The following is a 56555-nucleotide window of genomic DNA, read 5'->3' on the forward strand; positions in this document are numbered from 1 at the left end:
CGTCGTGACCAGCACCTGCTTGCGGCCGAGGACGTCGCCGAGCCTGCCGAACACGAAACCGCCCAGCGGCCGGGACAGGTAGCCGACGGCGTAGGTGGAGAACGCGAGCAGCGTGCCCGACAGCGGGTCGTGGCTGGGGAAGAACAGGTCGCCGAACACCAGGGCGGAGGCCACCGAGTAGGCGGCGAAGTCGTACCACTCCAGCGAGGTCCCGGACAGCGCGGCGACGAACGCCTTGACCAGGTCCTTGCGCGGCGGGCGGGTGGGTGCGTCGGGGAGCGCTTGACTCATCGGCGGTCCTTGTCGAGGGGGTTCGTCACATCGGTCGTGCCGTCCGGCGAATTGGTGATACGAACTGTATACAAGAAGTATGCTGATCGGGAGGGTCTGATGTTTCCGCTTCGTTTCGATGTGGCAGGCACGTCCGTCGAGGTGCCCGTCCGCACCCTGCTCAACGCCGGCTACGCCGGGCGCAGCCAGGACGACGTGGCCGCGCACGTCGCCGAACTCGCCGAACTCGGCGTCCCCGCGCCCACCCGCACGCCCTGCCTCTACCCGGTCGCGCCCTACCTGGCCATGCAGATCGGCGAGGTGCCCGCGCAGCACGGCCGCACCTCCGGCGAGGCCGAGTGGGCGCTGATCATCGCCGGGCCGCGCGAGGAGGACGTGCTGCTCACCGTCGCCTGCGACCACACCGACCGGGAGCTGGAGGTGCACGGCGTGGCCTGGAGCAAGCAGGCGGGTCCGGACGTGCTCGGCTCCCGGGCCTGGCGGCTCGTCGACGTCGCCGACCGGATCGACTCGCTCACCCTCACCGCGCACGTCGGCGGCCGGCGCCTCCAGAGCGGCACGCTCGGCGAGCTGCTCACGCCCGCGTACTGGCTGGCCGAACTGCGCGAGCTCGGCCTCGCCGAGCCGGGCACGGTGCTGCTGTCCGGCACCATCCCGATGGACGCCGAGGTCGACCAGTTCGCGGACCCGTGGCGGGTCGAGCTGGCGGATCCGGCGACCGGCGACGTGCTGACCTGCGAGTACACCGTTCGGCAGCTGCCCGCGCCGATCGCCTAGCGCGCCACTCCCGAGCGCGGTCGCACGATCGTGCCCGATCTTCCGGCCGGTCGGCCCGCGTCGGACCGACCGCTCGCGGCAGGTGCCCGCCGGGTGCGGAGGTGACTTGCCCTGCGGGGGGGTCCGCCGTCATGCTCGGCGGCGCCGCCGCGGGTCCGGGGCCGGTGAGCCCGGGGGTTCCGCGGGTGGCCGCTCCCACCGGGCACGTGGTCGGAATGTGATCCGGCCGATGTGGCATCGTGACTCCCTGCAAGTTCACGACGCCCCGTCGTGAACGGTGCCAAGTGCAGCACACGAAGAGGGAGACAGACGTGAGCGACAGCGGCGAGGGCACCACTTTCATGCAGTGGCGCGAGCGGGCGCAGTCCGAGGTCCAGGAGGAGCGGCCGCAGCTGCGCGCCGTGCTGATCACGGCCGGTGTCGTGGTCCTGGTCGGCATCCTCGTGGGCGTCGTCGTGCTCCTGCTGTCCTGATCGTTCGTCCGGGCGTTTCGGGGGCGCTCGGATGATCGGAGTCGGCGTGGGCGCGGTTCCCGGAACCCGCCCGCCTGCCCCGGTGCGCGGGAGGCCGTCGGTCTCGTCCGCCTCCCGATCCCGGTGCTCCCGATCCCGACGACTTGAGAATTCTCGGCGGGTGCGGCTGATTCCCGCTGGATACAGCACGATCAAGTGATGACGAACCCGTGTTCGAGTCGGAACACTGGGTGTCATGGAATCCACGATCTCGCCGTCGGTGGTCAGCCGCGGCCACCGCTTCCACCGGTCCGCAGCGCGACGGCGCTCGTCCTCGACGTCCGGACTCCGCGCGTCCGGTTCCGCCGCCTTCCGGGCCGCCGCCTTCCGGGCCGCCGCGTTCCGGTGCACCGCGCTCCTGTCCGTCGGGTTCCGGGCTGTGGTGCTCCGAACTGCGGTGCTCCGGGCTGCGGCGTTCCGGGCTGCGGCGTTCCGATCCGCGGCGCACCGGCACGGCGCCGTGCGGCTCGTGCCGCGCGCACCGGAACGCGCCGGACCGGACCGGACGAGCGGAGGTGGCGGTCGCCCGCCGCCCGGATCACGGCCGTGCCGACGGCTTCACGCCCACCGCGGACCAGCCGCTGCCGACGGCGGCGCGGACCCCCGCGGCCACCGGGGCGTCGGGGCGCCAGTCGACCACCGGCACCACGCCCGGCGGGACCAGCGCCCATCCGGACAGCAGCGTTCCGGCCTGTTCGGCCGGGCGCAGGCTCAGCGGCGTCGGCGTCCGGTCGTAGATGCGCAGCCCCTCCACCACCTGCGTCGAGGTCAACCCGGCTCCGGAGGCGTGGCTGACCGCCAGCACGCTGCCCGGAGCGCAGACGTCCCGGTACGCCGCGAGCACCTCGGCCGGACCGGCCTCGTCCGGGACGAAGTGCAGCACCGACAGGGCCAGCACCGCGACCGGCTCACCCAGGTCCAGCAGCCGCCGCACGCCGGGGGCGGCGAGCACGTCCGCCGGGTGCGCCAGGTCGGCCTGCGTGACGGTCACCCGCGGTTCCCCGTGCAGCAGCCTGCGTGCGTGCGCGACGGCCACCGGCTCGTGGTCGACGTAGGCGATCGCCGCGTCCGGGTCGCCCTGGTGCGCGATCTCGTGCACGTTGCCGACCGTCGGAATCCCCGACCCCAGGTCGAGGAACTGGCGGATGCCGCGCTCCACGCAGAACCGCACGACGCGGCGCAGGAAGGCCCGGTTCTCGCGGACCCCGACCCGGGTCTCCGGGAGCAGCTCCAGCTGCTTGCGGGCGGCTCCCCGGTCGGCGGGGAAGTTCTGCGTCCCGCCGAGGAAGAAGTCGTACATGCGTGCGGCGTTCGGCCGCTGCAGGTCGAGGGTGCCGTGGATGTCGGCCAGCTCCCCGACGCGTTCGTCCTCGATGATCGCGAACCCCTTCCCGGCCGGGCCGGTGGTCGCGCGCGCACCGATCGGCCCCTCGAACGGGGAGAGCCCGGACACCCGACGGGCATCCGGGCTCTCCAGCACCGCGCGAACCTCGGCTCAGGCGCCGGCTTCGCGGAGCGCGATGTCCACCGCACCGTCGTTGCGGGCGGTCTCGCGCTCGATCACGTCACCCGGCGGGTAGAACCCGTCGAGGCCACCGTCGGAGGGGTACATCTCCAGGGTGAACGCGAGGATCTTGTGCTTGCCCCACATCCAGTCGAGGCTGTCGCCGTCGGTGGCGTAGAGGTCGCTGGACTGCTGCGGGGTGTACCCGTTCGTCTCGGCCATCTCGGTGCCGACCTTCTCGAACCGGTCGTGCTCGGCCTGCGTCATCCCCTCGGTCACGTCGTCCTGGGTGTGCCCGAACGGCCAGAGCACGAGCTCCGAGAAGGTGTGGAAGTCGATCGCCGACTTGATCTGCTGCTCGCCGCCGACCACGCGGGAGTCGATGAAATCGGCCAGCGCCTTCGTCTCCGGGGCGGAGAACGCCTCGGTGCCGCGGTAGGTCTCGTCCTGCGGGTCGTCGCTGGCGCCGCCGCAGCAGCCCCACTTGTAACCCCAGTTGCGGTTCAGGTCGGTGCCGGCGTCCTGCCGGTTCTTCCGCCAGCCCTGGTACTCGCCCGACTCCACGTCGTAGGTGGAACCGTCGACGTTCACCGAGGGGACGATCCACACCTCGCGGGTGTCGACGTTCTCCTTGACCGCGGGGTCGTCGGCGTAGCCGTCGGTGAGCCGGTTCGCGATCTGCAGGCACATCTCGGTGGTGAGGTGCTCGCGCGCGTGCTGGTTGCAGTCGAACAGGACCTCCGGCTCGTCCTCGTCCTCCGCGACGTTGCCGCTGACCTTGAGCAGCGGGATGTCCCGGCCCTCGAAGCTCGTGCCGAGGCTGGACTTCGCGGCGATGTCCGGGTGGTCGGCGACGATCTGGTCGAGCTCGGCGACCATCTCGTCGTAGTTGTGGTACGCCTCGTCCCCGGGCGGGAAGTCCCGCGGAGTCGCCTTCTGCTGCAGGTCGAAGCCCTGCGCGCGCAGCTGCTCCGCCTGCGCCGCGGTGGCCTCCACCGTCGCCACGCCGTCCTTCGCACCGAGCACCTGGGCTCCGGAGGCGTTGATGTCGGTCCGGATCCGGCTGTCGGTGTTCGGTACCGAATACACCCCGCCCGCCGCGGCCGCAGCGGGCGCGGGCTCGGTCCGGGGTGCGGCGACGCTCGCCTGGACGGGAAGGAGCAGTGCCAGGGATGCGGTGGCCGCCACCGCCGTTGCTCTGCGCCGTGCGCTGGACATCGGGCCTCCCGATCGATCACGGATGGTGATCAAGAGAGCGTCCCCGAGTCACGCTCGGTTGGCAACCCACTTACGTCGGAAGCGGCGGATCACCGTTTACCGTTCGCGCGCGGACGCGCGTCGGACGCCGCCGAACAGGGCGATTACCCTGGTGACCGAGCTAGTAGCCCACATCCGTCCGCACTGAAAGGACGCCCATGCTCACCCGTACCGACCTGCGCGGTCGTGTTCCGTCCACCGCCGAGCTGCGCGCCACGCTGCCGCGCGCCGACACGGACGTGGAGCACGTGCTGCACCAGGTGCGGCCGGTGATCGAGGCGGTCCGCGACCGCGGTGCCGACGCGGTGCTGGAGTACGCCGAGAAGTTCGACCGGGTGCGGCCCGAGCAGGTGCGGGTGCCCGCCGCCGAGCTGGTCGGCGCGCTGGAGCGGCTCGACCCGGCGGTGCGCGAAGCCCTGCAGGAATCCATCGACCGCGCACGCCGCGTGCACGGCGACCAGCGGCGCACCGACGTCACCACCGAGGTGGTGCCGGGTGGCACCGTCACCGAGCGCTGGGTGCCGGTCGCCCGGGTCGGGCTGTACGCGCCGGGCGGCCTCGCCGTGTACCCGTCGAGCGTCGTGATGAACGTGGTGCCCGCGCAGGCGGCCGGGGTCGAATCGCTGGTGGTGTGCTCGCCGCCGCAGGCCGAGTTCGGCGGGCTGCCGCACCCCACGATCCTCGCGGCGGCCGCGCTGCTCGAGGTCGACGAGGTGTGGGCGGTCGGCGGTGCCCAGGCGGTCGCGCTGCTCGCCTACGGCGGGCAGGACACCGACGGCGCCGAACTGCTGCCCGCGGACCTGGTGACCGGACCTGGCAACGTGTTCGTCACCGCGGCGAAGCGGCACCTGCGCAGCGTCATCGGCATCGACGCGGAGGCCGGGCCGACCGAGATCGCGGTGCTGGCCGACGACACCGCCGACCCGGTGCACGTGGCCGCCGACCTGATCAGCCAGGCCGAGCACGACCCGCTGGCGGCGAGCGTGCTGGTCACGACCTCGCCGGAACTGGCCGACGCGGTGGACGCGGAACTGGACCGCCAGGTGCCGCTGACCAAGCACACCGAGCGGATCCGCACCGCGCTCACCGGCGAGCAGTCCGGCTGCGTGCTGGTCGGCACCGTCGGTGACGGCCTCACCGTCGTCGACGCCTACGCCGCCGAGCACCTGGAGATCCAGACCGCCGACGCGGACGCCGTCGCCGCGCGGGTGCGCAACGCGGGCGCGATCTTCGTCGGGCCGCACGCGCCGGTGTCGCTCGGCGACTACTGCGCGGGCTCGAACCACGTGCTGCCCACCGGCGGCTGCGCGCGGCACTCCTCCGGGCTGAGCGTGCAGAGCTTCCTGCGCGGCATCCACGTCATCTCCTACGACGAGCAGGCGTTGCGGGAGGTGGCGGGGAAGGTCGTCGCGCTCGCCGACGCCGAGGACCTGCCCGCGCACGGGCAGGCCGTCACGGCCCGCTTCCCGTCCGGACTCGACCGCTGACCCACACCTCGAAGAGAGAACCATGAGCGACGTGCTCGGCGCCGACGTGGCGCTGACCGACCTTCCGCTGCGCGAGGACCTGCGCGGCCGCAGCCCCTACGGCGCCCCGCAGCTGGACGTGCCGGTGCGGCTGAACACCAACGAGAACCCCTACCCGCCGCCGCCCGAACTCGTGGCCGACGTGGCCGAGGCGGTCCGCGAAGCGGCCGAGTCGCTGCACCGCTACCCGGACCGGGACGCGGTGGCGCTGCGGGAGGACCTGGCCGCGTACCTCAGCGGCGCCACCGGCGTCGCCGTCTCGCACCGCAACGTCTGGGCCGCGAACGGGTCCAACGAGGTGCTGCAGCAGGTGCTGCAGGCGTTCGGCGGGCCGGGGCGCAGCGCCCTGGGCTTCGAACCGTCGTACTCGATGCACCCGATCCTGTCCGCGGGCACCCGCACCGACTGGCTGCCCGCGCCCCGCCGCGCCGACTTCAGCCTGGACGGGGCGCAGGCGGCGGCGATCGTGGCCGAGCGCCGCCCGGACGTGGTGTTCGTGACCAGCCCGAACAACCCGACCGGCCAGGTGGTCCCGCAGCAGGACCTGCGCGCGGTGCTCGACGCCGCTCCGGGGATCGTGGTGGTCGACGAGGCCTACATCGAGTTCTGCACCGAACCGAGCGCGATCGAGCTGATCGACGACTACCCGGCGAAGATCATCGTCAGCCGCACCATGAGCAAGGCGTTCGCGTTCGCCGGCGGCAGGCTCGGCTACCTCGCCGCCGCCCCCGCGATGATCGACGCGCTGCTGCTGGTGCGGCTGCCGTACCACCTGTCGGCGCCGACCCAGGCCGCCGCCCGCGCCGCGCTGCGGCACGCGAAGGCGACCCTCGGCTCGGTGCGGGCGCTGGCCGACGAGCGCGACCGCGTCGTGGCGCGGCTGGGCGAACTCGGCTTCAGCCCCGTGCACAGCGACGCGAACTTCGTGCTGTTCGGCCGGTTCACCGACGCGCACGCGGCGTGGCAGCGCTACCTGGACGCCGGAGTGCTGATCCGCGACGTCGGCATCGCCGGACACCTGCGGGTCACCATCGGCACCCCCGAGGAGAACGACGCGTTCCTGGCCTCGAGCAAGGGCCTGATGGACGCGGTGAACGAGGAGAACACGCGATGACGGCGACCGAGGCGGCGTTCGCGCCGGGCACCCGCACCGGCAAGGTGGAGCGCACCACCAAGGAATCCTCCGTGCTGGTCGAGCTGGACCTCGACGGCACCGGGCAGGTCGACATCGACACCACGGTGCCGTTCTACGACCACATGCTCACCGCGCTGGGCACGCACGCCGCGTTCGACCTGACGGTGAAGGCGTCCGGCGACATCGACATCGACGCCCACCACACCGTCGAGGACACGGCGATCGTGCTCGGGCAGGCCTTGCGCCAGGCGCTCGGCGACAAGAAGGGCATCCGCCGCTTCGGCGACGCCTGGATCCCGATGGACGAGACCCTGGCGCACGCCGCCGTGGACGTCTCCGGCCGCTCGTACTGCGTGCTGACCGGGGAGCCCGAGCAGTACAACAGCTTCACCATCGGCGGGAACTACCCGTTCGTGCTGAACCGGCACGTGTTCGAGTCGCTGGCGTTCCACTCGCAGATCAACCTGCACGTGCGGGTGATCCACGGCCGGGACCCGCACCACATCGCCGAAGCCCAGTACAAGGCGATCGCCCGCGCGCTGCGCGCCGCCGTGGAACCCGACCCGCGGTTCGCCGGCGTGGTCCCGTCCACGAAGGGTGCGCTGTAAATGCAGGCGCTCGGCCCGATCGTGCTGCTGGCCGTCGCCGGCTTCCTCGTCGGCGGCGTCGCCGCGACCTGGAAGACCGCCCGACTGGCGGCGGTGGTCCTCGGCGTGCTGGCGGTGCTGGCGGGGGCGGGTGGGATCGCCTGGTTGCTGTGACGGGGATGTGAACAGCAACCAGGCGAAGATCGTTGTCCCCCTCGGGTTGCTTCGGGGGTTAGGTGGCGGAACCTCAGCGGCTTCCTCGCTGCGGGATCGATTTCTCGAGTGGCTCCGCCACACGTGAAATCGCTGTCCTCGCGAGGAAGCCGCTGAGAACCCGCGGCGGTGCCGGTGTCTTGGGTGGTCGTCGGCTCAGCGGCTTCGCCGTTGACGGGACGGGACCGGATCGATGGCGCCGCGGGGTTCTGGTTCTCGCTCAGGCGTGCAGCGGGTGGTTTTGGAAGAACTTCCAGATCAGGGGGGTTGCTTCGATGACCGTCGGGTCGTCGGAGTCCGGGTTGGACGAGCGGCTCGGCCAGTCGTGCCCGAGCTCGTCGATGCGGTAGTGCACCAGCGCGCCGCGGTCCGCGCAGCCCCTCCAGCGCTGCTTCGTGACCAGGTCCTGCGGCTCGTCGGTGACCGGGTCGGGGGAGCACCCGTCGCGCTCCGCCCACCCGTCGAGCCAATCCGGGATGGCGGGCAGGCCCTTCTCCGGATTCCCGTCGTAGGGGATCGTGTCGTCCGCGGTGCCGTGGAACGAGATCATCGGCACCGGCGCGGACGGCGAGCACTCCCCGCTCTGCGGGTAGTAGGCCCCGGCGACCGGCGCGAACGCGGCGATGCGGTCGCCCAGGCGGCAGGCCAGCACGTTGGTGAAGCCACCGCCGTTCGACTTCCCGGCCGCGTACACCCGGTCGGTGTCCACGCAGAAGTCGTCCTCGACGCGGTCCAGCAGATCCCGGGTGAACTGCACGTCATCGGCGTCCGCCGAATACGGCGCGCCCTCCCACGCGGTCCCGCCGTCGGTGCCGACCAGGCCCTGCGGGTAGACGGCGATCGCGTCCACCTCGGAGAACTTCGACAGCCGCTCCTGGTACTCGGCGGTGCGGTTGTGGCCGTGGAAGGACAGCACCACCGGAGTGGCCCGGTCCCCGTCGTAGCTCTCCGGCACGTGCACGAGGAATTCCCGCGTCCGGCCACCGGAGGTGAGTTCCCGGTGCTCGGTGGTGCCCGGCTCGATCTCGGGACCGCCGCCGCAGCCGCCGCGCGGGGCGGGCCGCTCCGGGGCGGCCAGGGCCGGTGCGCCGGTGGCGGCGACCACGCCGAGGGCGATCAGCAGGCTCAGCACTGCTCTGTGCATCATCGACTCCTGTCTCGGCGCGGTCGCCGCTCGCGGCCGCGCGAACCTCACTTGGCAGCGACGGGTTCCTTGCCGGAATCGCCGTCGGCCGACGAGGATTCTTCCTCGTCGAGGAAGCTCTGCTCGTTGAACGGGTCCTCCTTGGCGAACACCCGCCGCATCTGCTCGCGGTCGATCTCCTGGGTCCAGGAGCCGATGATGACCGTGGCGATCGCGTTGCCCGCGAAGTTGGTGAGCGCGCGGGCCTCGGACATGAACCGGTCGATGCCGACGATGAGGCCGACGCCGTCCACGAGCTCCGGCCGGTGCGACTGGAGGCCACCGGCGAGGGTGGCGAGCCCGGCGCCGCTGACGCCCGCGGCGCCCTTCGACGCGATGATCATGAACACGAGCAGCGAGATCTGCTCGCCGAGCGCCAACGGCTCACCCATCGCGGAGGCGATGAACAGCGAGGCCATCGTCAGGTAGATCGCGGTGCCGTCGAGGTTGAACGAGTACCCGGTGGGCACGGTGATGCCGACGACGGGCTTGCTGACGCCGAGGTGCTCCATCTTCGCGATCAGCCGCGGCAGCGCCGCCTCCGACGAGGACGTCGACAGGATCAGCAGGAACTCGCGACCGAGGTAGCCGAGCAGCTTGAACACGCTGACCCGGGCGAACGCCCACAGCAGCGGCCCGAGCACCAGGAAGATGAACAGCAGGCAGGTGGTGTAGAAGCCGGCCATGATGATGCCGAGGCCCTTGAGCGCGTCGACCCCGGTGGCGCCGACGACGGCGGCGATGGCGCCGAACGCGCCGATCGGGGCCACCCACATCACCATCGCGAGGATCTTGAACACGAGCCGCTGGATGTGCTCGATGCCGCGCAGGATCGGCGTGCCCTTGTCACCGAGGGCCTGCAGCGCGAACCCGGCGAGCAGCGCCACCAGCAGCGTCTGCAGCACTTCGCCTTCGGTGAGGGCGGAGACCAGGGTGTTCGGGATGATGCCGATGAGGAACCCGGACAGGCCTTCGGCTTCGCCCGGCGCCTGCTCGCTGCCGCTGGCGCGCAGCTCTTCGGTGAGCTGGAGGCCCTCACCCGGGTGCAGCACGTTGCCGACGAGCAGCCCGACGACGAGCGCGACGAACGACATCACGAGGAAGTAGCCCAGTGCCAGGCCGCCGACCTTGCCGACCTTCGCGGCCTGCCGCACGCCGCCGACGCCCAGCACGATGGTGCAGAAGATGACCGGCGAGATCATCATCTTGATCAGGTTGACGAACCCGGTGCCCAGCGGTTTCAGTGCGGTGGCGAAGTCGGGGAACGCGAATCCGACGGCGATGCCGAGCAGGACCGCGACGATGACGAAGATGTACAGGAAGTGGGTGCGGTCCCGCTTCTTCGGCGGTGCACCGGCGGCCTCGGGTGCAGCGTCTTTGCTTGCCACGGGTCAACTCCTACGGGAAGTACCGATCACTCGGGTCGGCGCTCACTCATTCGGTCGTGTCTCAGGTCACGAGTATGTCGGGGGAGACTATCGGACTCACCGGTGGTGACCGTCACGGTTGTGTTCATTGAGTTCATGCGGGAGCAACAACAACGTCATGTCGTATTTCCGGCGGATCGGGCGGACCAGCCTCGCGGCCCGGTTGTTCGTGCTGCAAGTGGTCGTGGTGGCGGTGGTCGTGCTCAGCGGGGTGGCGCTCGGCTACCTGGCGGCGGAGCAGCGCACCGAGGAGGCCGCGGCGGACGAGGTCGCGGCGGTGGCGCACACGCTGGCCGTCGATCCCGGCGTGCTGGCGGCGGCGATCGGCGCCGACCCGCCGCGGATCCTGCAGCCGCGGGCGGAGCGGGTCCGGGCGGCGACGGGCGTCGGGTTCATCACGATCATGGACCCGTCGGGGATGCGCTACACGCACCCGAACCCGGACCTGATCGGCAAGCGGTTCGTCGGCAACATCGGCGCCGCCCAGCACGGCAGGTCGCTCACCGAGACCTACGAGGGCACCCTCGGCCCGTCGGTGCGGGTGGTGGTCCCGGTGCTCGACGAGTCGGGCCGGGTGCGGGCGCTGGTGTCAGTGGGCATCACGGTGCGGGTGCTCACCGCCGAGCTGAGCGGGCAGCTGCTGGTGCTGGCCGGGGTGGGTGCGGTGGCGCTGCTGTTCGGCGGCGCCGGCGGATACCTGGTGTCGCGGCGGTTGCGCAGGCACACGCACGGCCTGACCCCGGCGGAGCTGAGCCGGATGTACGAGTACCACGACGCGATCCTGCACGCGGTCCGCGAAGGCCTGCTGCTGGTGGCGCCCTCCGGAGCGGTGACGCTGTGCAACGATGGGGCGGCGGTGCTGCTGGGGGTGGACCAAGAGGTGGCGGAGCGGGCGCGCTTCGCGGACCTGGGGTTCCCGGAGCCGCTGGTGGAGGCGCTCGCGGAGCGGGAACCGGTGCGCGACGAGGTGCACGTGACCGAGGACCGGGTGCTGCTGGTGAACGTCTCCGCGGTGTGCAGCGGTGACCGCGACCTGGGCAGCGTGGTGACGTTGCGCGATCACACCGAGTTGCAGGCGCTGACGGGGGAACTGGATTCGATGCGCGGGTTCTCCGAGTCGCTGCGCTCGCAGGCGCACGAGTCGGCGAACCGGCTGCACGCGGTGGTGTCGCTGATCGAACTGGGCCGGGTCGAGGAGGCGGTGGCGTTCGCGACCGCGGAGCTGGAGCTGGCGCAGCAGCTGACGGATCGCGTGGTGGAAGCGGTCGGCGAGCCGGTGCTGGCGGCGGTGCTGCTCGGCAAGAGCGCGGAGGCGCGGGAGCGGGGCGTGGAGGTGGTGCTGTCCGAGGACAGCGCGGTCGACGACCGGGCACTGGGCCGGGTGGGCTCCCGCGACCTGGTGACGATCCTGGGGAATCTGATCGACAACGCGGTGGAGGCGACCTTCGAGGTGCCCGCGCCGCGGGTCGAGGTGAGCATCCGCTCCGGTGCGGAGGAGCTGTCCATCGTGGTGTCGGACAACGGGCCCGGGGTCGATCCGGCGGTGGCCGGGCAGGTGTTCGAGCGGGGCTGGTCGACGAAGCGCCCGGGCCGCGGCCTGGGCTTGGCACTGGTGGGCCGCAGCGCGCGGCGCTACGGCGGGTCGGTGCGGGTCGGCGCGGGCCCGGGCGGCCGGTTCGAGGTGCGGATCCCGCTGGCCGAGGTGCGCTCGTGATCTCGGTGCTGGTGGTGGAGGACGACCCGGTGGCGGGCGAGGCGCACGAGCTCTACGTGTCCAGGGTGGACGGTTTCGAGGTGGCCGGGCGCGCCCGCACCGGGCAGGAGGCGCTGCGGTTCCTGGAGCACACCCAGGTGGACCTGGTGCTGCTGGACCTGCGGCTGCCGGACATGGACGGGCTGGCGGTGGCGCGGGCGCTGCGCAACACGGGCAGCAACGCGGACGTGATCGCGGTGACCTCGGCGCGGGACCTGCGGGTGGTGCGCGCGTCGGTGGCCAGCGGCGTGGTGCAGTACCTGCTGAAACCGTTCACGTTCGCGGCGATGCGGGAGAAGCTGGAGCACTACGCCCGGTTCCGGCAGAGCCTCGGGCACGACCGGGAGGCCAGCGGGCAGAGCGAGATCGACCGGGCGTTCTCCACCCTGCGCGGGGTGGACCGCGCGTCGCTGCCGAAGGGCATGGGGGAGGAGACGCTGGCCGCGGTGGTCTCGGCGCTGCGCGCGCACCGGGAGGGCGCGGCCGCGGGCGCGGTGGGCGAGCTGGCGGGGGTGTCGCGGGTGACGGCGCGCCGCTACCTGGAGTACTTGGTGGACAACGGGATGGCGGGCCGCGAGCCGCGCTACGGCGGGGTGGGGCGCCCGGAGATGTTCTACCGCTGGGTCGAGAACTCCGGCTAGGGGGAACTCCGGTCAGGAGGACCGGTCCGCGGACGGCTTGAGCAGCGGCGAGCCGGGGCCTTGGGCGGCCATCTGGTCCTCGGCGTTGTTCAGCGCGCAGGTGCGCAGCGACAGGCAGCCGCAGCCGATGCACCCGCTGAGCCGGTCGCGCAGCCGTTGCAGCCCGTCGATGCGCGCGTCGAGCTCGTCCCGCCAGGAGCGGGACAGCCGCGTCCAGTCGGCCTTGGTGGGCGCGTGGTCGGTGGGCAGCGTCGCGAGCGCGTCGGAGATCTGCTCCAAGCTGAGCCCCACGCGTTGGGCGGCGCGGATGAACGCGAGCCTGCGCAGCACGGGCCGTCCGTAGCGGCGCTGGTTGCCGCCGGTGCGGGTGGAGGCGATCAGGCCGCGTTGCTCGTAGAAGCGCAGCGCGGTCTGGGCGACTCCGCTGCGGTGCGCGACTTCGCCGATGGTGAGCAGGGAGGGCAGTGCCGACATGCCCCCAACGTAGCCGCGAACTTCGCGTTAGGTCGAACTTCCGCCCGCGGTCGTGGCCTCCGGGATGAGCGCGCCGTAGCTGAGCAGGCGTCCGGCGGCGCGCAGCGCGATCTCCAGCTCGAACCGGGCCTGCGGGTCGGTGAGCGCGTCGCCGAAGAGGTCTTCGAGCTGGTGCAGGCGGTAGCGCACCGTCTGCGGGTGCACCTGTAGCCGGTGCGCGACCTCGGGGGCGCCGCCGCGGGTCTGCAGCCAGGCCAGCAGGGTATCGGCGAGCCGGATCTGCTGCTTCGGCTTGAGCCGGTCGAGCGGGGCGAGGCGGGTGTGCACGATCTGCCGGGTCAGGGTCTCGTCGCTGAGCAGCAGCAGGTGCGTGAGGTGGTCCTCGCAGTGCAGCACGGGCCGGTCCGGCACGAGTCCGGCGTGCGAGAGGTCGAGGAGCTCGCGCGCCCACCGCAGCGCGTGCGGTGCCCGGTGCAGCTCGACCCGGGGTCCGAGCGCGACCCGCCAGCCCGCGAGCTGCTGCTCCCACGGCGGTTCGCCGGTGGCGTCCGCGGGGTGCGGCACCAGCAGGTGCGGGTGGTCGCCGTCGAGGTCGCCGAGCGCGTCCCAGCCGCCGAGCGGTGCGCTGCGGGGTTCCGCTCCGCCGGTGCGTTCGAGCGCGGCGACGACGAGGGTGTCCGGCAGCGTCCAGTGGGCGGCCTCGGCGGCTTCGGCGAGGATGCGGCGCGGTGGCTGCGGATCGGTGAGCAGCAGTTCCAGCAGTCGACGCCTGCGCCGGGCCCGGGTGCCCGCGGCGCGGGCCTGCGCTTCGGCGAACCCTTCGACGGAGAGCGCGGCGAGCTCGTCGATGTGCGCGTAGATCGCTTCGCCGAGCAGCAGCATGGTGCGGGGCGCGATGCGGGCGCGTTCGCCGATGCGGGCGGTGCGCCGCCAGGCGAGGCGGGCGCCGAGCCGGTAGGCCGCCTGCAGGCTGTCGAGGCTGCGGCCTTCGTGCATTTCGGCCTTGCCGAGCGCCCGGTGCACTTCGGCGCAGCGTTCCTGCGGTGCGGTGGGGTCGGCGATCTGGTCGACGAACTGGCTGAGCGCTTCGTCGACACCGCGTTGGATGGCGCGCACGTACTGCTCGTCCATCGGCCGCGCGTATTCGGGGATTCGGAGCTGGATCTCGGTGCGGATCTGGGTGGCGAGGCTGCTCAGCTCGGGTCGCAGGACGGGGGCGAGTTCGCTGGGCAGCGCCGCCCACAGGTCCGGTGTGCCGGTGCGGGCCACCCTCGTCGGCATGGGCTCCTTCTCCTGTCGGGTGGGCGCCGGATCGGTTCCGGAAGTGCCACCGGGAAAGTTACTACTAGAGAGTAGGGACTTTAATGAGCGGTTCCGCTCGACCCCAACCGGCAATTCGGGTGAATACGAAGGTGGGCGATGCGCGCGGGGTCAACATGAAGAAGATTCGCCTCTTATTCGAGGAGTCCACTGTGGATCGGTGACGAATCCCTTGACTTCGAGTCAACTCGAAGTTCGAGGCTGTCCGCATGACCACTTCCACCGCCACCGGAACCGGGCTCGGCTACCCGGACCTGCCCGCGCTGCTCGGCCGGATGTCCGGCGACGAGAAGCACTCGCCCGCCGCCACCTCCACCCTCGACGTGCTCTGGGTGCTCTACGAACGCATCCTCGCCGTCGACCCCGCGCACCCCGACGACCCGGACCGGGACCGCTTCCTGCTGTCCAAGGGGCATGGGCCGATGGCCTACTACGCGGTGCTCGCCGCGAAGGGCTTCCTCGACCCCGCCGAGCTCGACGGCTGGAGCGGCTTCGACTCCCGCCTCGGCCAGCACCCGGACCGGCTGCTCGCACCCGGCGTCGAGATCGGCAGCGGCTCCCTCGGCCACGGGCTGCCGCTGGCGCTCGGCACCGCTCTCGGTCTCCGCGCGCAGGGCCGCACCCGGCCGCGCGTCGTCGTGCTCGTCGGCGACGCCGAACTCGGCGAGGGCAGCAACCACGAGGCGATCACCGTCGCCGGCCGCCTCGGGACGGGAGGGCTGACCGCGGTCGTGATCGACAACGCCTCCGACTCGCACGGCTGGCCCGGCGGCATCGCGGAGCGGTTCGCCCGCGAGGGCTGGGCCGCGCACACCGTCGACGGCCGCGACCACGACGCCCTGCAGCACGCCTTCACCGACACCCGACCCGACCGACCGCTCGCCGTCATCGCCCGCGTCGAACCGAAGGAGCTCGCATGACCGCCCCGACCGAACCCCGCACCCGCCCGATGCGCGAGGAGTTCACCGACATCGTCGGCGCCGCTCTCGACGCGGACCCGCGGCTCGCGGTGGTGCTCGCCGAGATCTCCGCCGACCGGTTCACCGGCGCCGCCGCGCGCCATCCCGACCGGGTGATCAACGTGGGCATCCGGGAGCAGGCGCTGATCGGCGTCGCGGGCGGGCTCGCGCTCACCGGCATGCGGCCCGTCGTGCACTCGATCGCACCGTTCCTGGTGGAACGGCCGTTCGAGCAGCTCAAGCTGGACCTCAACCACCAGGGAGTGGGCGCCGTCCTCGTCAGCACCGGCGCGTCCTACGACTACCCGGCCGCGGGCCGCACCCACATGGCCCCCGGTGACGTGGCGCTGCTGGACACGCTGCCGGACTGGACGGTGCACGTGCCCGGACACCCCCGGGAGTTCGCCGAACTGCTCAGCGCGGCGCTGCTCACCGACGACCTCGTGTACCTGCGGATGAGCGAGCGCACCAATGACGCCCCGCTCCCGGTCGGACGCCGGTTCCGGGTGGTGCGCGAGGGCCGCTCCGGAGTGGTGCTCGCGGTGGGGCCGATGCTGCGGCCGGTGCTGGCGGCGACGGCCGGGTTGGACGTGACGGTGCTCTACGCCGCCACCGTCCGGCCGTTCGACGCGGCGGGGCTGCGCGCGGCGGCGCTGGCGGCGACCCCGGACGTGGTGCTGGTGGAGCCCTACCTGCGGGACACCTCCACGGCGGCCGCGAACGCCGCGCTGGCCGACGTGCCGCACCGGGTGCTCGGGCTGGGCGTGCGGCGGGACGCGGAACTGCGCGCCTACGGCACCGCCGACGAGCACGAGGCCGCGCACGGGTTGGACCCCACGGGCCTGGCCCGGTCGATCCGCGGATTCCTCGCCACGGGCGGCCGGTAGCCTGGCGGCGTGGCACGCGTCGTCGTTTTGGACTATGGCTCCGGCAACCTGCGCTCCGCCGAACGCGCCCTGGAACACGCGGGCGCCGACGTGCGGGTGACCTCGGACGCGCAGGCCGCCGTCGAGGCCGACGGGCTCGTCGTCCCCGGCGTCGGCGCGTTCGCGGCCTGCATGGAAGGCCTGCTCGCCGCCGGTGGGGACGAGATCATCGATCGGCGGCTGGCGGGCGGCCGGCCCGTGCTCGGCATCTGCGTGGGCATGCAGGTGCTGTTCGACCGCGGTGTGGAGCACGGCGTGCAGGCCGACGGCTGCGGCCAGTGGCCCGGCGACGTGGAGCGGCTCAAGGCGGACGTGCTGCCGCACATGGGCTGGAACGAGGTCTCGCCGCCCGCCGACTCGGTGCTGTTCGCCGGGATGGAACCGGGCACCCGGTTCTACTTCGTGCACTCCTTCGCCGCCCGCCGCTGGGAGCTGCCCGAGTCCGAGACCGTCGCCCCGGCCAAGGTGACCTGGTCCGAGCACGGTGAGCCGTTCGTCGCCGCGGTCGAGAACGGCCCGCTCTCGGCGACGCAGTTCCACCCGGAGAAGTCCGGCGAAGCGGGCTCCCGGCTGCTGCGCAACTGGCTCGGGACGCTGTGACGTGCGCCGCCACGGATTGATGAACCCGCGCGGCGCCCGGGTGGTGGCCCTGGTCCTCGCCGTGGGGGTCGTCGCGGGCTTCAGCTCCACCTACCTCGTCGAAGCCGGCGTGCCCGCCTGGCTGGTGCTGGTGCTCGCGGTGCTGGTCCTGCTGGTCCCCGTGATCGCCGCGACCCGCTCCGGCGACCGGCACCGCTGACCCGCACCGCCGGCCCGCGGCCGTGCCGGACGGCCTGCATCGGGCCGCCAGATACAGTTGCCGCGTGACTTTCACGCTTCTTCCCGCAGTTGACGTGGCCGATGGCCAGGCCGTCCGCCTGGTCCAGGGCGCCGCCGGAACCGAGACCTCCTACGGCGATCCGCTGGAGGCGGCCCTCGCCTGGCAACGCGCCGGAGCCGAGTGGATCCACCTGGTGGACCTCGACGCGGCGTTCGGTCGCGGCTCCAACCGGGAGCTGCTGGCCGACGTGGTGCGGCGGCTCGACGTGCGGGTGGAGCTCTCCGGTGGCATCCGCGACGACGATTCGCTCAAGGCCGCGCTGGCCACCGGCTGCCACCGGGTGAACCTGGGCACCGCGGCGCTGGAGAACCCCGAGTGGGCGGACCGCGTGGTCGCCGAGCACGGGGAGCAGGTCGCCGTCGGCCTGGACGTGCGCATCACCGAGGAGGGGCACCGGCTCGCCGCCCGCGGCTGGACCCGCGACGGCGGTGACCTGTGGGAGGTGCTGGCCCGGCTGGACGCCGCGGGCTGCCGCCGCTACGTCGTCACCGACGTGAGCAAGGACGGCACCCTGCAGGGCCCGAACACCGAGCTGCTGCGCGAGGTCTGCGCCCGCACCGAGGCACCCGTCGTCGCCTCCGGCGGAGTGTCCAGTGTGGACGACCTGCGGGCGCTGGCCGAACTCGCGCCGCTGGGCGTCGAGGGCTCCATCGTCGGCAAGGCCTTGTACGCCGGGAACTTCACCCTCGAAGAGGCCCTCGCCGCGGTGTCCTGATCGGACCGGGCCCGGCGATGCGCACCCCGCACCGCCGGGCCGACCCGGTGCCGCGACGGCCGCCGCGCACGGCCTACGCTGGAGGCATGGGCGTCGCGGTACGAGTGATCCCCTGCCTGGACGTGGACGCCGGGCGGGTCGTCAAGGGTGTCAACTTCACGGACCTGCGGGACGCGGGCGATCCGGTCGAACTGGCGAAGACCTACGACGCGGAGCACGCCGACGAGCTCACCTTCCTCGACGTCACCGCGTCATCCGGGGACCGGGAGACCACGTTCGAGGTGGTGCGCCGCACCGCCGAGCAGGTGTTCATCCCGCTGACCGTCGGCGGCGGCGTCCGCAGCGCCGACGACGTGAACCGGCTGCTACGCGCGGGCGCCGACAAGGTGAGCGTGAACACCGCCGCCATCGCCCGCCCCGAACTGCTCCGCGAGGCCTCGCACCGGTTCGGCGCGCAGTGCATCGTGCTCTCCGCCGACGCCCGCCGCGTCCCGGAAGGGGAGCAGCCGACCGCCTCCGGTTTCGAGGTCACCACGCACGGCGGCCGCCGCGGCACCGGGATCTGCGCCGTCGAATGGGCCGAGCGCGCCCAGGAGCTCGGCGTCGGCGAGATCCTGTTGAACTCGATGGACGCCGACGGCACCAAGGCCGGCTTCGACCTGGAACTGATCCGCGCGGTCCGCTCCCGCGTCGACGTGCCGCTGATCGCCAGCGGCGGCGCCGGCGCGGTCGAGCACTTCGCGCCCGCGGTGCGCGCCGGGGCGGACGCGGTCCTCGCGGCCAGCGTCTTCCACTTCGGCCAGCTGCGGATCGGCGAGGTCAAGGACGCGATGCGCGCGGAAGGGATCACCGTCCGATGAGCGAGCTCGACCCGGCGATCGCCGCCCGCCTCAAGCGCAACGCCGACGGCCTGGTGGCCGCGGTCGCGCAGCAGCGCGGCACCGGCGAAGTGCTGATGATGGCGTGGATGGACGACGAGGCGCTGCACCGCACGCTCACCACCCGCCGCGGCACCTACTTCTCCCGCAGCCGCGGGGAGTACTGGGCGAAGGGCGAGACCTCCGGGCACGTGCAGCACGTGCACGAGGTGCGGCTGGACTGCGACGGGGACACGGTGCTGCTGGTGGTCGACCAGGTGGGCGCGGCCTGCCACACCGGTGATCGCACCTGCTTCGACGCCGACGTGCTGCTCGGGGAGCCCGCCGGACCGGGGGCCTGAACCGGACGCCCGCGCCCGGGTGCCTGGGACGGCTGAACCCGGACGCCCGAATCGGGGGCCGGAATCGGACGTCTGAACCCGGCGGCCCGAGCCTGGACACCTGGGCGGATGCCTGACCGGACGTCTGAACCCGGACGCCTGCCTCGGGTGCCTGACCGGACGACTGAATCGGATGCCCGACCCGGACGCCAGAGGCGACCGGTCGAACCGGCCCGCTGGACTAGCCCTCCGACCCGAGTTCGCCGGTGAGGTAGCGCTGCAGGTTCGGCGCGATCGCGGCCACCACGGTGTCGTGGTCGGCGGAGGCCAGCGGTTCCAGCTCCACCACGTACCGGGTGATGCCGAGCCCGATGATCTGCGAGGCGCTGAGCGCGGCGCGCAGCTCCGGCCGGTCCATCCGCAGCTCCCGCACCAGCCGGTCGATGATCACGGTGGCGACGAACTCGCGCAGCAGCCGCAGCGCCGAGCGGTGCGAGGCGACGCTGCGCACGAGCGCGGCGAACGCACGGCCACCCGCCTCGTCCCACACGCCGAGGAACCGCCGCAGGATGCGCTCGGCGAGCAGCTCCCGGTCCCCGGCCAGCAGCGCCGGGATGACGGTGGCCGGGTCGATGGGGATGTGCACGGCCGCGGTGAACAGGGCCTCCTTGCCGCCGAACCAGTGGTTGACCATCGCCGGGTCGACGCCCGCCCGGGTGGCGATCACGCGCACCGTGGCGTCGTTGTAGCCGGATTCGGCGAACACCTCGCGGGCGGCGGAGACCAGCGCGGCCCGGGTGTCCTGCCCGCCCGCGCGCCGGCCGCGCCGCTTCCGGCCGTCCGGCTCGTCCCGGTCGGAGCCGCGACCGTCCGCGCGCTCGCCGGGGCTGCGCTCGCCGAGCTCGTCCTGACGGCCGGTGCCGTCCTGATCGCCGGTGCCGCCTTGATCGCCGGTGCCGCTGTTCACCCCTGCCATCTTCGTCGGTGCCCCGAGCGGCCCGCAAAACCCCCGCCGCCCGACCGCTGCGACGCGGCCGGTGCGGGGTCGGCACAATGTGGACATGGTTGGCGACGGCGACATCGGCAGCATCACCCCGGACCGCGCGGAGTTCCGCGACCTGGCCGCCGGACGGCGGGTCATCCCCGTCGTGCGGCGGTTGCTGGCCGACGACGAGACCCCGCTCTCGGTGTACCGGAAGCTCGCGGGCGACCGGACGGGCACGTTCCTGTTCGAGTCGGCGGAGAACGGGCGTTCCTGGTCGCGCTGGTCGTTCATCGGCGTGCGCAGCGCCGCCGCGCTGACCGTGCGCGACGGCGAGGCCTGCTGGACGGGCACGCCCCCGGTGGGCCTGCCGACCGGCGGTGATCCGCTGGAGGCGCTGCGCGAGACGGTGCGGCTGCTGCGCACCGATCCGCTGCCGGGCCTGCCGCCGCTGACCGGGGGCATGGTCGGCTACCTGGGCTACGACGCGGTGCGCCGCCTGGAGCGGCTGCCGGAGCTCACCGAGGACGACCTGCACATCCCCGAGCTGGTGATGCTGCTGGCCACCGACCTGGCCGCGCTGGACCACCACGAGGGCACGATCACGCTGATCGCGAACGCGGTGAACTGGGACGACAGCCCGGAGCGGGTGGACGCCGCCTACGACGACGCGGTCCGCAGGCTGGACGAGATGACCGAGCGGCTGTGCACGCCGTCCGCGCCGACCGTGGCGTCCTTCTCCCGCCCAGCGCCGGACTTCACCCGCCGTCGCACCCCCGAGGAGCACTACCGGGCGGTGGAGACGGCGAAGGAGGCGATCCGCGCGGGCGAGGCCTTCCAGGTCGTCGTCTCGCAGCGCTTCGAGATGGAGACCAGCGCGGACGCCCTCGACGTCTACCGGGTGCTGCGCACCACGAACCCGAGCCCGTACATGTACCTGCTGCGGCTGGCCGACCCGGCGGGCGGCAGCCCGTTCGACATCGTCGGCTCCAGCCCCGAATCGCTGGTGACGGTCCGCGACGGCCAGGCGACGACGCACCCGATCGCGGGCACCCGCTGGCGCGGCGCGGACGAGGACGAGGACGCGCGGCTGGAGAAGGAGCTCAGCAACGACGAGAAGGAGCGCGCCGAGCACCTGATGCTGGTCGACCTGGGCCGCAACGACCTGGGCCGGGTGTGCCGCGCCGGTTCGGTGCACGTGGTCGAGTTCTTCCGCATCGAGCGCTACAGCCACGTGATGCACCTGGTCTCCACGGTCACCGGCACCTTGGACGAGGGCCGCACCGCGTTCGACGCGGTCACCGCCTGCTTCCCGGCGGGCACCCTGTCCGGTGCGCCGAAGCCGCGGGCGCTGGAGCTGATCGAGGAGCTGGAGCCGACGCGCCGCGCCCAGTACGGCGGGGTGGTCGGCTACCTGGACTTCGCCGGGGACGCCGACACGGCGATCGCGATCCGCACCGCGCTGGTGCGCGACGGGGTGGCGTACGTCCAGGCGGGTGGCGGCATCGTCGCCGATTCGGACCCGGTGGCGGAGGACCAGGAGTCGCTGAACAAGGCGAAGGCGGTGCTCAACGCGGTCGCGACCGCGCAGACGCTGCGCGCTCCGGACTCGCGCCCGGCGGACGTGGCGGAGCGGGTGTGACGGCGCGGCGCGAGACCTCGCCGCGGCTGCTGTGGTCGGTGGTGCTGCTGCTGGTGGCCGCGGCGGGGCTGTTGTGGGGCGCGAGCGCGCTGACCTGGGCGTCGCGGCAGTACCGCACCCCGTTCTCCGGCGAGGTGGACGCGGTGGCCTCGGGCGCGGTGGCGCGTCCGGAGCTGGTGCCGCTGGCCCTGGCCGCGCTGGCCGCGGTCGCCGCGGTGCTCGCCACCGGCGGTCTGCTGCGCCGCGTGGTGGGCGTGCTGACCCTGCTGGGCGGCGTGCTGCTGCTGTGGCGGGCGGGCACGTGGTGGTTCACCGCCTCGGCCGGGTTCGTGCCGCCGGGAGTGCCCTCGGGCGGTGAGCCGGTGGGCGAGCCGGTGCTCACCCCGTTCGGCCCGCTGCTGGTGGTGCTGGCCGGGCTGGCGCTGCTCGCCGCGGGCGCGCTGGCCGCGGTGCGCGCCGGGCGGATGCCCGCGATGGGCGCGCGGTACTCGGCGCCGGGGGCGGAGAAGCGGAAGTCCACCGATCCGGACAAAAGGCTGTGGGACGCTCTGGACGAGGGAGCGGACCCGACCGACGAGCGCTAGCCGCGTGCGCAGCGCGGTCCCGGCACCGGTTCGGGTACGTCCGGGTGGCGGCGGGGAGTCCGTCGATCGGAGTCGGCAAGGGACGAAGGTCCTTGCTGTGCAGGGACGTTGTACCGACCCCTTGGGCGGCGGCCGCACCGCGCGGGGTTAGCATCGGCCATGCGAACGGCACGGCGGGAAGGGGAGTGTCGTGATCGAGCGCGCTGAGTTCGGCTGCGTCAATGACGATTTTCGAGACCTGCGGGCGAGTGTTCGGGGCACGCGTGGCGAGGTGTTCGAGTGAGCGTTCTGGAATCCATCATCGAAGGCGTTCGCGAGGACATGGCCTCCCGCGAATCCGCCGTTCCGTTCGACGAGATCAAGCAGCGTTCGGCCGCGGCGCCACCGCCGCACGACGCGCTGGCCGCGCTGCGCGCGCCCGGCGTCGGCGTGATCGCGGAGGTGAAGCGGCGCAGCCCGTCGAAGGGTGAGCTCGCGGAGATCGGCGAACCCGCCGACCTGGCCGCGGACTACTCGGAGGCGGGCGCGCGGGTGATCAGCGTGCTGACCGAGCAGCGCCGCTTCGGCGGTTCGCTGGCGGACTTCGACGCGGTGCGCGCGAAGGTCCCGGCCACTCCGCTGCTGCGCAAGGACTTCGTGGTCAGCCCGTACCAGGTGCACGAGGCGCGCGCGCACGGCGCGGACATGGTGCTGCTGATCGTGGCCGCCCTGGAGCAGAACGCGCTGGAGGCCCTGCTGGACCGGGTCGAGTCGCTGGGCATGACCGCGCTGGTCGAGGTGCACACCGCCGAGGAGGCGGACCGCGCGCTGGAGGCCGGGGCGAAGGTCATCGGCATCAACGCCCGCAACCTGCACACCCTGGACGTGGACCGCGAGGTCTTCGGGCGGATCGCGCCCGGCCTGCCGCCGGAGGTGCTGAAGGTGGCGGAGTCCGGCGTGCGCGGCCCGAGCGACCTGATGGCCTACGCGGGGTCGGGCGCGGACGCGGTGCTGGTCGGCGAAGGCCTGGTGACCAGCGAGAACCCGCGGGTCGCGGTGACCCAGCTGGTGACGGCCGGCTCGCACCCGGCGTGCCCGCGGCCCAGCCGCTGATCTACCCGGGCGGTCGCCGGATGTCGGCGCCGTTCGCATCCGGTCCCCGGGCTCGGCGCCGGCCGGCCCGGGGCTGACCGGGCTCGGCGCCGACCGGCTCGGTGCCGACCGGGCTGGACGTCGACCGGGTTCGACGTCGACCGGGTTCGGGGCTGATCGGCCCCGGGTCCGGTCGCATCCGGCTTCGGACCGCTCGGCGGCGGCGTCGGCGGTCGCCGGTGTCGCGGCGCCGGTTCCGGGAACCCGAGGTGAGGTGCCGCGCGTGCGGCGTGCGGTGCGCGGCCGGACTCCGGCGGCTGAGGACTACTAGAGAGGTGACCTAGATGGCGACGGTGCACGACGCGCAGCACGATCGCGCGCACCGGCCGGGCCGTCCGGTGCCCGAGGGGCACGACCCGGACGAGCGGGGCCACTTCGGCCCCTACGGCGGCCGGTTCATGCCGGAGGCGTTGATCGCCGCGCAGGACGAGCTGGCCGCGGAGTACGAGAAGGCGCAGCTGGACCCGGAGTACGTGAACGAGCTGGCGCGGCTGCTGCGCGACTACGCGGGGCGCCCGTCGTTGCTGACCGAGGCGAAGCGGTTCGGCGAGCACGCGGGCGGGGCGCGCATCCTGCTCAAGCGCGAGGACCTGAACCACACCGGCTCCCACAAGATCAACAACGTGCTGGGGCAGGCGCTGCTGGTCAAGCGGATGGGCAAGCGTCGCGTCATCGCCGAGACCGGCGCCGGTCAGCACGGCGTGGCCACGGCGACGGCCTGCGCGCTGCTCGACCTCGACTGCGTGATCTACATGGGACAGGTCGACACCGAGCGGCAGGCGCTGAACGTGGCGCGGATGCGGCTGCTGGGCGCCGAGGTGCGGCCGGTGGCGAACGGCTCGGCGACGCTGAAGGACGCGATCAACGAGGCGCTGCGGGACTGGGTCGCCAACGTCGAGGACACCCACTACCTGCTGGGCACGGCGGCCGGGGCGCACCCGTTCCCGGTGATGGTCCGCAACTTCCACAAGATCATCGGCGAGGAGTCCCGCGAGCAGTCGCTGGCGCAGTTCGGCGGGCTGCCGGACGCGGTGGTGGCGTGCGTCGGCGGCGGCTCCAACGCCATCGGCATCTTCCACGGCTTCATCGACGACCCGGGCGTGCGGCTGATCGGCTGCGAGCCGGCCGGGCACGGCCTGGACAGCGGTGAGCACGGCGCCACCCTGAGCAAGGGCACGCCGGGCACGCTGCACGGCGCCCGCTCCTACCTGCTGCAGGACGAGGACGGACAGATCACCGAGGCCTACTCGATCTCGGCGGGCCTGGACTACCCGGGCGTGGGGCCGGAGCACTCGTACCTCAAGGACGCCGGTCGCGCCGAGTACATCGCCGTCACCGACGACGAGGCGATGCAGGCGTTCCGGTTGCTGTCCCGCACCGAGGGCATCATCCCGGCCATCGAGTCCGCGCACGCCCTCGCGGGCGCGCTGCGGCTGGGCCGCGAGCTGGGGCCGGACGCCACGTTGCTGGTGAGCCTCTCCGGCCGCGGCGACAAGGACATGGACACCGCCGCGAAGTACTTCGGCCTCGTCGACGAGTCGGGCGAGCCGGTGGCGGACGACGCAGACGGGGAGGCGGCGCGGTGAGCCTGCACGAGGTGTTCGCGACCTGCCGCGCCGAGGACCGCGCGGCGCTGATCGGGTACCTGCCCGCGGGCTACCCCACGGTCGAGGGCTCGAAGGAACTGCTGGCGGGCATGCTCGCCGGTACCGACGACGGGCCCGGCTGCGACGTGGTGGAGGTCGGCGTCCCGTTCTCCGACCCGGTGATCGACGGACCGACCATCCAGGCCGCCGGGGACGTGGCGCTGCGCGCCGGGTTCCGGGTCCGGGACCTGTTCGACGTGGTGTCCTCGATCGCCGACGCGGGCAAGCACGCCGTGGTGATGACCTACTGGAACCCCGTGCACCAGTACGGGCCGGACGCGTTCGCCCGCGACCTGGCCGCCGCGGGCGGGCTCGGCGTGATCACGCCGGACCTGGTGCCGGACGAGGCCGACGACTGGATGGCCGCCAGCGAGGCGCACGGCGTGGACCGGATCTTCCTGGTCGCCCCGTCGTCGACCGAGCAGCGGCTGGCGATGACGGCGAAGGCCAGCTCCGGGTTCGTCTACGCCACCTCGGTGATGGGCGTGACCGGTGCCCGCGACACCGTCGGTGACCAGGCGGAAGGCCTGGTGCGGCGGACCCGCGCGCACACCGACCTGCCGATCGGGGTGGGCCTCGGCGTCCGCTCCGGCGAGCAGGCCGCGCAGGTCGCGAAGTTCGCCGACGGCGTCATCGTCGGCTCGGCGTTCATCAACCGCGCTGAGCAGGACGGGCCCGCGGGCGTCCGCGAGATCGCCGCCGAACTGGGCCGGGGAGTCCGCTCCCGCTGAAGCACCCCGGGTGAACGGCCCACCGGCTCGGACGGGCGGGCCGTTCACCTGGCGATGGGGGTGGCGCGGCGGACCGATACGGTGTTCGGGTGAGCGCGCACAACCTCGCTGCCCCGGCGACCTCGTTCCTGGCGAACATCCCGAGCCCCCCGCAAGGGGTCTGGTACCTCGGCCCGGTGCCGCTGCGCGCCTACGCGCTGTGCATCATCGCCGGGATCGTGGTCGCGATCCTGTGGGGCGACCGGCGCTGGCAGGCCCGCGGCGGACGTCCGGGCACGGTCACCGACATCGCGGTGTTCGCGGTGCCGTTCGGCCTGGTCGGCGGTCGGCTCTACCACGTGGCGACGGACTGGTACAAGTACTTCGGCCCGGGCCGCGACCCGATCGACGCGCTGAAGGTCTGGGAGGGCGGCCTCGGCATCTGGGGCGCGGTGGCCCTCGGCGCGGTCGGCGCGTGGATCGGCTGCCGCAGGCGCGGCGTGCCGCTGCCCGCCTTCGCCGACGCGATCGCCCCGGCGCTGATCACGGCGCAGGCCATCGGTCGGTTGGGGAACTGGTTCAACCAGGAGCTCTACGGCAGCCCGACCACGGTGCCGTGGGGCCTGGAGATCTACCGGCGCGTCGACGAGTTCGGCGTCGTGAACCCGATCGCCGGGCACGCGGTCGACCAGGGCGCGCCGCTGGCGGTGGTGCACCCGACGTTCCTGTACGAGCTGCTGTGGAACCTGCTGATCGCGGTGCTGCTGGTGTGGGCGGACCGCAGGTTCCGGATGGGGCGCGGCCGGGTGTTCGCGCTGTACGTCGCCGGGTACACGGCGGGCCGGGTGTGGATCGAGATGATGCGCACCGACGCGGCCACCCACGTGTTCGGCGTGCGCATCAACGTGGTCACCTCGCTCGTGGTGTTCGCGCTGGCCGTGATCTACCTGCTGGTGGTGCGCGGCAAGCGGGAGGATCCGGCGCTGCTGCGCGGCAAGCCGCTGCCGGGCGACGACGACTACGCGGAGCCCGCGGCCGGTTCCGGCGGGGCGGCGCGGGCCGACGCGGGTGAGGAGGCGGACGCGGCGGAGTCCGGCGCTCGGGAATCCGGCGCTGCTTCCGGTGGTGGCACATCCGGTGACGCGAAGTCCGACGACGCGACGGCAGTGGACGCGAAGGCCGACGACTCGAAGACCACGGACGCGAAGACCACCGGGTCGAAGCAGGCGGACGAGCAGGCCGACCGCCCGAAGGAGCCCTCCGCCGCGACGAGCGAGAAGACCTCCGAGGACTCCGAACGCGACGACTGACCCGAACCGTTCCGACTACGGCCGCGCCACCGACCCCGGAGGCGCGGCCGTTCTCGTACGAGCCCGCAGGCCGGGGAAGGTCGAGGTCAACCCCGCACCGGTGCGATCACCGGCGTCCCGTCGGGACCGGTGAGCACCACCACCCGGGCGTCGTAGTGCTCGGTGAGCACTTCGGGCGTGAGCACCTCGGCGGGCGGGCCGTGCGCGGCGGTGGCCCCGTCGGCGAGCAGCAGTAAGCGTTCGGCGTACTGCGCGGAGATCGTCAGGTCGTGCAGCGTGGTGACGACGGTGGTGCCGAGTTCGCGCCGCAGCTCGTCCACCAGGTCGAGCAGTGCTTGCGCGTGTCCGAGGTCGAGTCCGGTGGTCGGTTCGTCCAGCAGCAGCACTCCGGCCCGCTGGGCCAGCGCCCGCCCGAGCACGGCCCGCTGCCGTTCGCCGCCGGAGAGCTCGGTCAGCGGTCGCCGGGCGAGCCCGGCCAGGTCGAGCCGCTCCACGACGTGCTCGACGACGTCGAGGTCGCGGCGTCCTTCCCGTCCGAGCAGCCCGAGGTGCGGGGTGCGGCCGAGCAGCACGTAGTCGGTGACGGTGAGCCCCGGCGGCAGCTGCGGGGTCTGCGGCGCGTAGGCGAGCAGCCGGGCCCGTGCGCGCCGCCCGGCCCGGTGCAGCGGCTCGCCGTCGACGAGCACCTCGCCGCGGTGCGGCAGCAGCCCCGCGACGGCTTTGAGCAGCGTGGACTTTCCGGAGCCGTTGGGGCCGATGACGGCGAGCCAGCCACCGGTGGGCACCTCGGCGGACACCCCGGCCAGCACGGTGCGCCGCCGGTATCCGGCGGTCAGCTCGCGCACCCGCAGCCCGGTCATGCGCGCCTGCTCCGGTGCAGCAGCAGGGCGAAGAACGGGGCCCCGGTGAACGCGGTGATCACGCCGATGGGCAGTTCGGCGGGGGCGAGGACGCTGCGCGCGAGGACGTCGGCCAGCACCAGGAACGCCCCGCCGAACAGCAGCGACAGCGGCACCACGATCCGGTTGCCGCCGCCGAACGCGAGCCGCACCAGGTGCGGGACGACGAGCCCGACGAAGCCGATGAGCCCGGCGACGGACACGGCCGCGGAGGTGGCGAGCGAGGCGGCCAGCAGCACGATGGCGCGGACCCGGCCGGGGTGCACGCCGAGCGCCGCCGCCTCTTCGTCACCGGTGCCGAGCACGTCGAGCAGCCGGGCGCAGGCCCACAGCACCGCGCCGGAGACGACGACGAGCGGCAGCACCAGCAGCACGTCGGTCCAGCCCGCGGTGCTCAGCCGCCCGAGTATCCACAGGTAGACCTGCTGCAGGCTCTGCAGCTGGAGCTGTTGCAGGAACGTCTGCCCGGCGGAGAGGAACGCGCCGACGGCGACTCCGGCGAGCACCAGGGTCGCGGCGCCGCCGCCCGCCGCGCGCCCCAGCAGCCAGGTGGTGGCGACGCCGGCGAGCGCCCCGGCGAACGCGGCGGCCTGCGCGGCTCCGGGCGCGGTGGTGGCATCCGGCAGCACCGTGATCACGAGGGTGACGCCGAGGCCCGCGCCGCTGGCCGCACCGAGCAGGTACGGGTCGGCGAGCGGGTTGCGGAACACGCCTTGGAAGGCGGCGCCGGACACGGCGAGCGCGGCCCCGACGAGCGCCCCGAGCACCGCGCGCGGTACCCGCAGCCGCCACAGGATCGCCGCCTCCCGTTCGGACAGCGGGGAGTGCCCGCCGGTGAGCTGGGCGCCGATCTCGGCCAGCACCCGGGTCCAGCCGAGGTCGGCGGCCCCGAGCAACACCGAGACCAGCAGGGCCAGCAGCAGCGCCGCGACGCCCGCCAGCAGCGGTCCGGGCCGCAGCCGGGTCGTGCCGCGCACCCGGCTCAGGGCCGCTGGGCGCGGGACACGGAGTCGGCGACCGCGCGCACCAGGTCGACCACGCGCGGTCCCCAGCGCCCGGCGACGTCCTCGTCGAGCGGGACGACCCGGCGCTCGCGGACGGCGGTGAGGGTGTCCCAGCCGGGCCGGGCGGCGGCGGACTCGGCGGTGGCGCCGCAGCAGTCCGTGTCGGCGAGGAAGATCAGGTCGGGGTCGGCCTGCACGATCCGCTCCTGCGCGAGCTGCGGGAACTCGCCCTCGGCGTCGTCGGCGATGTTGGTGAGCCCGAACAGCCCGTACACGCTGCCGATGAAGCTGCGGGAGGTGGCGGTGTAGTAGTCGGGGCTGAGCTCGTGGAAGTAGCTCAGCGGTTCCGGCGCCTTCGGCGTGTCGGCGACGATCTTCGCGATGTCCGCGCGCATCCGGCCGGTGACGTCCCGCGCCTGCCTGCTGTGCCCGGTGGCCTGGCCGAGGGTCTCGATCTGCGCGTAGGCGTCGTCCAGCGATTTCGCGGCGGGCGTGACGAGCACCGGGATCTCCAGTTCGCGCAGCCCCTCGACGAGCTTCCCGGCGCCGTCGGGCGCGATGACCAGATCCGGGTCGTGGCCGGCGACGGCGGCGGCGTCGCTGGTGAGGCCGTTGAGCTCGGTGCGAGGTGCGTCGGCGGGGTAGTCGGAGAACCGGTCGGCGGCCGCGACCTGCTCGCCCGCGCCGATCGCGTAGAGCGATTCGGTGGCGGTGGGGCTCAGCGACACGATGTGCTTGGGCTGCTGGGGCAGCGTGATCGGCTGCTGGCCGTCGATGGTGATCTCCGCGGGGAACGCGGCCGCGGGGTCTTCGACGGGGGCTTCGGGTGCCGGGGACGGGGTGCGCGTGGCGCACGCGGTGCCTGCGAACAGCAGGGCCAGCACCGTCAGCAGCAGGGCGGGGAGGCGGCGGAACCCGAGCATGGCGTCCTCGTGGTCGGGCCGGTGCGCCACGGGTGCGCACCGGGTGCGGTGGCGGACGGCGACGCCCGCGCGAACGCACCGGAATTCGCCGCCGCGAGCGCCCCGAGCTGGAAAGGTACCAGGAGCTGATCGTCCCGCCCCGGTTGCCGGGGTGCGCAGGGGTTCCGCGGCGCGCGGTCTTGACGCGGTTCGGTCGGACGTCGGAATATTCACGCGGGCTGAGAGCTGACTTGCGGTGCTGCTTCCGGGTATCGTCGTTGTTAAGGTTCGTCGAACTCCGGGTCGTGGCCGCAGGCGCTCGTGAATTCCCCGGTCCCGCGTTGCCGGCGGGGTCGAGCTTCGCGAGCCAGGTCGACATCCGCGCCCGGTCCGGTCGCCGAACGTCTCGCATCGCCGAGTCCGGTGCCGTTGCCCGGCTCGGCCGACCACCCGTCCAGCGCCGGACGCCCACGCGGGCCAGCGTCGTCCCGTGCCCAGAAGAGATCAACGCGACTACCGCGGTGGTCTTTCCGCACGAGTACCGACGAGGGAGGTTTGCGCAGTGGTCTTCTCTGCCTTTCCCGCCGCTCAGGGTCTGTACGACCCCGCTTCCGAGCACGATTCCTGCGGGGTCGCCATGGTGGCCGACGTCCAGGGGCGCCGCTCGCACGGCATCGTGGCCGATGCGATGACCGCGCTGGCGAATCTCGACCACCGCGGGGCCGCGGGCGCGGAACCGACCAGTGGGGACGGCGCCGGGGTGCTGCTGCAGCTGCCCGATGAGCTGCTGCGCTCCTGTACGGGGTTCGATCTGCCCGAGCCGGACGCGGCCGGTCGCGCGCGCTACGCGGCGGGCCTCGCGTTCCTGCCCGCCGATCCGGCGCTGCGCGCGGAGGCGGTGGCGCTGGTGGAGCGCATCGCCGCCGAAGAGGACCTGCGCGTGCTGGGCTGGCGGGAGGTGCCGATCGCCCCGGCGGCCGCCGAGGTGGGCACCACCGCGCTGGAGTGCATGCCGCACTTCGCGACGCTGCTGGTCGAGGGCTCGTCCGGGCAGGCCGGGCTGGAGCTGGACCGGTTGGCGTTCTGCCTGCGCAAGCGCGCGGAGCGGGAGTCCGCGCGGGCCGGCACCGAGCTGTACTTCGCGTCGCTGTCGGCGCGCACCTTCGTCTACAAGGGCATGCTGACCACCGAGCAGCTGCCGCTGTTCTTCCCGGACCTCACCGACGAGCGCCTGGTCTCGGCGATCGCGGTGGTGCACAGCCGGTTCTCCACGAACACCTTCCCGTCGTGGCCGCTGGCGCACCCGTTCCGCTACATGGCGCACAACGGCGAGATCAACACGATCCGCGGGAACCGGAACCGGATGCGGTCCCGGGAGGCGCTGCTGGAGTCCGACCTGATCCCGGGCGACCTGTCCCGGCTGTACCCGATCTGCGCCGAGGACGGTTCGGACTCGGCGTCGTTCGACGAGGTGCTGGAGCTGCTGCACCTGGGCGGGCGGTCGCTGCCGCACTCGGTGCTGATGATGATCCCGGAGGCGTGGGAGAACCACGCCGAGATGGATCCGAAGCGCAAGGCGTTCTACCGCTTCCACGCGGGCCTGATGGAGCCGTGGGACGGCCCGGCCTGCGTCACCTTCACCGACGGTTCCCTGGTGGGCGCGGTGCTGGACCGCAACGGGCTGCGCCCGGCGCGCTGGTGGCGCACCGCCGACGACCGGGTGGTGCTGGCCAGCGAGTCCGGGGTGCTGAACCTGGAACCGGCGGAGGTCGTCGCGAAGGGCCGGTTGCAGCCGGGCCGCATGTTCCTGATCGACACCGAGCAGGGCCGCGTCGTCGACGACGACGAGATCAAGACCGAGCTCGCCGAGCAGCACGCCTACGAGGAGTGGCTGCACGCGGGCCAGCTGAACCTGGGCCAGCTCGCGGACCGCGAGCACGTGGTGCAGAGCCACGAGTCGGTGGTGCGCCGCCAGCTCACGTTCGGCTACACCGAGGAAGAGCTGTCGCTGCTGCTGTCGCCGATGGCCTCCGGCGGGGGAGAGCCGCTGGGCTCGATGGGCTCGGACACGCCGCAGGCCGCGTTCTCGCAGCGCTCCCGGCTGCTCTACGACTACTTCGTGCAGCACTTCGCGCAGGTCACGAACCCGCCGCTGGACGCGATCCGGGAGGAGATCGTCACCTCGGTGGCGCGGGTGATGGGCCCGGAGCAGAACCTGCTGGAGCCGGTCGCGGCCTCGTGCAGGCACGTGGTGCTGCCGACGCCGGTGATCGACAACGACGAGCTGGCGAAGCTCATCCACATCAACTCCGACGGCGACCTGCCCGGTTTCGCCTGCACCGTGCTGCCCGGCCTGTACGAGGCCGACGGCGGTGCCGAGGCGCTGGCGGACGCCGTCGAACGGGTGCGCGAGGAAGCCTCCGAGGCGATTCGTGCGGGCGCCCGAGTACTAGTGCTCTCGGACCGGGACTCGGACCACCGGCTGGCGCCGATCCCGTCGCTGCTGCTGGTCTCCGCGGTGCACCACCACCTGGTGCGCACCAAGGAGCGGCTGAAGGTGGCGCTGGTGGTGGAGAGCGGGGACGCCCGCGAGGTGCACCACATCGCCGCGCTGCTCGGCTTCGGCGCCGCCGCGGTCAACCCCTACCTGGCGTTCGAGACGATCGAGGACATGATCTCGACCGGCCAGATCACCGGGATCCGGCCGCGGGTGGCGATCCGCAACTACGTGCAGGCGCTGGTCAAGGGCGTGCTGAAGGTGATGTCGAAGATGGGCATCTCCACCGTCGGCGCCTACACGGCCGCGCAGATCTTCGAAGCCGTCGGCCTGTCGAAGGAACTGGTCACCGAGTACTTCACCGGCACCGGCACCCAGCTCGGCGGCGTCGAGCTGGACGCGCTGGCCGAAGAGGTCGCGCTGCGGCACCGCCGCGCCTACCCGGACAACCCGACGGATCGGGCGCACCGCAGGCTGGAGGTCGGCGGCGAGTACGCGTACCGCCGCGAAGGCGAACTGCACCTGTTCTCCCCGGAGATGGTGTTCCTGCTGCAGCACGCCACCAAGACCCGCAAGGTCGAGGCGTACCGCGAGTACACCGCCGAGTGCGACCGGCTGGCCCGCAAGGGCGGCACCGTCCGCGGCATGTTCGCGCTCGACAGCGGCCGGGAACCCATCTCGATCGACGAGGTCGAACCGATCTCGGAGATCATGAAGCGGTTCGCGACCGGCGGCATGAGCTACGGCGCGATCTCCGCGGAGGCGCACGAGACGCTGGCGATCGCGATGAACCGCATCGGCGGCCGCTCCAACTCCGGCGAGGGCGGCGAGGACGCCGACCGGCTCTACGACGACGAGCGCCGCTCCGGCATCAAGCAGGTCGCCTCCGGTCGCTTCGGCGTCACCAGCGAATACCTGGTCAACGCGACCGACGTGCAGATCAAGATGGCGCAGGGCGCGAAGCCCGGCGAGGGCGGCCAGCTGCCCGCGCACAAGGTGTACCCGTGGATCGCGAAGACGCGGCACTCCACGCCGGGCGTCGGGCTGATCTCGCCGCCGCCGCACCACGACATCTACTCGATCGAGGACCTGGCGCAGCTGATCCACGACCTGAAGAACGCCAACGACCGGGCGCGGGTGCACGTGAAGCTGGTCAGCTCGGTCGGCGTGGGCACGGTCGCGGCCGGCGTGAGCAAGGCGCACGCGGACGTGGTGCTGGTGTCCGGGCACGACGGCGGCACCGGCGCGGCCGCGCTGACCTCGCTCAAGCACGCGGGCACCCCGTGGGAGATCGGGCTCGCCGAGACGCAGCAGACGCTGCTGCTCAACGGCCTGCGGGACCGGATCACCGTGCAGGTCGACGGCGGCATGAAGACCGGCCGCGACGTGGTGATCGCCGCGCTGCTCGGCGCCGAGGAGTACGGCTTCGCGACCGCGCCGCTGGTGGTCGAGGGCTGCGTGATGATGCGCGTCTGCCACCTGGACACCTGCCCGGTGGGCGTGGCCACCCAGAACCCGGAGCTGCGCAAGCGCTACAACGGCCAGGTCGAGCACGTGGTGAACTTCTTCGAGTTCGTCGCCGAGGAGGTCCGCGAGCACCTGGCGCAGCTGGGCTTCCGCACCCTGGACGAGGCGATCGGCCAGGTCAGCGCGCTGCGCACCGACGAGGCCGTGGAGCACTGGAAGGCCACCGGCCTGGACCTGACGCCGCTGTTCGCCGAGCCGGAGACCCCGTACTCGGCGGTGCGCCGCCGCGTCCGCGAGCAGGACCACGGCCTGGACCAGGCCCTGGACCGCACGCTGATCCAGCTGGCCGAGGCGGCGCTGGAGGACGCGCACCCGGTGCGGCTGCGGCTGCCGGTGCGCAACGTCAACCGCACCGTGGGCACCCTGCTCGGCGCCGAGGTCACCCGCCGCTACGGCGGCGCGGGCCTGCCGGACGACACGATCCGGGTGGAGCTGGAGGGCTCGGCCGGGCAGTCGCTGGGCGCGTTCCTGCCACCGGGCGTGACGCTGGAGATGGTCGGCGACGCCAACGACTACGTCGGCAAGGGCCTCTCCGGCGGCCGCATCGTGGTGCGCCCGCACCGGGATTCGGCGTTCGCCGCCGAGGACCAGGTGATCGCGGGCAACGTGATCGGCTACGGCGCCACCTCGGGCGAGCTGTTCCTGCGCGGCCAGGTCGGGGAGCGGTTCTGCGTGCGGAACTCGGGGGCCACCGCGGTCGCCGAGGGCGCGGGGGACCACGCCTTCGAGTACATGACCGGCGGCCGCGCCGTGGTGCTCGGCGGCACCGGGCGCAACGTGGCCGCGGGCATGTCCGGCGGCATCGCCTACGTGCTGGACCTCGATCCGGTGCGGGTGAACACGGCGATGGTGGACGTGCAGCAGCCCACGGCGAAGGACCTGAAGTGGCTGCACGAGGTGGTCCGCCGCCACCACGACTGCACGGGTTCCACGGTGGCGGCCTCGCTGCTGGGGGACTGGACGCGGCGTTCCGCGGCGTTCTCGAAGATCATGCCCCGCGACTACGCGCGGGTGCTGGAGGCGATGCGGCTGGCCCGTTCCGAGGGCCGCGACGTGGAAGAGGCGATCATGGAGGCGTCCCGTGGCTGACCCGAAGGGTTTCTTGAAGTTCTCCCGGGCCGAGGCGCCGAAGCGCCCCTACGACGAGCGGCTCGGCGACTGGCGCGAGGTCTACGCCGCGCTGTCCACTTCGGACCAGAAGGCGGAGGTGTCCACGCAGGCCGCGCGCTGCATGGACTGCGGAATCCCCTTCTGCCACTCGGGTTCCGCCGGTTGCCCGCTGGGCAACCTCATCCCCGAGTGGAACGACCAGGTCCGCCGCGGCCAGTGGGACCGGGCGAGCGACCGGCTGCACGCCACGAACAACTTCCCGGAGTTCACCGGGAAGTTGTGCCCCGCCCCGTGCGAGGCGGCGTGCGTGCTGGCGATCTCCCCGGACGCCGGTGGCGCGGTGACGATCAAGCGCGTCGAGGAGACCATCGCGGAGGTCGCCTGGGAGCAGGACCAGGTGCACCCGAGCCCGCCCGAATCGCACACCGGCCACCGGGTCGCCGTCGTCGGCTCCGGTCCGGCGGGCCTGGCCGCCGCCCAGCAGCTGACCCGCGCCGGGCACGAGGTGACGGTGTACGAGCGGGACGACCGCATCGGCGGCCTGCTCCGCTACGGCATCCCCGAGTTCAAGATGGAGAAGTCCGTCCTGGACCGGCGGCTGGCCCAGATGCGCGCCGAGGGCACGAAGTTCGTCACCGGCTGCGAGGTCGGCGTGGACCTGACCGTGGAGCAGCTGCGTGCCGGGCACGACGCCGTGGTGCTCGCGGTGGGCGCGCTGCGCGGCCGCGACGACCGCACCGTGCCGGGCCGCGAGCTGACCGGCGTGCACCTGGCGATGGAGCACCTGGTGCCCGCCAACCGCGAGGTGGAGGGCGACGGGCCGACGTCGATCTCCGCGCACGGCAAGCACGTCGTCGTCATCGGCGGCGGGGACACCGGCGCCGACTGCTACGGCACCGCGACCCGGCAGGGCGCGCTGAGCGTGACCCAGCTCGACCAGTACCCGCAGCCGCCGACGCGCCGCGACGACGACCTGTCGCCGTGGCCGACCTGGCCGTACGTGCTGCGCACCTACCCGGCGCACGAGGAGGCCGGCGAGCGGAAGTTCGCGGTGGCCGTGGAGGCGTTCGTCGGCGACGACGAGGGCCACGTGCGCGCGGTGCGGCTGCGCGAGGTGCGCGTGGAGCGGGACGCCGACGGCAGGCGGCAGGTGGTGCCGGTGTCCGCGGAAGCCGAGGAGGTGCCGTGCGACCTGGCGCTGTTCGCGATCGGCTTCGAAGGCGTGGAGCACATGCCGCTGCTGGACGGGCTCGGCATCGAGCTGTCCCGGCGCGGCACCATCGGCTGCGGTTCCAGCTGGGAGACCGAGGCCCCCGGCGTGTTCGTCTGCGGTGACGCGCACCGCGGCGCCTCGCTGGTGGTGTGGGCGATCGCGGAGGGCCGCTCGGTGGCGAACGCGGTGGACGCGCACCTGACCGGTGCCTCCGACCTGCCGTCGCCGGTGCACCCGACGGCGCTGCCCCTCGCGGTCTGATGCGTTCACGGGGTTTCGCACGATTCGCCCCGCGCCGCACGGCTTCCGCGTGGTCCGGTTCACGGGACCGTCCCGCCGAACCGGCCACGCGCGAGCCGGTTGATCTTTAAGCTCCCCCTCCGGGTCGCGACCACGGCCCGCATATGTCCACAGTGGATGGGGAGGGACCGTGGATTTCCACCGGAGCCTGAACAGGGCGATCGGCGGCGGATTCCTGATCGCGATCGGGGCGGTCATGACCGCGATGCTGATCGGCGGGTTGACCGCGGACACGGCCGTGCGGATCAACTACGTCTTCTTCGCGGCGCCGGTCGGTGTCGTGGCCGGAGTGGTCATGCTGATCAACGGGCTGCGGCCGATGACGATGCGCATCGACGAGCGCGGCATCCTGATCCAGCACCCGGCGCGGAAGGTGCGGGTGGCGCTGGGCTGGCAGCACGTCGCCGGGGTCTCGCTGAGCACCCTGCGCAAGCCCAAGGACGAGCGCAGCACCGCCACCTACCTGACGGTGTGGCCGCGGGACGGGCACAACCCGGGAGTTCCGGCGGCGTGGGTGGTCCAGCAGAACGGCTGGACCGGCTACCGGCTGGTCGACGTCGGCGACGTCCGCGAGACCGAGGACCAGTTCGGCCAGGCGCTGGGCCGGTACGCGGGGCCCGCGTACCGGTGACGGTTCTCGGACGACCGCGCCGGTGCCGGTGCCGGTGCCGGTGGCGGGCGCCGTGCCCGGCGCGCTCGGCTCGGTCCCGGCTCGGCTCAGTCCGGGACGAGCCTGCCGGTGTACCCCGCGTCGACGAGCCGCAGGTAGGCCTCGTGCACCTCGGCGGGCACGGGTTGCGGGGCGGCGAACCCGAGCTCGGCGTAGCGGGTGATGCGCTGCGTGTCGCCCACCAGCATGGTGATCACCCGGTCCGGGTCGCCGATGCTCTCGACGTACTCCGCCAGCGACTGCCGGGTCGCCGCGCAGCGGAATTCCGCCTCGGGCCACCGCTTCTTCGCCGTCGCGAGCGCGCGGCGCTGCTGGTACGGGCGGGAGATCAGCGTGATCGTGGCGTGCAGCAGCCCCTGCTCGGCCAGCAGCGCGCGGGTGAAGTCGATGTTCTCGCCGGTGTTCGTGGCCGCGGTCTCGACCGCGATGGCCGCGTCGGGCACGCCGAGCTCCAGCGCGTGCTCCCGGAAGTGCACCGCCTCGCCGCGCGGGAACCGCTCGACGGTGGTGGGCGCGTTGGAGCCGGTGAACACGATCCGCGGGAACCAGCCCTCGTGGTACAGCTCGGCGGTGCGGGTGGCGACCCCGAGGTCGTGGCTGCCGAGCCCCACGCCCACGTCGCAGCGGCGCGGCTCGTGCCGCAGGTCGTGGTAGTCCCACAACGTCCGCACGTCCGCGGGCAATTCGGTCGGTACCGCCATCGGAACGCACCCCTCCGCTTCGGCTGTCAGCAGCCGGTCCTCACGCGGCGTCGCCGCCCGGTCATCACCCCGAACATCGGTCCTCGCGTCGAATCTCCGACGGGGTTCCCGAGAATGTCACAAGATCGGGTGGAGCGATCTCGGCCGAACGCCCGTTTCCGAGCATTCGGTCGGTGTCCGCTGGCACTGTGGGATCGTCGACGTCGTCGAGGAGAGGGGGCGAAGTGGTGAAGGCGAACGACGTGGCCGCGTACATCCTGCACCGGCGGGGGCCGATGACGGCCATGAAGTTGCAGAAGCTCGTGTACTACAGCCAGGCCTGGCACCTGGTGTGGGAGGAGCGCCCGCTCTTTGACGAGCCTATCCAGGCGTGGGCGAACGGCCCGGTGGTACCGGAGCTGTACGCCCGCCACCGCGGGAAGTTCCGGCTGAACGCCGAGGACGCCCTCGGCGGTGACCGGACGGTGCTGGACGAGGCGGAACGCGGCAGCGTGGAAGCGGTGCTCGACGCGTACGCGGACCGGTCCGCGCACTGGCTCAGCGAGCTCACCCATCGCGAAGCACCGTGGCGGGAGGCGCGTTCTCGTGCGCGGCTGGGCGACGGTGAACGCGGCAGCGCCGTGATCGAGCACGCCGCCATGCACGAGTACTACGACGGGCTCACCGGCGCCGACGCGGACGCGGAGGACGTGTGAGCCGGAAGTCGCCGAAGAAGCAGCAGGCGGTGCCCGCCGGAAGCTCGGTGCCGAAGATGCACCGCGCGGCCGCACCGTCCGCGGAGAAGCGGCCTCGCCTCGCGCTGACCCCGGGAGACCCCGGCACGAAGCTGATGGTCTCCCTGTCCAAAGTGGATCTGAACGGCAGCTGGTGCCTGACCCGCATCACCCCGGAAGATCACAAGACGTTGCTGCGCAGCATCAGCGCGTTCGAGTCCATGACGGTGAACGAGGTGATCCACAGCCACCAGCGTTCGCAGGACTACTCGCTGGGTGACCTGGCGAAGCCTGCCTGGGAGCGCCTGGTCGAGCTCGGGCTCGACGACCGCGACGTGATCCACCGGTTGCGGATCACCGGGGAGCGGCGGCTGTTCGGATTCGTGGAGAACAACCGCTTCTACGCTCTCTGGTGGGACCCGCGGCACGAGGTGGTCCCCAGTCGCAAGAAGCACACCTGAACCGGGACGGCCTCGCGCCGCGGGTGTCGATCACTCCTCGCCGAGCGCCGCCAGGACGTCCGGGAGGGCCGCGCCGGTGTGGACCACGCCGAGGCGCTGGGTGGCGCGGGTCAGGGCCACGTACAGATCGTTGAGCCCGCGCGCCGATTCGCCGAGGATGCGGTCCGGGTCGGCGACCAGCACCGAGTCGAACTCCAGCCCCTTCGCCTGCTCGACGGTGAGCACCACGGCCCGCGCTTCGAGGCCGTCCTCCTGGGCGCCCACCTCGGCCTCCGGCACCTGCTCGGCGATGCGGCCGCCGACCTCGGCGAGGTGCTCCGGCGGCAGCAGCACCGCGAGGGTGCCCTCGACGGCGGCGAGCTCGTCGCGCACCAGGCCCGGCAGCGCCGCGGCCAGCTCCGCCTCCGGAACCCGTCGCGTCCACGGCTCGTGCCCGCTGGTGCGCACCGAGGTCGGCGCCTCCAGATCGGTGTCGAGCGCGTCGAGCACGTCGGAGGCGACCGCCATGATCTCGGCGGGCGTCCGGTAGTTGACGGTCAGCTCGGCGAGCTTCCATCGGTCCATCACGTACGGCGACAGCACCTCGTCCCACGACGCCGCGCCGCCGAGCGCCCCGGTCTGGGCGATGTCGCCGACGAGCGTCATCGACCGGCTGGGGCAGCGGCGCATCAGCACCCGCCACGCCATCGTGGACAGCTCCTGGGCTTCGTCGACGATGACGTGCCCGAACGTCCAGGTGCGGTCTTCGGCGGCGCGTTCCGCGGCGGTGAGGTCGCTGCGGGTGCGGTGCCGCTGCGCGAGCAGTTCGGCGTCGAGCACGTCGGAGACGCGGAGCCGTTCCTCGTCGGCGATCTCCTCGTCCTGCTCCATGAGGTGCAGCACGCCCTGGGCGTAGGCGAGTTCCTCGCGCTCCTGCCGCGCCTGCTCCTCGCGGGCCTTGGTGTCGTCCTCGCCGAGCAGCTCGGCCAGCTCGTCCAGCAGCGCGGCGTCCGCGGGCGTCCACGGCGATCCCGGCGGGCGCAGCAGCAGCTGCCGCTCCTGATCGGAGAGGTGCTTGCGGGCGGCGGTGGTGAGCCGCTTCGGCACGCTGAGCAGGTCGTCGAGCACCTGCTGCGGCGTCAGCTGCGGCCACAGCGAGTCGAGGACCTCGCCGACCGCGTCGTCGGCGCGCAGCTCGGCGCCGATGTCGTCCAGGTCGCGGCGGTCCAGCAGGTCGCGGCCGAGGCGGTCGGCGACCTGCCGGGTCAGCCCGGAGACCATCTCCTTGCGGAAGATCCGGCGCGCGTGGTTGTGCGGCTTCCGGGACCGGCGGGCGCGGCTGCGGGCGTGCGAGACGAGGTTCTTGCCGATGGTCAGCGGCTCCCGGTCGAACAGCACCTCGATCGGGGTCTTCGGCACCTGCTGGCGGTCCCGCACGGCCGAGTTGAGCACCTGCACCATCGCGCCGCGGCCCTTGACCTCGGCGGCCGCCGCCGGTTCGTCGGCGGTGGCGTCGATGCCGGGGAACAGCTGGCCGGCGGTGGACAGCAGCACGCCGGTCTCGCCGAGCGACGGCAGCACCTGCCCGATGTAGCGCAGGAACGTGGAGTTCGGACCGACCACGAGCACACCGCGCTTGGTCAGCTGCTCGCGGTAGGTGTAGAGCAGGAACGCGGCGCGGTGCAGCGCCACCGCCGTCTTGCCGGTGCCCGGCCCGCCCTGCACCACCAGCACCCCGTTCATGGGGGCGCGGATGATGCGGTCCTGCTCGGCCTGGATGGTGGCGACGATGTCGCCCATCTGCCCGGTGCGGCGCGCGTCGAGCGCGGCCAGCAGCGTGGCCTCCCCGGCGAGACCGAGGTCGCTGCCCTGCTCGCCCGCGTCCAGGTCGAGGATCTCGTCTTCGAGCTCGACGACGGTGCGCCACTTGCTGCGCAGGTGGCGGCGCCGCCACACGCCTTCGCGGGCGGCGGCGGTGGCCAGGTAGAAGGGGCGCGCGGCCGGGGCGCGCCAGTCGATGAGCAGCGGCTCGTACTCGCGCTCCTCGTCGAACAGGCCGATCCGCCCGATGTGGAAGACCTCGTCGCTGTCCAGGTCGAGGCGACCGAAGCACAGGCCGTGCTCGACCGCGCTGAGCTGGGTCAGCTTGTCGGTGTACATCGTGGTGGAGATGTCGCGTTCGGTGCGGGCCTGCGGCGTGCCGCCGGTCTCCCGCAACGTGTCCGTGAGCCGCTTCGTCGCGTCCCGGCGGAGTTCGTCGAGTTTGTCGTAGAGCGTCGAGACGTACTGCTGCTCGGCGGCTAGGTCGTCGGTGCGGTCGGGTCCCCGATCAGCTCGGGCATTGGACAACTTGGTTCCACCTCGTGCTCAACCGTGATGTGCCGGACGGATGTGCCGACGGGTGCGATGCGTCCCTGGCGAAAGTCCGACCAACCATCATACCGGCCGCGAGGCCGGGGCCTCCCGGCTACAGCAGCAGCTCCAGGAGGCAGAGCACCGCGAACGACACCACGGACAGGATCGTCTCCATCGCCGACCAGGTCTTGAGCGTCTGCCCGACGGTCATCCCGAAGTACTCCTTCACGAGCCAGAACCCGGCGTCGTTGAGGTGCGAGAAGAACAGCGAGCCGGAGCCGACGGCCAGCGCGACCAGCGCCCCGTGCACCGGGTCCAGCCCGGCGACCAGCGGCGCGACCATGCCCGCCGCGGAGATCGTGGCGACGGTCGCGGACCCGGTGGCGACCCGGATGCCGACGGCGATCAGCCAGGCCAGCACCAGCGGCGACAGGTGCGCGCCCGCGGCCAGGTCGGTGATCATCGTGTTGACGCCGGATTCGACGAGGGTCTCCTTGAACCCGCCACCCGCGCCGACGATGAGGATGATCCCGGCGACCGGCGGCAGCGCGGCGCCGACGATGCCGGACAGCCGTTCGCGGCCGAGCCCGGAGCGCGGCCCCAGGGTGCCCATGGCCAGCAGCACGGTCAGCGCCAGCGCCACCACCGGCGTGCCGAGGGTGTCCAGCGCCGAGTAGGCGGCGGTGCCCTCGGTCAGCGCCAGGTCGGCGACGGACTTGCCGAGCATCAGCAGCACCGGCAGCAGCAGCATCAGCACCGACAGCGCGAATCCGGGCCGCCTGCCCTCGCTGTCCGGACCGGGGGCCTTGCCGAGCAGCGTGGACGCGGCGGGCAGCTCGACCCGCTTCGCGATGAACGAGCCGAACACGGGACCGGCAACGATGGCGGTGGGGATGGCCACCACGATGCCGAGCGCGAGGGTGGTGCCCACGTCGACGCCGAGCGCGTCCACCGCGGCCAGCGGCCCGGGGTGCGGCGGCACCAGCCCGTGCAGGATGGAGAGCCCGGCGAGCGCGGGGATGCCGATGCGCAGCATCGGCTGCTCGGAACGGGCGGCGACCATGACCACGACCGGCACCAGCAGCACGACGCCGACCTCGAAGAACATCGGCAGGCCGAGCAGCGCGGCGATGAACACCATCGCCCACGGCAGGGTGCGGCGGGTGGTGCGCGCCAGCACGGTCTCCACGATCTGCTCGGCGCCGCCGGTGTCGGTGAGCAGCCTGCCGAGCATGGCGCCGAGCGCGACCAGCAGCCCCACGTCCCCGACGGTGCTGCCGAGCCCCTTCGTGAAGGTCTCGACGAGGTCGCCGAACGGCATTCCGGCGGTGACGCCGAGGGTCGCGGCGCCGAGCGCGAGCGACAGGAACGGGTGCAGCTTCACCCAGCTGATCAGCACGACGATGACGGCGATGCCGGCGACCGCGGCGGCCAGCAGCCGGGTGTCGTGGCCGGTCCAGGCTGCGGGTGGGGCCTGCGCGAGCAGGGCTGCGGTCGGGTGCGGCAGTGGCATGAGGGGCTCCTCGCTGAGCTCGGTGCGCGGCCCACCCTAGGAGCAGATCCCCAATAAGTATGACTTTTGAGGCTGGTGAACCGATTAAGTCGGCTCTGTTAGTCGGGTCACCGGCATAGTGCGGTCAGGTGCCCGCGACGTCCGGGGCGCTGGAAGAGTGGGCCGTCGACGGAAGGAGCCCGGTGAGCGGCGGACTGCACGGGCAGGTGGTCGACCTGCTCGGCCACGAGATCAGCGCGGGAGTGCACCCGCCGGGCAGCGTGCTGCGCATCGACGGGCTGGAGGAGCGGTTCGGCATCTCCCGCAGCGTCGCCCGCGAAGTGGTCCGCACCCTGGCCTCGATCCGGCTGGTGGTCAGCCGCAAGCGCGTCGGCGTCGTGGTGCGCCCGCGCGCCGAGTGGAACACCTTCGACCCGGCGCTGATCCGCTGGCTGCTCGCGGTGGACCGGTCCGCGCAGGTCCGCACGCTGGCCGAGCTGCGCACCGCGGTCGAACCGGTCGCCGCTGCGGCCGCCGCCCGCAACGCCGACCACGAGCAGGCGGCCCGGCTGGTCGGGCTGGCCGAGCGGATGGTCGCCACCGCGCGCGCCGGCGATCTGGAGACGTTCCTGGAGGCTGACGTCGCCTTCCACGGCCTGGTGCTGGCCGCCTCCGGCAACGAGATGTTCGCGCAGCTGGAGGACGTGTTCGGCGAGGTCCTGCGCTGGCGGACCGGGCGCGGCCTGATGCCGGAGCACCCGGAACCGGTCGCGTTGCGGCTGCACTGCGAGATCGCCGAGTGCGTCCGCGGCGGAGATCCGGCGCGCGCCGAGTCGGCGATGCGCGAACTGGTGGAGGAGGCGTTCGCCGGGACCCTGGAGAGCCTCACCGCCGAACGGCGCGCCACCGGATCCGCTCAGTAGCCCTCGTAGGAGCCGCCGGAGCTCACGCCCTGCACGCCCGGCACGTTCGAGATCGAGCCGTACCGGTCGATGGAGTAGCGGGTGGCGGCCACGATGTTGTCCACCGGGTTCCAGATGTCCTGGTGCCCGGGCACCGCGTACGAGTGGAACGTCGGGTCGATGGTCTGCATCAGGCCCTTGGACGGGGTGCCCGCGGCCGCGTTCGAGTCCCAGCCGTTGGAGGCGGACGGGTCGCCGCCGGACTCGTGCTCGATGATCGTGCGCAGCGCTTCCGGGTCGATCTGCTCGCGGGAGACGCCGTTCGCCTCGAGGACCGCGGTCGCCTGGCCGATCCAGCCGTCGACGGGGTCGCCGGCGGGCGCGCCGTCCAGCCCGGGACCGGTGTTCGGGGGACTCACCGGTCCGGGCTGGACGTGCCCGGCAGCCGCTTCGGGAGCGGCGCGGACCTGGGGGGCGTGCTCGATCGCGGTGTCCTCGGCGGCGGGGGAGCCGCCGAGGATGCTGCTGAGCACGCCGGTCGCGACGATCGCGGCACCGATCTGGGCGGTCCGCATCCGGGGGGACAGGCGGTGCGGGCCGATGGCGGTGCCGATGCTCCACAGCTCGCGCAGCTGCGGGACCGCCTTCTCCTGCAGACGCTGCAGCGCCGCCGGAGTCTTGCGCTCGGGGGTGGGCAGGGCTCGGGGGAAGGTGTGGTCGGGGGAACTCACGAGAACCAACCGTCCATCACCGGCCGTGTACCTACATCGCGGTTTCCACGTATGCAGGTACCTACTTTGGTAGATCAGAACGACCGATTCGCGGGAAAGTAGTCACTCCACGTAACCAACACCCGGCATTCGCTCAGCTCGACCAAGCATCACCGTGATCCACCCCGGACCCTGCCGACCACCCACCACCCCCGTCAAGAACCCGACCACCGAGGTCGGAAACCCCACAGCTCGGCCATCAACGCGCGAGGGATCACGCCGCCCAGCCCCAGCGGCGAAGCCGAATCGGTCTCCGTCGCTCGTCAGCGACGAAGCCGCTGAGCCGCCGACCACCCGACGGACCCACACCACCGCACCCATCCCCGGCGAAGCCGAATCAGTGCCCTCGTCCTGTCAGCGGCGAAGCCGCTGAGCAGCGACCACGCACGCAGCAGGACCACCCGCGGGTTCTCAGCGGTCTTCTCGCGAGGACAGCGTTTTCGCATGTGGCGGAGCCACCTGTGAAAACGATCCCGCAGCGAGAAGACCGCTGAGGTTCCGCCACCCGCCCCGACGAGCAACAGGAGTGCCTCACCCCCGGCGCCCCGCGAGCCAGCCCGCTATCTGGGCTCTGGAGGTGAAGTCCAGTTTCGTCAGGATGTGCTGCACGTGGCCTTCCACGGTGCGCTGCGCGATCACCAGCGACTCCGCGATCTCCTTGTTCGTCCGGCCCTGCGCGACGAGCTCGGCGATCTCCCGCTCGCGCTTGGTCAGCGTCGTCGCCGACAGCTCGTCCGGGGCCACGCTGCGGGTGGCCCGCTTGAGCTCCAGCGCGTAGTCCACCGCGGCTTCCGAGGACATCTGGTAGCCGCGGTCGTAGGCCTCCCGGAAGGCGCGGTCGCCCAGGGCCTGCCGCGCGCCGCGCTCGTGCTCGTCGTGGGCGTTGCGGAAGCTCGCGTAGAACTCGGGCGCCGCGCGCACCGCGTCCCACACCGCGGAGGCCGCGCCGAACAGCCGCGCGGCCCGCTCGTCGCGGCCCAGCCCGTGCGCGATCCACGCGAGGATGTCCATGGTGAACGCGCTGGAGAGCCGGTTGTCCAGCCTGCGCTGCAGCCGCAGGGCCTCCTTCGCCGCGGTCTCCGCCCGGGCCGAGGCGCCGCGCAGGATCTCGATGTGCGCGTCCGCCCACAGCGCCGTGGACCGCCAGAACAGTTCGCCGCGCCCGGTGGTCGCCGCGATGCACTCCCGCAGCAGCGCGACCCCGCCTTCGTGGTCGCCGCGGACCCCCTTGACCAGGCCGAGCGCGAACAGCCCGAACCATTCGCCGTTGGGCGCGGCCAGGTCCTGGAAGCGGCCGAGCGCGTCGGTGAGCAGCCGTTCCGCTTCGGCGAGGTCGTTGTGGAAGAACGCGGCCATGCCCCGGATCTGGGTCACGTAGGCGATCTCGAACTCGTCGTCGTGCTCGGCGGCCAGTTCGCCCGCTTCGGCCAGCAGCGGTTCCGCGGCCGCCGTGTCGCCCTGCACCAGCGCGAACCAGGCGTTGGCCCGCAGCCCTTCGGACCGTTCCGGGGCGTCGGCGGGGGCGTGCGCGAGCGCGGTCTCCAACCAGTGCCGGGCTTCGCCGTTGAGCCCGCGGATGCCCCAGAACGGGGTGAGCCGCGCCGCCAGCCGCAGCGCCTGCGGGGCGGTGTCCGGCCGGTGCACGGCCGAGTCCAGCGCGAGCCGCACGTTGTCCAGGTCGAGCCGCAGCTCCCGCACCCACGACACCTGGTCGGGCCCGAGCCACTCCGCGGCGAAGCGCTCGGCGACCTCCGCGTACCAGTCGCGGTGGCGCCCCAGGGCCGGCTGCCGCTCGCCCGCGGCGTCCAGGCGTTCCTGCCCGTAGTCGCGCAGCGCGTGCAGCAGCCGGAACCGCACTTCGTCGCCTTCCTGCTCGCGCACCAGGATCGACTGGTCGACCAGCGAGTGCATCGCGCCGAGCACGTCGACGGGGCTCAGCCCGTTGCTGGCGACGTGCTCGGCGGCGGCGAGGCCGAAGCTGCCCGCGAACACCGACACCCGCGCCCAGGCGATCCGGTCCTGCTCGGAGCACAGCTCGTAGCTCCAGTCGATCAGCGCGCGCAGGCTCTGCTGCCGGGCGGGCGCGCCGCGGCGGCCCTCGCTGAGCAGCGCGTAGCGCTCCACCAGCCGCTCTTCCAGCTGGTGCAGGGACAGCGAGCGCAGGCGCACCGCGGCGAGCTCGATGGCCAGCGGATTCCCGTCCAACCGCGCGCAGAGCCGCATCAGCACCGCGCCGTCCTCCTCGGTGACCTCGAAGTCCGGCACCGTGGCGCGGGCGCGGTCGAGGAACAACCGCACGGAGGAGAACTGCTCGTAGGACTCGGGCGGCGGCGGGTCGTCGAGGTCGGGGATCTGCAGCGGCGGCACCACCACGGTCGCCTCCCCGGCCACGCCGAGGGACTGCCTGCTGGTGGCCAACACCCGCACTCCGGGGCACCAGCGCAGCACCGAGTCGACGAACAGCGCGGCGTCCTCGATGACGTGCTCGCAGTTGTCGAGGACGAGCAGCATCTCCCGGTGCTTGAGGTGCTCGACGACGGCGTCCACGTCGGTTCCGGAGGACGGTCCGCCGAGGCTGAGCTGCTCGATGGCGGCTTCGGCGATCAGCGTGCCGTCGCGGAGCTCTTCCAGGCTCACGCACCACGCCTTGTCCCGGAAGATCCGCCGCATCCCGGCGGCCACCCGCAACGCCAGCCGCGTCTTGCCGACTCCGCCGTGGCCGGTGAGGGTCACCAGCCGGGATTCGGCGAGCAACCGCTTCGTCCGGGTGATCTCGTGCCGACGGCCGACGAAGCTGGTGACGTCGACCGGTAGGTTGCCCGCCGACTCGCGGACGCGGGCCGAGCGCGCACTGGAGACCACACCCCGAGCCTAACCCGGCTCGCCCCCGCAGTCGGGCCGATCTTGCAGGTCAGCGCTCCGCGCAGGTGAGGCGGGCGAGCGCGAGATCGACGAAGCGCCGCTGCCCGTGCGCAGTCCGTGCAACCCCGGCGAGACGGTCCGGCGGAACGCGGTGAGCGCCGCGACGTGGTCCCGCCGGGGCCGTTCGGGGTGCCCGCCCGCTGCGCGGTAGGCCGCCAGCAGCCGGTCCAGCGCTCCCGGGCCGAACGCGGCGAGCGGGGCGACGAAGTCGCTCACCGGGTCGTCGACGCCGGCATCCGCCCAGTCGAGCAGCCGGTGAGGATTCCCGAACCGTCCACCAGCGTGTGGTCGGGGCTGAGGTCGTGGTGCACCGGTACGCCCTCGCCCCCCGGCACCGGTCGTCGTCGAGCCACCGCCGCCACCGGTCCGCGCAGCGCTCCGGTACGGCCGGCTCGGCGCCCCTCGGCGCCCCCTCGGTGACGTCGGTGCGCGGCGCTTCCCCCCCCCCGGTCGCATCGACCCCGTCGATCCGCACGTCCAGGCCGTGCGCGCGGGCGACCTCGTCGATCACGGGCGCACGGTAGCCGGTGCCGGGTGTCACGTCGCCCCCGGATTTTCCTCCGCCGCGACCGGCGAGAGCGGGGCGCCGCGCGGTCCTACCGTGGGAGGCGGCCGTTGTCCGCGCCGATGCGCAGGGGGTGCGCGATGCGAGGGAACGATGCGAGCAGGGGAGCGGGGGCGCTGCTGGCTGCGGTGGCGCTGGTCGCGGGCCTGTGCGGCGGGGCGTCCGCGGCCGCCGCGGCACCGGCCGCGCTACCACCGGCCGCGTGACCACCGGCGCCCGCCGCGGCCGAGCAGCCCGCCCGGCACGTGCTGGTGACGATGGTCGACTACCGGCTGCTGCTGCCCGCGCACCTGCCGCCGGGGCGCTACACCTTCCGCGCGGTGAACCGGGGGATCGCGCCGCACGCGCTGGAGATCAAGGGACCGGGCGTGGCGGACAAGCGCACGATCACGGTCAAGACCGGTGCCTCCGCCGATCTCACCGTGACGCTCACCCGCGGCACCTACGACTTCTGGTGCCCGGTCGGCAACCACCGCCAGGTCGGCATGCAGCGCTACGTCCACGTCGGCTGACCAGGCCGTCCGCCCGCTCGCACCGGCGGACGAGGCGGTCACCCGGGGCGAAATTCGCGCGCGGAACGTCGGTGCCCGGTGCCACGCTGCGCGCATGACCGACCACAAGGACGACCTGCACCAGTACCTGCGCGACGCCCGCGACGCGCTGCTGTGGAAGCTCGACGGGCTCTCCGACCAGGACGTGCGGCGGCCGCTGACGCCGACCGGCACCAACCTGCTGGGCCTGCTCAAGCACGTGGCGAGCGTGGCGGTGGGCTACTTCGGCGAGGTGTACGACCGCCCGTTCCCCGAACCGATGCCGTGGATCGAGGACGGCGGCGAGCGCAACGAGGACATGTACGCCACCGCCGAGGAATCCCGCGAGCAGATCATCGGCTTCTGGCACCGCGCCTGGGCACACGCGGACGCGACCATCGCGGCGCTGCCGCTGGACGCCGCGGGCCGGGTGCCGTGGTGGCCGCCGGAACGCGGCGAGATCACCCTGCACCGGCTGCTGTGCCACATGCTGGAGGAGACCGCCCGCCACACCGGTCACGCCGACGTGGTCCGCGAGCTCATCGACGGTGCCGCGGGCAGGCGCGCGACCGGGAGCAACCTGCCGGAGCAGGACGAGCGGTGGTGGGCGGACTACCGCGAGCACCTCGAGGAGATCGCTCGCACCGCCGGTTAGCCGGCGTCGAACGTCCACGGGTCCTGCGGCAGCACCTCGCCGGTCTCCAGCAGCGTCTTCAGGTTCGACAGCACCGCGGGCCAGCCCTGACCGACCATCCGATACGCGTCGAGGTCCGCGAGCGCGGAGTGGGTGACGGTGAGCCGCACGATGCCGCGGCCGGGTTCGATGTCGAACGTGACCACGCTCGGCTCGAATCCGGCCACGTCGAAGTTCTCGGTCTCGTCGAAGCCGAACGACAGGCGGCGCGGCCGGTCCGCTTCGACGACCCGGCCGGACACCTCGGCGACGCCGGAGCCGTCGATGCGCACGTGGTCGACCCGGCTGCCGACCTGCCAGTCGGAGACCTGCGAGTGGCCCCAGAACCCGGCGGTCGCCTCCGCGTCGGTCAGCGCGTCCCACACCTGCTCGGGGGTGGCGCGGAGGTAGCTGATGCAGGTGTAGTCCGGTACGGCTGCGCTCATCGGACGTTCCTTCGCTCGGCGGTGCCGCCACCTTGGCCCGCGCGCGGCCGCGCCGCTAGCCGTGCTCGCGGCGCCGCACCACCTCGGTGATCCAGGTCGGGGCGTACGGGGAGGTGCAGCCCGGCGGCGTCGGGTAGTCCGCGAGGACCCCGAGCCGCCTGCCGATGTCGATCGCCCGCGCGCGGTGCTCGGCGTGCTCGATCCCGATGTGGGCGAGGCAGCCGTTCATCGCCCACTGCAACCGCTCCGGCGCGTCCCACATCCGCTGCTCGATCTCGTCGAGCAGTCCGGGCAGGTCGAGGCCGCCGGGCGAGCGGCCGATGCGGTCGGTGGTCAGCGCCCACCCGGCGCTCGCCACCACCGGGTCCGGGTCGGCGTGCCAGCAGCGGCGCAGCGCCTCGGCGTGCGGGCTCTTGCGCACCACGTTCGCCACCAGCCAGTCCTGCACCTTCGGGGTGCGTGCGGCGCGCAGCATCGCGTCCAGCTCGGCCTGGTCGAACTCCTTCGGACGGCAGATCAGGACGGCCAGCAGCCGCGCCGCGGAATCCCCGGTCGCCCACAGCTCCCGCGCGAGCTCGTGCCGCTTCCCCAGCCGCTTCGCGATGGCGCGCAGCGGGCCCAGCTTCACGCCGTGGTCGTCGCCGTGCCGTTCGTTCACGGCCCGCACCTTCGGGTCCTCGAGCTCGGCGAGCTCGGTCCGCACCTCGTCCACCGTGGTCACACCCACCGCCGCCTCCGCTGGTCCGCCTCCGCGGAGGCTACGTGGTCACCAGGGACGATCAGCGGTCTCCTAGGCTGGGCCGATGCGGTTCGAGGGGTTCGGGGACGGGGCGGTCGAGTTCTACGAGGGCTTGGAGGCCGACAACTCCAAGGCCTACTGGAGCGACCACCAGGCCGTTTACCGGGAGCAGGTGCGCGGCCCGATGGAGGCGCTGCTGGCCGAGCTGGAACCCGAGTTCGCCGCCGAGGTCGACGCCGGCGGGGCGACCGGCAAGGGCAAGGTGTTCCGCCCGCACCGGGACGTGCGCTTCAGCAAGGACAAGTCGCCGTACAAGACGCACTGCGGTGCCGTCGTCGAGGCGGGCCGCGGCGGCGGCGCCTACTACGCGGAGATCAGCGCGGACGGGCTGCTCGTCGCGGGCGGCTGCTTCCACGCCGAACCCGACCAGCTGGCCCGCTACCGGACGGCGGTGGACGAACCGCTGCACGGCACGGCGCTGGAGGAGATCTTGGCCGCGCTGGGCAAGAAGTGGGAGCGCGGCGGCGACGTGCTCGCCACCCGCCCGCGCGGCATCTCCGCCGACCACCCGCGGCTGGAGCTGCTGCGGCACCGCTCGCTGCACGTGGCGCGCCGCTGGGCGCCGGACGACCTGCTGCACGAACGCGGCTGCCTCACCCGGGTCCGCACGGCGTGGCGGGAACTGCGCGAGCTCAACCGGTGGTGCGCCGACCACGTAGGACCCAGCGACCGGCGGCGCTGACCAGCAGGCCGAGCAGCGCGCCGAGCACGTCGACCAGCCCGTCCAGCACGTCGCCGCTGCGCCCCAGCGGCAGCACCGCCTGCAGCACCTCCGAGAGCCCCGCGTACGCCACGAGCCCGGCGGCCAGCGGGAGCAGCGGCAGCCGGGCGAGGCGACCGGACCACGCGAGCGCCGCGAACAGCACCAGGTGCACGACCTTGTCGGTGCCCGGCGGCGCCGACGGCACCCCGGACTCCGGGGTGAACAGGACGATCAGGCTGACCCCGACGACCGCTCCGAAGAGCAGCTGTCCGGGGCGTGGCCTGGAATGATTCAGCACCGCAAGATCCCGATCGGTTCGTTTCCCGGTGGCTGCGTATTCGACGCGCGCCCGGAGAGACTAGGCTGACGCAACGTGAGTCGACGAGCCAAGATCGTTTGTACCATGGGCCCCGCCACCGCCTCACCGGAGAAGGTGGCCGAGCTCGTCAGCAGCGGAATGGACGTCGCCCGGTTGAACTTCAGCCACGGCAGCCACGGCGACCACCAGCAGGTCTACGACCTGGTGCGTACCGCCGCCAAGGAAAGTGGCCGTGCCGTCGGCATCCTCGCCGACCTGCAAGGACCGAAGATCCGCCTCGGCAAGTTCGCGGAAGGTCCGGTCGAGTGGAACACCGGCGACGTCGTGCGAATCACGATCGACGACGTGCAAGGCACCCACGATCGCGTTTCCACCACCTACAAGGGACTGGCCGCCGACGCCAAGGTCGGTGACCGAGTCCTGGTCGACGACGGCAAGGTGGGTCTGACCGTCTCCGCCGTCGAGGGCAACGACGTCGTCTGCGACGTCGTCGAAGGCGGCCCCGTCTCCGACCACAAGGGACTGTCCATGCCGGGCATGGACGTGTCGGTGCCCGCGATGTCCGAGAAGGACGTCGCGGACCTCGAGTTCGCCCTCCAGCTCGGCGTGGACTTCATCGCGCTGTCCTTCGTGCGCAGCCCCGCCGACATCGACCTGGTGCACCAGGTGATGGACCGGGTCGGCCACCGGCTGCCGGTGATCGCGAAGCTGGAGAAGCCGGAGGCGGTGGACAACCTCGAGGCCATCGTGCTGGCCTTCGACGGCGTCATGGTCGCCCGCGGTGACCTCGGCGTGGAACTCCCCCTCGAGCACGTCCCGTTGGTCCAGAAGAAGGCGATCCGGATCGCTCGGGAGAACGCGAAGCCGGTCATCGTGGCCACCCAGATGCTGGACTCGATGATCCACAACTCGCGGCCGACCCGCGCCGAGACCTCGGACGTCGCCAACGCCGTCCTGGACGGCACCGACGCGGTGATGCTCTCCGGCGAGACCAGCGTCGGTGACTACCCGATCGAGACGGTGCAGACGATGTCCCGCATCGTCGAAGCCGTCGAGGAGGGCTCGCCCACGCCGCCGCCGCTGAGCCACGTGCCGCGCACCAAGCGGGGCGTCATCTCCTACGCGGCCCGCGACATCGGGGAGCGGCTCAGCGCGAAGGCGCTGGTCGCGTTCAGCCAGTCCGGCGACACCGTGCGGCGGCTCGCCCGGCTGCACACGCGGTTGCCGCTGCTGGCGTTCACCCCCGAGGAATCGGTGCGCAGTCAGCTCGCTCTCACTTGGGGGACGGAAACGTTCCTCGTGCCTAAAGTGGACACGACCGACCAAATGGTCCGGCAGGTGGACCAGGCGATGCTGTCGCTCGGCCGTTCGCAGCGCGGTGACATGGTGGTCGTGGTCGCCGGTTCCCCGCCGGGCACCGTGGGTTCGACGAACCTCATCCGGGTGCACCGCCTCGGCGAGGAAGACCACGTCTGATCCGTGCCGCGCGCGGAGGTGGGGTCGGTCGACGTTGACCGGCAGGGCGGGAACCACCGGAGTTCCCGCCCGGTGAACCACCCGAGAACGCCCGAGGAGCAGAAGTGACCGAAGCGGCACGAGCCGCGGCCGCCGACCCGGCCGGCCTGCACATCGACAGCTCGGTCCCGCTGGACGTGAACGGGGTGCCGCACGGGCAGCCCGTCCTGGACCGGCTGATCGCTCTGCTCGACCTGGAGCGGATCGAGGAGAACATCTTCCGCGGGGTCAGCCCCGCCGAGTCGCCGGTGCGGGTCTTCGGCGGCCAGGTCGCCGGTCAGGCGCTGGTCGCCGCCGGGCGCACGGTGCCCGAGGACCGGCCGGTGCACTCGCTGCACGCCTACTTCATCCGGCCCGGCGATCCGAGCGTGCCGATCGTCTACGAGGTGGACCGCACCCGGGACGGCCGGTCGTTCACCACCCGCCGGGTCGTGGCGGTGCAGCACGGCAAGCCGATCTTCTCGCTGTCCGCGTCGTTCCAGCTGGTCGAGGACGGCATCGACCACGCCGAGCAGATGCCCGACGTGCCCGACCCCGAGTCGCTCCCGACCTACGGGGAGCAGGTCGGCGGGCTGCTCGGGCAGATGGGCGGCACGCCGTACCAGCCGCGGCCCATCGACGTCCGCTACGTCACCGACCCGCCGTGGGTCCGCAAGGAGAACGGCGAGCGGGAAGCGCGCAGCCAGGTCTGGATGAAGGCCGACGGCGTGCTGCCGGACGACAAGCTGCTGCACGTGTGCATGGCGGCGTTCGCGTCCGACCTGACCCTGCTGGATTCGGTGCTGGTGCGGCACGGCGTGTACTGGATGCTGGACAAGGTGTCCGGGGCGAGCCTGGACCACGCCATGTGGTTCCACCGCCCGTTCCGCGCCGACGAGTGGCTGCTCTACGACTGCGCCTCGCCCAGCGCCTCCGGCGCCCGCGGGCTGGCCACCGGCCGGTTCTTCTCCCGCGACGGGCGCCTGGTCGCCACCGTCGTGCAGGAAGGCCTCCTCCGGGTCCTGGACTGATCCGATTCCGGATCGACGATGGGAACGGGACTTCTCGAATGTTCGGGAAGTCCCGTTCTTTTTGTCGTGCCGGGGTTCATCTCGTTGCGCGGTGACGTTTTCCGGGGCGGTTCGGTGTGGCGGTCTTTTCCCGTTCGTGCCGTTTTCTCTTCGATTGTTCCGGGTGGAGGACTGCGGGAATGGTGCGGAGGATTCCGGCCCTCTCGTGGGCGGGGGCTTCGCGCAGTGCGACGATCGTGATAGTTAATGCAACCGCTGCATCGATGATGTGCAGAATGACGCGAGTTGCGATCCAGACTGCAATAGGGGTCATCGGTAGTGCCGCCAGTGTGGGCAGGTGCACTGCGCCGTCTCCTCCGGGCTCGTCGTCGCACGATCCGTCCCGTCGTGCTCCGGGTCGAGCAAATCGCCGGATGCCCGGCAGGGGAAGGGCTGTGGACAGCCCCGGAACAAGCCGGACGATCACGGACGGATACGCTCGGTATTCGGACGATCTCGGACGGTTTCGAAAAATTCGGGGGGTGGGGTGCGGTCGGCGGAGAGGCGGGCTTCGGTGATCGGAGACTTCGTCGTCACAATGCGGGGACTCATCATCGAGGCCGGAGATCCGGGACTTCGGGAGATCGAGCGCAGGGCGGCGGCGCACGGGCGGACCTTGCCGCGCAGCACGCTCTCGGACGCGTTGGCCGGTAAACGCCTCCCCAAGCGGGAGGTGGTGGAGAGCTTGGTGCGGGCCTGCGGGAAGGGAGACGCCGACGTTGCGCGGTGGCTCGCGTACTGGGAGGCGGCCTCGAAGGAACTGCTGCCGGCCGAGTCCGGCGGGGTCGTCTCAGGCGGCGAGACCGTCGCACTGCTCGAACGGTACGTCTCGCCGGCCGGCGGGAATTCGATCACCCCGAACCGCTCCAGAGCGGAATCCGCTGGTGCGCGTGATCGGGTGGATCCGATCGCGTTGTTGCCGATCCTGAACGACGCCTCGTTGCCGGTGCGGCATCGAATTCGTGCCGGCACCAAGTTGATTTCGGTCGCAGGTGACAAGCGTGCCGATGTGGCAGCCGGGCTGCGCTTGTTGCTGCTCGACAGATCTGTCGGCGGGATGGATCTCGTATCGGCGGCGAGGGTGTTGTACTCCCTCGGGGCGGACTACTCGAAAGAGGCCTGCTCGGTATTCCGAACCGTCATGTCCGATCCTGCGTGCGACCTGTTCGTCCGTCTGATCGCGGCGGAGGAGCTCGTTTGTTGGGGAGATCATTTCCGCGGCGAGGGCGAAGCGTTCTTGTGGAAGGTCGCGCGCGATGACGGGGTCGGATGCTTGGACAGGATCTACGCGCTGAAGTTCATCCGGGCACGATCCGCGGGCTCTCCGGGTGAGGTCGAGGTGCTGCTGGCGGGGATTGAGATCGGGTTGGACGCGGGCGAGCATTCTCGGGAATTCGAGTTGATCGAGGACGTCCGCACGTTCCCTTGGTGATCGGGTGCCGAGGTTCGGCGGCCCCGCGCCGCCGGTGAAGACGATGAACACCGCGCCGATCGAGGTCGTCGTGCGGCCCGGCGAGCCGGCGGCGGCCGACCTGTTCCCTGCCCGGCGCGCCGGTGTGACGGGCGCGGCCCGGCCCCGGTCGGTCTGCGATCGGAGCCGGACCGCTCTCGGAGCGGGTTCCCGGCGCGAGGTGACCCGCCCGGCCCGAGATCAGGCGGCGAGCGCGGCCGCGATCGCGGTGGTGCCGCTGGTGAGGTCGAATCCGCGGCACCGGCTGGACGGCTCGTCGAGCACGGCCGCGGTGACGGCGGCGACGTCCGCCCGCGGGATGGTGCGCGGGATGCCCGGCGCGACGGTGAGCCGGTCCGCCAGCCGCACCAGTCCGGTGCCGGGATCGTCGGTGAGCCCGCCGGGGCGCACGATCGTCCAGGCCAGCCCGGATTCGGCCAGCGCCAGGTCGGAGGCCTGCTTGGCGCGCAGCACCCGGTGCAGGAACTCGGGGCCTTCGTCCGGGCGGTCCGCGAACAGCGAGGACACCTGCACGAACCGGTCGGCGCCCGCCTTCTCCGCGGCCTTGACGGCGTTGATCGCGCCGTCGCGGTCGACGGCTTCGGCCAGCCCGGGCTGCGGGTCGCTCGCGGCCGCCGCGTTGATCACGACGTCCGATCCGGACAGCGCGGCGGCCAGCGCCCCGGTGTCGGACCGGAGGTCGGCGACCACCGGTTCGGCGCCGCGGGCGCGCAGCTCGTCGGCGGCTTCGGGGCGGCGCAGGACGCCGCGCACCACCAGCCCGCGCGCGAGCAACTCCGCCACGA

56 protein-coding genes (2 of these 56 cut by a window edge) are annotated in these 56555 nt (G+C 72.6%); 34 read left to right on the forward strand and 22 right to left on the reverse strand.

Annotated features, from left to right (window positions below):
- A protein-coding gene (locus AC29IT_RS26185) for an MFS transporter (RefSeq protein ID WP_358436092.1) crosses the window boundary here: on the reverse strand, positions 1-291 show its start. The gene continues 1008 nt to the left of window position 1, outside the view; the window shows 291 of its 1299 coding nt (coding positions 1-291); its start codon is at positions 289-291; its stop codon lies off the left edge, out of view.
- Between the two features lie 99 nt (positions 292-390).
- On the opposite strand from AC29IT_RS26185, the gene AC29IT_RS26190 reads away from it, so the two are divergent.
- Together AC29IT_RS26190 and AC29IT_RS26195 are read left to right on the forward strand one after the other, a co-directional pair.
- Entirely contained in the window at positions 391-1068 is a 678-nt protein-coding gene (locus AC29IT_RS26190) for a DUF2848 domain-containing protein (RefSeq protein ID WP_488220437.1), read from the forward strand.
- 311 nt (positions 1069-1379) lie between these two features.
- Positions 1380-1541, forward strand: a complete 162-nt coding sequence (locus AC29IT_RS26195; RefSeq protein ID WP_358436098.1) for a hypothetical protein — start codon at positions 1380-1382, stop codon at positions 1539-1541.
- A gap of 577 nt (positions 1542-2118) precedes the next feature.
- On the opposite strand, the gene AC29IT_RS26200 is transcribed toward AC29IT_RS26195, so the two are convergent.
- Both AC29IT_RS26200 and AC29IT_RS26205 read right to left on the reverse strand, forming a co-directional pair.
- Positions 2119-3060 (reverse strand): SAM-dependent methyltransferase, encoded by a 942-nt coding sequence (locus AC29IT_RS26200; RefSeq protein ID WP_488220438.1) that lies wholly within the window; start codon positions 3058-3060, stop codon positions 2119-2121.
- Positions 3061-3075: 15 nt separating this feature from the next.
- Positions 3076-4302 (reverse strand): M14 family metallopeptidase, encoded by a 1227-nt coding sequence (locus tag AC29IT_RS26205; RefSeq protein WP_358436104.1) that lies wholly within the window; start codon positions 4300-4302, stop codon positions 3076-3078.
- Positions 4303-4499: 197 nt separating this feature from the next.
- On the opposite strand from AC29IT_RS26205, the gene hisD reads away from it, so the two are divergent.
- Genes hisD through AC29IT_RS26225 form a run of 4 tightly spaced genes read left to right on the forward strand, consistent with a single transcriptional unit; the run spans position 4500 to position 7763 of the window.
- Positions 4500-5828, forward strand: a complete 1329-nt coding sequence (hisD, locus tag AC29IT_RS26210) for a histidinol dehydrogenase (RefSeq protein ID WP_488220439.1) — start codon at positions 4500-4502, stop codon at positions 5826-5828.
- 22 nt (positions 5829-5850) lie between these two features.
- Complete coding sequence (locus tag AC29IT_RS26215) at positions 5851-6981, forward strand: histidinol-phosphate transaminase (RefSeq protein ID WP_488220440.1); 1131 nt, start codon at positions 5851-5853, stop codon at positions 6979-6981.
- Positions 6978-7610, forward strand: coding sequence for an imidazoleglycerol-phosphate dehydratase HisB (hisB, locus tag AC29IT_RS26220; protein ID WP_224959578.1), 633 nt, complete (start codon positions 6978-6980; stop codon positions 7608-7610). The genes AC29IT_RS26215 and hisB overlap by 4 nt, the downstream gene beginning before the upstream one ends.
- Entirely contained in the window at positions 7611-7763 is a 153-nt protein-coding gene (locus AC29IT_RS26225) for a hypothetical protein (RefSeq protein ID WP_358436116.1), read from the forward strand. It abuts the gene before it with no gap.
- Between the two features lie 259 nt (positions 7764-8022).
- On the opposite strand, the gene AC29IT_RS26230 is transcribed toward AC29IT_RS26225, so the two are convergent.
- Both AC29IT_RS26230 and AC29IT_RS26235 read right to left on the reverse strand, forming a co-directional pair.
- On the reverse strand, positions 8023-8946 hold the full coding sequence (locus tag AC29IT_RS26230; protein WP_488220441.1) for a CE1 family esterase: 924 nt from the start codon (positions 8944-8946) through the stop codon (positions 8023-8025).
- Positions 8947-8993: 47 nt separating this feature from the next.
- A complete protein-coding gene (locus AC29IT_RS26235) occupies positions 8994-10373 on the reverse strand; it encodes a cation:dicarboxylate symporter family transporter (protein ID WP_358436121.1) in 1380 nt (459 codons plus the stop codon).
- A 157-nt stretch (positions 10374-10530) separates the two neighbouring features.
- Between AC29IT_RS26235 and AC29IT_RS26240 the strand changes: the two genes are divergently transcribed.
- Positions 10531-12126 carry a sensor histidine kinase gene (locus AC29IT_RS26240; RefSeq protein WP_488220442.1) on the forward strand — a complete coding sequence of 532 codons (1596 nt, stop codon included), beginning with the start codon at positions 10531-10533 and terminating at the stop codon, positions 12124-12126.
- Positions 12123-12806 carry a response regulator gene (locus AC29IT_RS26245; RefSeq protein ID WP_488220443.1) on the forward strand — a complete coding sequence of 228 codons (684 nt, stop codon included), beginning with the start codon at positions 12123-12125 and terminating at the stop codon, positions 12804-12806. The genes AC29IT_RS26240 and AC29IT_RS26245 overlap by 4 nt, the downstream gene beginning before the upstream one ends.
- A gap of 12 nt (positions 12807-12818) precedes the next feature.
- On the opposite strand, the gene soxR is transcribed toward AC29IT_RS26245, so the two are convergent.
- Together soxR and AC29IT_RS26255 are read right to left on the reverse strand one after the other, a co-directional pair.
- Positions 12819-13280 (reverse strand): redox-sensitive transcriptional activator SoxR, encoded by a 462-nt coding sequence (gene soxR / locus AC29IT_RS26250; RefSeq protein ID WP_488220444.1) that lies wholly within the window; start codon positions 13278-13280, stop codon positions 12819-12821.
- 27 nt (positions 13281-13307) lie between these two features.
- Positions 13308-14561 (reverse strand): PucR-like N-terminal domain-containing protein, encoded by a 1254-nt coding sequence (locus AC29IT_RS26255; protein ID WP_488220445.1) that lies wholly within the window; start codon positions 14559-14561, stop codon positions 13308-13310.
- 248 nt (positions 14562-14809) lie between these two features.
- On the opposite strand from AC29IT_RS26255, the gene AC29IT_RS26260 reads away from it, so the two are divergent.
- From AC29IT_RS26260 to hisI, 7 genes are all read left to right on the forward strand, one after another.
- Positions 14810-15520 (forward strand): thiamine pyrophosphate-dependent enzyme, encoded by a 711-nt coding sequence (locus AC29IT_RS26260; protein WP_488220446.1) that lies wholly within the window; start codon positions 14810-14812, stop codon positions 15518-15520.
- The gene (locus AC29IT_RS26265; RefSeq protein WP_488220447.1) at positions 15517-16446 is read left to right on the forward strand and encodes a transketolase family protein; all 930 of its coding nucleotides are present in this window, start codon (positions 15517-15519) and stop codon (positions 16444-16446) included. The genes AC29IT_RS26260 and AC29IT_RS26265 overlap by 4 nt, the downstream gene beginning before the upstream one ends.
- A 9-nt stretch (positions 16447-16455) precedes the next feature.
- Positions 16456-17085 carry an imidazole glycerol phosphate synthase subunit HisH gene (gene hisH, locus AC29IT_RS26270; RefSeq protein ID WP_358436138.1) on the forward strand — a complete coding sequence of 210 codons (630 nt, stop codon included), beginning with the start codon at positions 16456-16458 and terminating at the stop codon, positions 17083-17085.
- Positions 17086-17104: 19 nt separating this feature from the next.
- Positions 17105-17284, forward strand: a complete 180-nt coding sequence (locus AC29IT_RS26275) for a hypothetical protein (protein ID WP_358436141.1) — start codon at positions 17105-17107, stop codon at positions 17282-17284.
- A 64-nt stretch (positions 17285-17348) separates the two neighbouring features.
- Positions 17349-18080 (forward strand): bifunctional 1-(5-phosphoribosyl)-5-((5-phosphoribosylamino)methylideneamino)imidazole-4-carboxamide isomerase/phosphoribosylanthranilate isomerase PriA, encoded by a 732-nt coding sequence (gene priA, locus AC29IT_RS26280; protein ID WP_224959554.1) that lies wholly within the window; start codon positions 17349-17351, stop codon positions 18078-18080.
- Between the two features lie 86 nt (positions 18081-18166).
- Positions 18167-18940 carry an imidazole glycerol phosphate synthase subunit HisF gene (hisF, locus tag AC29IT_RS26285; RefSeq protein ID WP_358436144.1) on the forward strand — a complete coding sequence of 258 codons (774 nt, stop codon included), beginning with the start codon at positions 18167-18169 and terminating at the stop codon, positions 18938-18940.
- Positions 18937-19299 carry a phosphoribosyl-AMP cyclohydrolase gene (hisI, locus tag AC29IT_RS26290; RefSeq protein WP_358436146.1) on the forward strand — a complete coding sequence of 121 codons (363 nt, stop codon included), beginning with the start codon at positions 18937-18939 and terminating at the stop codon, positions 19297-19299. The genes hisF and hisI overlap by 4 nt, the downstream gene beginning before the upstream one ends.
- Before the next feature lie 220 nt (positions 19300-19519).
- Here the strand turns inward: hisI and AC29IT_RS26295 are convergent, their stop codons facing one another.
- On the reverse strand, positions 19520-20245 hold the full coding sequence (locus AC29IT_RS26295) for a TetR/AcrR family transcriptional regulator (protein ID WP_488220448.1): 726 nt from the start codon (positions 20243-20245) through the stop codon (positions 19520-19522).
- Positions 20246-20339: 94 nt separating this feature from the next.
- On the opposite strand from AC29IT_RS26295, the gene AC29IT_RS26300 reads away from it, so the two are divergent.
- From AC29IT_RS26300 to lgt, 6 genes are all read left to right on the forward strand, one after another.
- On the forward strand, positions 20340-21902 hold the full coding sequence (locus AC29IT_RS26300; protein ID WP_488220449.1) for an anthranilate synthase component I: 1563 nt from the start codon (positions 20340-20342) through the stop codon (positions 21900-21902).
- Complete coding sequence (locus tag AC29IT_RS26305; protein ID WP_488220450.1) at positions 21899-22486, forward strand: Trp biosynthesis-associated membrane protein; 588 nt, start codon at positions 21899-21901, stop codon at positions 22484-22486. The genes AC29IT_RS26300 and AC29IT_RS26305 overlap by 4 nt, the downstream gene beginning before the upstream one ends.
- Before the next feature lie 279 nt (positions 22487-22765).
- Positions 22766-23578 (forward strand): indole-3-glycerol phosphate synthase TrpC, encoded by an 813-nt coding sequence (gene trpC, locus AC29IT_RS26310; RefSeq protein WP_358436157.1) that lies wholly within the window; start codon positions 22766-22768, stop codon positions 23576-23578.
- Between the two features lie 323 nt (positions 23579-23901).
- A complete protein-coding gene (gene trpB, locus AC29IT_RS26315) occupies positions 23902-25203 on the forward strand; it encodes a tryptophan synthase subunit beta (RefSeq protein ID WP_358436159.1) in 1302 nt (433 codons plus the stop codon).
- Entirely contained in the window at positions 25200-25994 is a 795-nt protein-coding gene (trpA, locus tag AC29IT_RS26320) for a tryptophan synthase subunit alpha (protein WP_358436162.1), read from the forward strand. Before trpB ends, trpA begins: the two co-directional genes overlap by 4 nt.
- An 89-nt stretch (positions 25995-26083) precedes the next feature.
- Positions 26084-27283: a prolipoprotein diacylglyceryl transferase gene (gene lgt / locus AC29IT_RS26325; RefSeq protein ID WP_358436165.1), complete on the forward strand. Its 1200-nt coding sequence runs from the start codon at positions 26084-26086 to the stop codon at positions 27281-27283.
- Positions 27284-27369: 86 nt separating this feature from the next.
- Here lgt and AC29IT_RS26330 read toward each other — a convergent pair whose 3' ends face one another.
- Genes AC29IT_RS26330 through AC29IT_RS26340 form a run of 3 tightly spaced genes read right to left on the reverse strand, consistent with a single transcriptional unit; the run spans position 27370 to position 30139 of the window.
- On the reverse strand, positions 27370-28143 hold the full coding sequence (locus AC29IT_RS26330) for an ABC transporter ATP-binding protein (RefSeq protein ID WP_358436168.1): 774 nt from the start codon (positions 28141-28143) through the stop codon (positions 27370-27372).
- Positions 28140-29159 carry a FecCD family ABC transporter permease gene (locus tag AC29IT_RS26335; RefSeq protein WP_488220451.1) on the reverse strand — a complete coding sequence of 340 codons (1020 nt, stop codon included), beginning with the start codon at positions 29157-29159 and terminating at the stop codon, positions 28140-28142. The genes AC29IT_RS26330 and AC29IT_RS26335 overlap by 4 nt, the downstream gene beginning before the upstream one ends.
- Before the next feature lie 5 nt (positions 29160-29164).
- On the reverse strand, positions 29165-30139 hold the full coding sequence (locus tag AC29IT_RS26340) for an ABC transporter substrate-binding protein (RefSeq protein ID WP_358436174.1): 975 nt from the start codon (positions 30137-30139) through the stop codon (positions 29165-29167).
- Between the two features lie 511 nt (positions 30140-30650).
- Between AC29IT_RS26340 and gltB the strand changes: the two genes are divergently transcribed.
- The 3 genes from gltB to AC29IT_RS26355 all read left to right on the forward strand — a co-directional run bounded on the left by gltB (position 30651) and on the right by AC29IT_RS26355 (position 37366).
- Positions 30651-35201: a glutamate synthase large subunit gene (gene gltB / locus AC29IT_RS26345; RefSeq protein WP_488220452.1), complete on the forward strand. Its 4551-nt coding sequence runs from the start codon at positions 30651-30653 to the stop codon at positions 35199-35201.
- Positions 35194-36696: a glutamate synthase subunit beta gene (locus tag AC29IT_RS26350; RefSeq protein WP_488220453.1), complete on the forward strand. Its 1503-nt coding sequence runs from the start codon at positions 35194-35196 to the stop codon at positions 36694-36696. The genes gltB and AC29IT_RS26350 overlap by 8 nt, the downstream gene beginning before the upstream one ends.
- A 169-nt stretch (positions 36697-36865) precedes the next feature.
- The gene (locus tag AC29IT_RS26355; RefSeq protein ID WP_488220454.1) at positions 36866-37366 is read left to right on the forward strand and encodes a hypothetical protein; all 501 of its coding nucleotides are present in this window, start codon (positions 36866-36868) and stop codon (positions 37364-37366) included.
- A gap of 86 nt (positions 37367-37452) precedes the next feature.
- Here AC29IT_RS26355 and AC29IT_RS26360 read toward each other — a convergent pair whose 3' ends face one another.
- A complete protein-coding gene (locus tag AC29IT_RS26360) occupies positions 37453-38106 on the reverse strand; it encodes a YdcF family protein (RefSeq protein ID WP_358436185.1) in 654 nt (217 codons plus the stop codon).
- 224 nt (positions 38107-38330) lie between these two features.
- Between AC29IT_RS26360 and AC29IT_RS26365 the strand changes: the two genes are divergently transcribed.
- Both AC29IT_RS26365 and AC29IT_RS26370 read left to right on the forward strand, forming a co-directional pair.
- Complete coding sequence (locus AC29IT_RS26365) at positions 38331-38801, forward strand: Panacea domain-containing protein (RefSeq protein WP_358436188.1); 471 nt, start codon at positions 38331-38333, stop codon at positions 38799-38801.
- Complete coding sequence (locus tag AC29IT_RS26370; protein ID WP_488220455.1) at positions 38798-39280, forward strand: hypothetical protein; 483 nt, start codon at positions 38798-38800, stop codon at positions 39278-39280. Before AC29IT_RS26365 ends, AC29IT_RS26370 begins: the two co-directional genes overlap by 4 nt.
- Positions 39281-39310: 30 nt before the next feature.
- On the opposite strand, the gene AC29IT_RS26375 is transcribed toward AC29IT_RS26370, so the two are convergent.
- Positions 39311-41608, reverse strand: coding sequence for a HelD family protein (locus tag AC29IT_RS26375; protein WP_358436193.1), 2298 nt, complete (start codon positions 41606-41608; stop codon positions 39311-39313).
- Positions 41609-41726: 118 nt separating this feature from the next.
- A complete protein-coding gene (locus AC29IT_RS26380) occupies positions 41727-43127 on the reverse strand; it encodes a GntT/GntP/DsdX family permease (RefSeq protein ID WP_358436195.1) in 1401 nt (466 codons plus the stop codon).
- 182 nt (positions 43128-43309) lie between these two features.
- On the opposite strand from AC29IT_RS26380, the gene AC29IT_RS26385 reads away from it, so the two are divergent.
- The gene (locus AC29IT_RS26385) at positions 43310-44029 is read left to right on the forward strand and encodes a FadR/GntR family transcriptional regulator (RefSeq protein ID WP_488220456.1); all 720 of its coding nucleotides are present in this window, start codon (positions 43310-43312) and stop codon (positions 44027-44029) included.
- Here the strand turns inward: AC29IT_RS26385 and AC29IT_RS26390 are convergent.
- From AC29IT_RS26390 to AC29IT_RS26400, 3 genes are all read right to left on the reverse strand, one after another.
- A complete protein-coding gene (locus AC29IT_RS26390; protein WP_488220457.1) occupies positions 44023-44739 on the reverse strand; it encodes a transglycosylase SLT domain-containing protein in 717 nt (238 codons plus the stop codon). The two genes, AC29IT_RS26385 and AC29IT_RS26390, sit on opposite strands and share 7 nt — an antisense overlap.
- A 570-nt stretch (positions 44740-45309) precedes the next feature.
- A complete protein-coding gene (locus AC29IT_RS26395) occupies positions 45310-47640 on the reverse strand; it encodes an ATP-binding protein (RefSeq protein WP_358444871.1) in 2331 nt (776 codons plus the stop codon).
- A 9-nt stretch (positions 47641-47649) separates the two neighbouring features.
- On the reverse strand, positions 47650-47916 hold the full coding sequence (locus AC29IT_RS26400; protein ID WP_488220458.1) for a hypothetical protein: 267 nt from the start codon (positions 47914-47916) through the stop codon (positions 47650-47652).
- A 429-nt stretch (positions 47917-48345) separates the two neighbouring features.
- Between AC29IT_RS26400 and AC29IT_RS26405 the strand changes: the two genes are divergently transcribed.
- The 3 genes from AC29IT_RS26405 to AC29IT_RS26415 all read left to right on the forward strand — a co-directional run bounded on the left by AC29IT_RS26405 (position 48346) and on the right by AC29IT_RS26415 (position 49450).
- Positions 48346-48471 carry a hypothetical protein gene (locus AC29IT_RS26405; RefSeq protein ID WP_488220459.1) on the forward strand — a complete coding sequence of 42 codons (126 nt, stop codon included), beginning with the start codon at positions 48346-48348 and terminating at the stop codon, positions 48469-48471.
- A 39-nt stretch (positions 48472-48510) separates the two neighbouring features.
- The gene (locus tag AC29IT_RS26410) at positions 48511-48777 is read left to right on the forward strand and encodes a hypothetical protein (protein ID WP_488220460.1); all 267 of its coding nucleotides are present in this window, start codon (positions 48511-48513) and stop codon (positions 48775-48777) included.
- Between the two features lie 94 nt (positions 48778-48871).
- Positions 48872-49450, forward strand: coding sequence for a DinB family protein (locus AC29IT_RS26415; RefSeq protein WP_488220461.1), 579 nt, complete (start codon positions 48872-48874; stop codon positions 49448-49450).
- Here the strand turns inward: AC29IT_RS26415 and AC29IT_RS26420 are convergent.
- Together AC29IT_RS26420 and AC29IT_RS26425 are read right to left on the reverse strand one after the other, a co-directional pair.
- Positions 49447-49914, reverse strand: coding sequence for an SRPBCC family protein (locus AC29IT_RS26420; protein ID WP_488220462.1), 468 nt, complete (start codon positions 49912-49914; stop codon positions 49447-49449). The two genes, AC29IT_RS26415 and AC29IT_RS26420, sit on opposite strands and share 4 nt — an antisense overlap.
- 55 nt (positions 49915-49969) lie before the next feature.
- Complete coding sequence (locus tag AC29IT_RS26425; RefSeq protein ID WP_488220463.1) at positions 49970-50641, reverse strand: DNA alkylation repair protein; 672 nt, start codon at positions 50639-50641, stop codon at positions 49970-49972.
- A gap of 76 nt (positions 50642-50717) precedes the next feature.
- Here AC29IT_RS26425 and AC29IT_RS26430 point away from each other — a divergent pair, with 76 nt between their 5' ends.
- Positions 50718-51395 (forward strand): DUF2461 domain-containing protein, encoded by a 678-nt coding sequence (locus AC29IT_RS26430; RefSeq protein ID WP_488220464.1) that lies wholly within the window; start codon positions 50718-50720, stop codon positions 51393-51395.
- On the opposite strand, the gene AC29IT_RS26435 is transcribed toward AC29IT_RS26430, so the two are convergent.
- Entirely contained in the window at positions 51346-51714 is a 369-nt protein-coding gene (locus AC29IT_RS26435) for a VanZ family protein (RefSeq protein WP_358444891.1), read from the reverse strand. The genes AC29IT_RS26430 and AC29IT_RS26435 overlap by 50 nt on opposite strands.
- A 75-nt stretch (positions 51715-51789) precedes the next feature.
- Between AC29IT_RS26435 and pyk the strand changes: the two genes are divergently transcribed.
- On the forward strand, positions 51790-53211 hold the full coding sequence (pyk, locus tag AC29IT_RS26440; RefSeq protein ID WP_358444894.1) for a pyruvate kinase: 1422 nt from the start codon (positions 51790-51792) through the stop codon (positions 53209-53211).
- Between the two features lie 104 nt (positions 53212-53315).
- Entirely contained in the window at positions 53316-54260 is a 945-nt protein-coding gene (gene tesB / locus AC29IT_RS26445; protein ID WP_488220465.1) for an acyl-CoA thioesterase II, read from the forward strand.
- Between the two features lie 76 nt (positions 54261-54336).
- On the opposite strand, the gene AC29IT_RS26450 is transcribed toward tesB, so the two are convergent.
- Positions 54337-54603, reverse strand: a complete 267-nt coding sequence (locus AC29IT_RS26450; protein ID WP_358444897.1) for a hypothetical protein — start codon at positions 54601-54603, stop codon at positions 54337-54339.
- Between the two features lie 210 nt (positions 54604-54813).
- Between AC29IT_RS26450 and AC29IT_RS26455 the strand changes: the two genes are divergently transcribed.
- Positions 54814-55731 carry a hypothetical protein gene (locus tag AC29IT_RS26455; protein ID WP_358444899.1) on the forward strand — a complete coding sequence of 306 codons (918 nt, stop codon included), beginning with the start codon at positions 54814-54816 and terminating at the stop codon, positions 55729-55731.
- A 219-nt stretch (positions 55732-55950) separates the two neighbouring features.
- Here the strand turns inward: AC29IT_RS26455 and AC29IT_RS26460 are convergent, their stop codons facing one another.
- Positions 55951-56555: the 3' portion of an SDR family oxidoreductase gene (locus AC29IT_RS26460; protein WP_488220466.1), read on the reverse strand. 52 nt of this gene lie beyond the right edge of the window; the window shows 605 of its 657 coding nt (coding positions 53-657); its start codon lies beyond the right edge, outside the window; its stop codon occupies positions 55951-55953.

The organism is Saccharopolyspora sp. MMCC62 (assembly GCF_057736575.1).

Coding starts and splice junctions, on each gene's coding strand:
- AC29IT_RS26265 (WP_488220447.1), top strand. CDS start 15,517: ATGACCGCCCCGACCGAACCCCGCACCCGCCCGATGCGCGAGGAGTTC.
- AC29IT_RS26215 (WP_488220440.1), top strand. CDS start 5,851: ATGAGCGACGTGCTCGGCGCCGACGTGGCGCTGACCGACCTTCCGCTG.
- AC29IT_RS26225 (WP_358436116.1), top strand. CDS start 7,611: ATGCAGGCGCTCGGCCCGATCGTGCTGCTGGCCGTCGCCGGCTTCCTC.
- hisB (WP_224959578.1), top strand. CDS start 6,978: ATGACGGCGACCGAGGCGGCGTTCGCGCCGGGCACCCGCACCGGCAAG.
- AC29IT_RS26380 (WP_358436195.1), bottom strand. CDS start 43,127: ATGCCACTGCCGCACCCGACCGCAGCCCTGCTCGCGCAGGCCCCACCC.
- hisF (WP_358436144.1), top strand. CDS start 18,167: ATGGGCGTCGCGGTACGAGTGATCCCCTGCCTGGACGTGGACGCCGGG.
- AC29IT_RS26190 (WP_488220437.1), top strand. CDS start 391: ATGTTTCCGCTTCGTTTCGATGTGGCAGGCACGTCCGTCGAGGTGCCC.
- AC29IT_RS26420 (WP_488220462.1), bottom strand. CDS start 49,914: ATGAGCGCAGCCGTACCGGACTACACCTGCATCAGCTACCTCCGCGCC.
- trpB (WP_358436159.1), top strand. CDS start 23,902: ATGGCGACGGTGCACGACGCGCAGCACGATCGCGCGCACCGGCCGGGC.
- AC29IT_RS26330 (WP_358436168.1), bottom strand. CDS start 28,143: ATGACCGGGCTGCGGGTGCGCGAGCTGACCGCCGGATACCGGCGGCGC.
- AC29IT_RS26430 (WP_488220464.1), top strand. CDS start 50,718: ATGCGGTTCGAGGGGTTCGGGGACGGGGCGGTCGAGTTCTACGAGGGC.
- AC29IT_RS26260 (WP_488220446.1), top strand. CDS start 14,810: ATGACCACTTCCACCGCCACCGGAACCGGGCTCGGCTACCCGGACCTG.
- AC29IT_RS26405 (WP_488220459.1), top strand. CDS start 48,346: ATGCGAGGGAACGATGCGAGCAGGGGAGCGGGGGCGCTGCTGGCTGCG.
- AC29IT_RS26240 (WP_488220442.1), top strand. CDS start 10,531: ATGTCGTATTTCCGGCGGATCGGGCGGACCAGCCTCGCGGCCCGGTTG.
- AC29IT_RS26415 (WP_488220461.1), top strand. CDS start 48,872: ATGACCGACCACAAGGACGACCTGCACCAGTACCTGCGCGACGCCCGC.
- AC29IT_RS26360 (WP_358436185.1), bottom strand. CDS start 38,106: ATGGCGGTACCGACCGAATTGCCCGCGGACGTGCGGACGTTGTGGGAC.
- AC29IT_RS26205 (WP_358436104.1), bottom strand. CDS start 4,302: ATGTCCAGCGCACGGCGCAGAGCAACGGCGGTGGCGGCCACCGCATCC.
- AC29IT_RS26255 (WP_488220445.1), bottom strand. CDS start 14,561: ATGCCGACGAGGGTGGCCCGCACCGGCACACCGGACCTGTGGGCGGCG.
- AC29IT_RS26230 (WP_488220441.1), bottom strand. CDS start 8,946: ATGCACAGAGCAGTGCTGAGCCTGCTGATCGCCCTCGGCGTGGTCGCC.
- soxR (WP_488220444.1), bottom strand. CDS start 13,280: ATGTCGGCACTGCCCTCCCTGCTCACCATCGGCGAAGTCGCGCACCGC.
- AC29IT_RS26275 (WP_358436141.1), top strand. CDS start 17,105: ATGAACCCGCGCGGCGCCCGGGTGGTGGCCCTGGTCCTCGCCGTGGGG.
- hisI (WP_358436146.1), top strand. CDS start 18,937: ATGAGCGAGCTCGACCCGGCGATCGCCGCCCGCCTCAAGCGCAACGCC.
- hisD (WP_488220439.1), top strand. CDS start 4,500: ATGCTCACCCGTACCGACCTGCGCGGTCGTGTTCCGTCCACCGCCGAG.
- AC29IT_RS26300 (WP_488220449.1), top strand. CDS start 20,340: ATGGTTGGCGACGGCGACATCGGCAGCATCACCCCGGACCGCGCGGAG.